40 protein-coding genes and 1 pseudogene (1 of these 41 only partly in view) are annotated in these 57671 nt (G+C 35.4%); 26 read left to right on the forward strand and 15 right to left on the reverse strand.

Annotation, left to right across the window (positions count from 1 at the left end; genetic code table 11):
• The first annotated feature begins 250 nt into the window (after positions 1 to 250).
• The 8 genes and pseudogenes from RGRSB_RS08595 to prmA all read left to right on the forward strand — a co-directional run bounded on the left by RGRSB_RS08595 (position 251) and on the right by prmA (position 10202).
• Complete coding sequence (locus tag RGRSB_RS08595; RefSeq protein ID WP_119260689.1) at positions 251 to 442, forward strand: hypothetical protein; 192 nt, start codon at positions 251 to 253, stop codon at positions 440 to 442.
• A 310-nt stretch (positions 443 to 752) separates the two neighbouring features.
• A pseudogene (locus RGRSB_RS11205) lies at positions 753 to 905 on the forward strand (ADP-ribosylglycohydrolase family protein); the annotation flags it as partial.
• A gap of 571 nt (positions 906 to 1476) precedes the next feature.
• Positions 1477 to 3939: an HD family phosphohydrolase gene (locus tag RGRSB_RS08600; protein ID WP_119260690.1), complete on the forward strand. Its 2463-nt coding sequence runs from the start codon at positions 1477 to 1479 to the stop codon at positions 3937 to 3939.
• A gap of 251 nt (positions 3940 to 4190) precedes the next feature.
• Positions 4191 to 5318: a molecular chaperone DnaJ gene (gene dnaJ / locus RGRSB_RS08605; protein ID WP_119260691.1), complete on the forward strand. Its 1128-nt coding sequence runs from the start codon at positions 4191 to 4193 to the stop codon at positions 5316 to 5318.
• A 138-nt stretch (positions 5319 to 5456) separates the two neighbouring features.
• The gene (locus tag RGRSB_RS08610) at positions 5457 to 5696 is read left to right on the forward strand and encodes a sulfurtransferase TusA family protein (RefSeq protein WP_119260692.1); all 240 of its coding nucleotides are present in this window, start codon (positions 5457 to 5459) and stop codon (positions 5694 to 5696) included.
• Positions 5697 to 5727: 31 nt separating this feature from the next.
• Entirely contained in the window at positions 5728 to 6855 is a 1128-nt protein-coding gene (rsgA, locus tag RGRSB_RS08615) for a small ribosomal subunit biogenesis GTPase RsgA (protein ID WP_232014504.1), read from the forward strand.
• Positions 6856 to 7629: 774 nt separating this feature from the next.
• Positions 7630 to 9207 carry a phosphoglycerate dehydrogenase gene (gene serA / locus RGRSB_RS08620; protein ID WP_119260693.1) on the forward strand — a complete coding sequence of 526 codons (1578 nt, stop codon included), beginning with the start codon at positions 7630 to 7632 and terminating at the stop codon, positions 9205 to 9207.
• A 104-nt stretch (positions 9208 to 9311) separates the two neighbouring features.
• Entirely contained in the window at positions 9312 to 10202 is an 891-nt protein-coding gene (gene prmA / locus RGRSB_RS08625) for a 50S ribosomal protein L11 methyltransferase (RefSeq protein ID WP_119260694.1), read from the forward strand.
• 1293 nt (positions 10203 to 11495) lie between these two features.
• Here prmA and RGRSB_RS08630 read toward each other — a convergent pair.
• A complete protein-coding gene (locus RGRSB_RS08630) occupies positions 11496 to 11846 on the reverse strand; it encodes a hypothetical protein (protein WP_119260695.1) in 351 nt (116 codons plus the stop codon).
• A 526-nt stretch (positions 11847 to 12372) separates the two neighbouring features.
• Between RGRSB_RS08630 and rpmF the strand changes: the two genes are divergently transcribed.
• Positions 12373 to 12534, forward strand: a complete 162-nt coding sequence (rpmF, locus tag RGRSB_RS08635; protein WP_119260696.1) for a 50S ribosomal protein L32 — start codon at positions 12373 to 12375, stop codon at positions 12532 to 12534.
• Positions 12535 to 14085: 1551 nt separating this feature from the next.
• Here the strand turns inward: rpmF and RGRSB_RS08640 are convergent.
• On the reverse strand, positions 14086 to 15375 hold the full coding sequence (locus tag RGRSB_RS08640) for a D-alanyl-D-alanine carboxypeptidase (RefSeq protein WP_119260697.1): 1290 nt from the start codon (positions 15373 to 15375) through the stop codon (positions 14086 to 14088).
• Between the two features lie 165 nt (positions 15376 to 15540).
• Between RGRSB_RS08640 and plsX the strand changes: the two genes are divergently transcribed.
• The 3 genes from plsX to fabD all read left to right on the forward strand — a co-directional run bounded on the left by plsX (position 15541) and on the right by fabD (position 18591).
• Positions 15541 to 16593 (forward strand): phosphate acyltransferase PlsX, encoded by a 1053-nt coding sequence (plsX, locus tag RGRSB_RS08645; protein ID WP_119260698.1) that lies wholly within the window; start codon positions 15541 to 15543, stop codon positions 16591 to 16593.
• Positions 16594 to 16672: 79 nt separating this feature from the next.
• Positions 16673 to 17674: a beta-ketoacyl-ACP synthase III gene (locus tag RGRSB_RS08650; RefSeq protein WP_119261025.1), complete on the forward strand. Its 1002-nt coding sequence runs from the start codon at positions 16673 to 16675 to the stop codon at positions 17672 to 17674.
• Positions 17675 to 17715: 41 nt separating this feature from the next.
• Entirely contained in the window at positions 17716 to 18591 is an 876-nt protein-coding gene (gene fabD, locus RGRSB_RS08655) for an ACP S-malonyltransferase (protein WP_119260699.1), read from the forward strand.
• Positions 18592 to 20006: 1415 nt separating this feature from the next.
• Here fabD and RGRSB_RS08660 read toward each other — a convergent pair.
• Positions 20007 to 20675: a bifunctional 4-hydroxy-2-oxoglutarate aldolase/2-dehydro-3-deoxy-phosphogluconate aldolase gene (locus RGRSB_RS08660; protein WP_119261026.1), complete on the reverse strand. Its 669-nt coding sequence runs from the start codon at positions 20673 to 20675 to the stop codon at positions 20007 to 20009.
• Between the two features lie 368 nt (positions 20676 to 21043).
• On the opposite strand from RGRSB_RS08660, the gene RGRSB_RS08665 reads away from it, so the two are divergent.
• The gene (locus RGRSB_RS08665; protein WP_420823015.1) at positions 21044 to 21109 is read left to right on the forward strand and encodes a transposase; all 66 of its coding nucleotides are present in this window, start codon (positions 21044 to 21046) and stop codon (positions 21107 to 21109) included.
• A gap of 1698 nt (positions 21110 to 22807) precedes the next feature.
• On the opposite strand, the gene hypD is transcribed toward RGRSB_RS08665, so the two are convergent.
• The 4 genes from hypD to rsmI form a co-directional block, all read right to left on the reverse strand.
• Positions 22808 to 23923, reverse strand: coding sequence for a hydrogenase formation protein HypD (gene hypD / locus RGRSB_RS08670; RefSeq protein ID WP_119260700.1), 1116 nt, complete (start codon positions 23921 to 23923; stop codon positions 22808 to 22810).
• Positions 23924 to 25740: 1817 nt separating this feature from the next.
• Complete coding sequence (gene rpsD, locus RGRSB_RS08675) at positions 25741 to 26349, reverse strand: 30S ribosomal protein S4 (protein WP_119260701.1); 609 nt, start codon at positions 26347 to 26349, stop codon at positions 25741 to 25743.
• 973 nt (positions 26350 to 27322) lie between these two features.
• On the reverse strand, positions 27323 to 27451 hold the full coding sequence (locus RGRSB_RS11210; RefSeq protein WP_119260702.1) for a DUF1993 family protein: 129 nt from the start codon (positions 27449 to 27451) through the stop codon (positions 27323 to 27325).
• 424 nt (positions 27452 to 27875) lie between these two features.
• A complete protein-coding gene (gene rsmI, locus RGRSB_RS08685; RefSeq protein ID WP_119260703.1) occupies positions 27876 to 28739 on the reverse strand; it encodes a 16S rRNA (cytidine(1402)-2'-O)-methyltransferase in 864 nt (287 codons plus the stop codon).
• Positions 28740 to 28750: 11 nt separating this feature from the next.
• On the opposite strand from rsmI, the gene RGRSB_RS08690 reads away from it, so the two are divergent.
• Positions 28751 to 29617: a sugar kinase gene (locus RGRSB_RS08690; protein WP_119260704.1), complete on the forward strand. Its 867-nt coding sequence runs from the start codon at positions 28751 to 28753 to the stop codon at positions 29615 to 29617.
• A 229-nt stretch (positions 29618 to 29846) separates the two neighbouring features.
• Entirely contained in the window at positions 29847 to 30137 is a 291-nt protein-coding gene (locus tag RGRSB_RS08695; RefSeq protein WP_232014506.1) for a hypothetical protein, read from the forward strand.
• A 1424-nt stretch (positions 30138 to 31561) separates the two neighbouring features.
• On the opposite strand, the gene mnmA is transcribed toward RGRSB_RS08695, so the two are convergent.
• Positions 31562 to 32611, reverse strand: a complete 1050-nt coding sequence (gene mnmA, locus RGRSB_RS08700; RefSeq protein WP_119260706.1) for a tRNA 2-thiouridine(34) synthase MnmA — start codon at positions 32609 to 32611, stop codon at positions 31562 to 31564.
• Positions 32612 to 34461: 1850 nt separating this feature from the next.
• Here mnmA and RGRSB_RS08705 point away from each other — a divergent pair.
• The 10 genes from RGRSB_RS08705 (at position 34462) to RGRSB_RS08745 (ending at position 46884) form a co-directional block, all read left to right on the forward strand.
• Positions 34462 to 36024: an NAD(P)H-quinone oxidoreductase subunit N gene (locus RGRSB_RS08705; protein ID WP_119260707.1), complete on the forward strand. Its 1563-nt coding sequence runs from the start codon at positions 34462 to 34464 to the stop codon at positions 36022 to 36024.
• A gap of 876 nt (positions 36025 to 36900) precedes the next feature.
• Entirely contained in the window at positions 36901 to 37626 is a 726-nt protein-coding gene (purC, locus tag RGRSB_RS08710) for a phosphoribosylaminoimidazolesuccinocarboxamide synthase (RefSeq protein WP_119260708.1), read from the forward strand.
• Between the two features lie 216 nt (positions 37627 to 37842).
• Complete coding sequence (locus RGRSB_RS08715) at positions 37843 to 40143, forward strand: BamA/TamA family outer membrane protein (protein WP_420823016.1); 2301 nt, start codon at positions 37843 to 37845, stop codon at positions 40141 to 40143.
• 746 nt (positions 40144 to 40889) lie between these two features.
• Positions 40890 to 41714 (forward strand): UDP-3-O-acyl-N-acetylglucosamine deacetylase, encoded by an 825-nt coding sequence (gene lpxC / locus RGRSB_RS08720; RefSeq protein ID WP_119260709.1) that lies wholly within the window; start codon positions 40890 to 40892, stop codon positions 41712 to 41714.
• A 171-nt stretch (positions 41715 to 41885) separates the two neighbouring features.
• Positions 41886 to 42254: a 2Fe-2S iron-sulfur cluster-binding protein gene (locus tag RGRSB_RS08725; RefSeq protein WP_119260710.1), complete on the forward strand. Its 369-nt coding sequence runs from the start codon at positions 41886 to 41888 to the stop codon at positions 42252 to 42254.
• Between the two features lie 142 nt (positions 42255 to 42396).
• Positions 42397 to 43239 carry an inositol monophosphatase family protein gene (locus RGRSB_RS08730; protein ID WP_119260711.1) on the forward strand — a complete coding sequence of 281 codons (843 nt, stop codon included), beginning with the start codon at positions 42397 to 42399 and terminating at the stop codon, positions 43237 to 43239.
• A gap of 836 nt (positions 43240 to 44075) precedes the next feature.
• Entirely contained in the window at positions 44076 to 44198 is a 123-nt protein-coding gene (locus tag RGRSB_RS10810; protein WP_269460784.1) for a hypothetical protein, read from the forward strand.
• A gap of 150 nt (positions 44199 to 44348) precedes the next feature.
• Positions 44349 to 45572: an ATP phosphoribosyltransferase regulatory subunit gene (locus RGRSB_RS08735; protein WP_119260712.1), complete on the forward strand. Its 1224-nt coding sequence runs from the start codon at positions 44349 to 44351 to the stop codon at positions 45570 to 45572.
• 87 nt (positions 45573 to 45659) lie between these two features.
• Positions 45660 to 46430, forward strand: a complete 771-nt coding sequence (hisF, locus tag RGRSB_RS08740; protein WP_119260713.1) for an imidazole glycerol phosphate synthase subunit HisF — start codon at positions 45660 to 45662, stop codon at positions 46428 to 46430.
• A 106-nt stretch (positions 46431 to 46536) separates the two neighbouring features.
• Positions 46537 to 46884 (forward strand): 2Fe-2S iron-sulfur cluster-binding protein, encoded by a 348-nt coding sequence (locus RGRSB_RS08745; RefSeq protein WP_119260714.1) that lies wholly within the window; start codon positions 46537 to 46539, stop codon positions 46882 to 46884.
• A 1410-nt stretch (positions 46885 to 48294) separates the two neighbouring features.
• Here the strand turns inward: RGRSB_RS08745 and RGRSB_RS08750 are convergent.
• The 6 genes from RGRSB_RS08750 to metG form a co-directional block, all read right to left on the reverse strand.
• Positions 48295 to 49092 (reverse strand): type 1 glutamine amidotransferase, encoded by a 798-nt coding sequence (locus tag RGRSB_RS08750; protein ID WP_119260715.1) that lies wholly within the window; start codon positions 49090 to 49092, stop codon positions 48295 to 48297.
• Between the two features lie 1490 nt (positions 49093 to 50582).
• Positions 50583 to 51110 (reverse strand): DUF192 domain-containing protein, encoded by a 528-nt coding sequence (locus RGRSB_RS08755; protein ID WP_119261028.1) that lies wholly within the window; start codon positions 51108 to 51110, stop codon positions 50583 to 50585.
• A 98-nt stretch (positions 51111 to 51208) separates the two neighbouring features.
• On the reverse strand, positions 51209 to 51907 hold the full coding sequence (nblR, locus tag RGRSB_RS08760; RefSeq protein ID WP_119261029.1) for a response regulator transcription factor NblR: 699 nt from the start codon (positions 51905 to 51907) through the stop codon (positions 51209 to 51211).
• 41 nt (positions 51908 to 51948) lie between these two features.
• Complete coding sequence (gene lptC, locus RGRSB_RS08765) at positions 51949 to 53073, reverse strand: LPS export ABC transporter periplasmic protein LptC (RefSeq protein ID WP_232014508.1); 1125 nt, start codon at positions 53071 to 53073, stop codon at positions 51949 to 51951.
• A 79-nt stretch (positions 53074 to 53152) separates the two neighbouring features.
• A complete protein-coding gene (locus RGRSB_RS08770) occupies positions 53153 to 53758 on the reverse strand; it encodes a LabA-like NYN domain-containing protein (protein ID WP_119260717.1) in 606 nt (201 codons plus the stop codon).
• Between the two features lie 142 nt (positions 53759 to 53900).
• Positions 53901 to 55502 (reverse strand): methionine--tRNA ligase, encoded by a 1602-nt coding sequence (gene metG, locus RGRSB_RS08775; protein WP_119260718.1) that lies wholly within the window; start codon positions 55500 to 55502, stop codon positions 53901 to 53903.
• Positions 55503 to 56402: 900 nt separating this feature from the next.
• On the opposite strand from metG, the gene RGRSB_RS10230 reads away from it, so the two are divergent.
• Positions 56403 to 56558, forward strand: a complete 156-nt coding sequence (locus tag RGRSB_RS10230) for a hypothetical protein (RefSeq protein ID WP_172582083.1) — start codon at positions 56403 to 56405, stop codon at positions 56556 to 56558.
• Between the two features lie 579 nt (positions 56559 to 57137).
• Here RGRSB_RS10230 and fusA read toward each other — a convergent pair.
• Positions 57138 to 57671: the 3' portion of an elongation factor G gene (gene fusA / locus RGRSB_RS08780; protein WP_119260719.1), read on the reverse strand. 1554 nt of this gene lie beyond the right edge of the window; the window shows 534 of its 2088 coding nt (coding positions 1555–2088); its start codon lies off the right edge, out of view; the stop codon is at positions 57138 to 57140.

The following is a 57671-nucleotide window of genomic DNA, read 5'->3' on the forward strand; positions in this document are numbered from 1 at the left end:
ACCTCATCTTCATCTACACTTACACTTTAATCTTTTCGTCACCCCGTGAGCTATTAAAATCACGCTTTAGGAAATTCTAAAACAGTCTATATTAATGGTCTAACCTAAGATTAATTTATCATTCAATACACTCAATATTCTCAAATAGTGTAATTATTTTAATCTTAAGAATTCATTAATTAATTATCGAACAATGCATTACTCACTCTTTAATCGCTTTTAAGAAACCTTTCTGGGTAGTTTAATTGGTATGAATATTAGCCATACTTTTCCATTACATCCTTGGTGGCTTTTTCTAAGTCAAGCAATAACAAAGCGGTTTACCAAAAAGGGAAGATTATCACTTGAAGATTGGTCAGCAATGACCGATAAGCTATTTTTTTTACAAATAATTGTGAGTCACCTAACACAGGGGAACTCGTACTGGGGACGTTATCCTTGATAGTCTTTTCCATGACGCTTCCAGTCTATTATAGAAGCAATTACATAGCTTAGTTGTCAAATGGAAATCTTCTCCAGAAACACTACAAGAGATGATGGTTTGAGGAGAATTAATTGCCCTTATCTTGACAGAAAACCTCGAGATTAGGAGCATACTTTCTCAACAACTAACCTATTATCACAATCAACCTAATTCTCGTTTGAGAGACTCCTTAAAACGAGTAGAATTTTTCTTGCAACTGAAAACTTCTCTAGAACAGGTAATTGACTATTTTTATCAACCAATACTTTTATAACAATCAGCTTTACCTTTAGCAATCTATTGTTTTACAGTTACACCAAAAGATTTCTCAGTTGCGGTTCTTAGAGCCACTCAAACCCAATCTCAGGTTGTTACCGCCTTAGTAGGAGCACTAGCCGGAGCATACAATAGTTGTTTTGGTATTCCCCCCACTGGCAGTTAGCTTTAAGCAAAAAAAGAAACAATCAATTAATGAACCACATCATTCCTAGTCTATAGGATAATATGGACTAGGAGCGACTCTCGAAGTAAAGTTGAGCTAAATTTTAACACTAAGTTGTCAACTTAGTGTTGTCAACTCGCCTTGGGTCGGGCAAAAACGCTCACATGTGAAACTCGTTTTCCAAAAAGAATATTGGCTCTCCTAAAGAAGACTATAATAAACTAGTAGCTGATAACTTCCAAAAATCTTAGCCTAATTATATTCTATAACTCCAAAAACCCAATCTATATAAAAATAAAATTTTTGGAATCTTTGGAAGCCTTGCAAAGCAAGACCTTTATCCCTTGTCTATGTGTAATTTTTTTACAACTAGTCTAGAAGAGTCGTAATACCTAAAACCAAATCCATTTCCAGAGAGAAACAGTAAAGTAGTTAAAGACGTCGGTGATTCAATTGAGATTGTTTTGTCATGGCCGAGTTTCAAGGTAGATCTACCCTAGTTTAATTTAGTGGCGTATTTCTTAGGGCTCTCTATTACGCTTCTAATATCTTTTCAGCGACCTCACATACGATGAAAAAGCTTCATTTAACCAAAAGCCTAGATAAATGGCGTAAAAACTACCAAAATTTTAGTTTTTCGCTTTTGAGGAATATTGATGCTTCACCTATGCCCCACAAGTCTCAGTTGAACCATGCTCCTAATTTTTTTCAAAAATTGCATAGCTCATCATCCTTGAGAAAAATTCACCCACCCATGATGTGGGGGTTAGCGATTATATCCTTGACTAGTGTAATTAGTTATCGTTTTTACAATCAACCGAAACTAGCTGTAGGAACTATTTCTCCAGTAACCATTATCGCTCCTGAGGACGGAACTTTTGAAGATCTCAAAACTACTGAGGAAAAACGAAAAGAAGTTCGCACTGGGATCATTCCTGTATTACAACGGGATGTCAAATTAACCAGTCAGCTGGAATTGACTGTGAAAGAAGCGTTGGTCAGTATGCAACAATTACGAAATATAAGTAATCCTTTTCCTGTAGCTAGTGTTCAACAGCTTCCCTTGCCTACCCAACAAAATTTACGAGCTTTTTCCGAGCAGGACTGGCAAAAAGTTTTAAATGTGGCTAAAGCCCAGTTAATTCCTAATGATATTGACAATTTATCTGAGAAAATCTCCGAATTATCTCCTGATTTTAAAAAAGTCTTAACTGAGCTCAAAGACTATCGGCAAACCACTACAGGAACAGAATTCCAAACCTTTTTAGAAAAGATGAGCCAAGCTCGTCAACGGTATAGTAAGGCTAAATCAATTTTAGCTGGTGTTAGAAGTCCTTACCTATCACTAGAGATAGCTGTTGCTTTTCTCGACTTAGATGAGTCTACTTGGAAAAATACTCAAAAAGCACTACTCAACACCACTGAAAAAATTTTGATTCAAGGGATTCCAGCCGGAATGCCCAATAATCTTTTGCAAGATATTCTTAAAATACAATTTGATCCGTCAATACCTTTATCCAGCAAGATAATGGGACAAAAACTGCTCATGTCTGTATTTCAAAATCGACATAATTTAACGATAGATAGAGAAGAAACTAAAAGACAGGCTGAACAAGCGGCTCAAGCCGTAGAACCAGTAATTGTTGAAATTCAAGAGGGAGATGTCATTGTCAAAGCTAATGAAACGATCAGCCAAGCAGATTTTATCTTACTCGACAGCTTTGGGTTAAGTCGCCGAGGCATCAATTGGTTAGGATTAGGAATTTCTGTGATTCTAGTGGCAGGAGGAGTGACAGTTTTTTGCATGGTGACTCGTCATGTTCATCGTCCGATGCGTCGCCGCGATCATTTTTTACTGTGTTTATTAAGCTTAAGTACCCCCTTTCTGGCAATTTTTAATCTGGGTTACACTAATTTGCCGGCTGTCGGATTATTGACAAGTAGTTTCTATGGACCTACCTTAGCAGTTACTCAAGTTTTATTATTAAGTGGTTTATCGACATTTACTGCAGGAACAGTAAATTGGAGTTATGTTTTGGCAGGAACTGCGGGAGGCTTATTGTCCGGGGTAATGGCTGGACGACTCCGTTCACGAGATGAATTAGCCCGTTTAGGAGGAGGGGTTGGCATTGTTCAAGGAGGCTTTTACTTTCTTATTTACCTAATTATCGCACCGGTGGCGGGGACAATTTGGTCAGCCGTGTTGCCAGGAGCAATTATTTATGGTCTATCTGGGTTTCTTTGGAGTGTCATGGCTTTAGGAATTTCTCCTTATCTAGAACGTTTGTTTGATTTGGTGACTCCCATTCGGTTAGTAGAATTGGCTAACCCTAATTGCCCTTTGCTAAAACGATTATCGACCGAAACGCCGGGAACGTTTCAACATACCCTATTTGTGGCTTGTTTGGCTGAAGCAGCCGCTAGAGAACTTCATTGTAATGTCGAGTTGGTAAGGACGGGAACCTTATATCACGATATTGGGAAAATGCATGACCCTTTGGGATTTATTGAAAATCAAATGGGTGCGCCTAATAAACACGATGAAATTAACGATCCTTGGCAAAGTGTGGAAATCATAAAAAAGCATGTTACTGAAGGGTTAGTCATGGCTCGTAAGTACGGTTTACCACGAGTGATTCGAAATTTTATTCCTGAACATCAAGGAAAGTTGTTAATTTCCTATTTTTATTATCAGGCTAAACAACAGGCAGAAAAAGACGGAGAAAAACTCATTTGTGAAGAAAAGTTTCGCTATGAAGGTCCCATTCCTCAGTCACGAGAAACGGGGATTGTGATGTTGGCTGATGGCTGTGAAGCAGCGTTACGATCTTTGAAAGAAACTACCCCGGAAACAGCTTTAGCCATGATTCATAAAATTTTTAAAGCTCGATGGCGAGATAATCAATTGAAGGATTCAGGAATTAAATATGAGGAGCTACCTATCATTGCTGAGGTGTTTGTTAAGGTTTGGCAGCAATTCCATCATCAAAGAATTGTGTATCCTAAAGCTGCTTTAGAACCTCAGGGAAAGTAAACTGATAGGAGTTTGGGGCTTACTCTATATGCTTTTGGTGTTATAACAAATTAATTGTTTAAAATTTTTCCTAACAAAACACTAAACTAATATGCGTAAGGAGTTAAAAAACAAAACTCTGAATATTCAACTTACAGACTCTTAAAACCTGAAGACCAAAACCTGATGATGTTTTCTTGGCGATAGTTTGCTAAAGTAAAAATCAAGCTTATCTCTAAAACCAATAGCCCAATAATTGCGATCAATACCCTATGTCAGGTGACTACTACGAAATCCTTGGTGTCTCTCGTAATGCCAAGAAAGAAGAAATTAAACGTGCTTATCGCCGTCTAGCGCGCCAATACCATCCCGACATCAATAAAGAATCGGTGGCAGAAGAACGTTTCAAAGAGATTAACCGCGCTTACGAAATCCTATCAGAACCAGAGACTCGTGCCAAATACGATCAATTTGGGGAAGCCGGAGTCAGTGGTGCTGGAGCCGCCGGATTTGATTATGGTGATATGGGGGGCTTCGCTGATATTTTTGAAACTATCTTCAGTGGTTTTGGTGGTGGAGTAGGAACCGGAACAACCCGTCGTGGTAGTGCTCCTAGCAGAGGAGATGATCTCCGACTTGATTTAAAACTCGGTTTTAGTGAGGCAGTATTTGGGGGCGAAAAAGAAATCCGAATTCCTCATTTAGAAAACTGTCAGGTTTGTAATGGTAGCGGAGCTAAACCAGGAACTGGATCTCGGACCTGTTCCACCTGTGACGGACAGGGACAGGTCCGAAGGGCAACCCGTACCCCCTTTGGGAGTTTTGCTCAAGTCTCCGCTTGTCCCACTTGTAATGGGTCCGGAGAAGTTATTGAAGAAAAATGTGAAGCTTGCGGGGGCAGTGGACGCAAACAAGAAACAAAAAAACTTAAAATTACGATCCCTGCTGGTGTTGATAACGGCACCCGCCTGAGGGTGGCTAAAGAAGGGGATGCAGGAATGAGAGGAGGGACCCCAGGCGATCTCTATGTCTACCTGTTCGTAGCAGCCGACAAGGATTTCACTCGTGAGGGAATGAATATCCGCTCAGAAATTACCATCAGTTATCTGCAAGCGATCCTAGGTTGTACTCTCGAAATAAATACTGTCGACGGTCTTCAGGAGTTGAAAATTCCCGCAGGGATTCAACCTAACACAGAATTGATGCTTGAAGATCGAGGGGTTCCTAAATTAGGGAACTCTTCCATTCGAGGGGATCATTTGATTACTGTGAAAATCTCAATTCCTACCCGCATTAATACGGAAGAACGAGAACTTCTCGAGCAACTGGCACACATTAAAGGCAAAAATAATGGTAAAGGCGGTTTAGAAGGCTTCTTAGGTAGTTTGTTTCATAAATAAACTCACTAATCTGAGTTCGGTGTTAAGAGTTCGGAATTAGGAGTCGTGATTTTTCAAAATTTAATTGTCTAATATCAAACTCAGCTTATTAGAAAAGCAAAAGATGACGGGTGAACGTCCAACGGGGGTATTCTAAAAATGAATCAAATAACTACCGAGATTCCTTTACTCGATTTGCGAGGCACTCCATGTCCCATCAACTTTGTTCGCACTAAACTAAAATTACAACAGATGTCCCCTGGTTTGTTACTAGAAGTATGGCTTGATCCAGGGGAACCCATTGAACAAGTTCCCGATAGTCTAACCATAGAAGGCTATCATATTAAGATTATTGAAGATCGTCAGGACTTTTTTTCCTTGAAAGTCTATCGTCTCTAGAGCGAGTTATTAATCTATAGTCTATTATTTTGTGAGTGATTCTATCTATCGTGATGTTACTCCCCATTCGACTTTATCTCGACCTTTGGGGACAATAGTTGCCGCGCAAGCAAATTTCTATCAGGTTCGCTTAGATCAACCATCTGAAGTAGTTAATTATGAACCATCTTTCTCCTTATTATGTACCCGACGCACTCGTTTAAAGAAAATTGGTCAAAAGGTGATGGTAGGCGATCGTGTGGTCATCGAAGAACCTGACTATCAAGATAGACAGGGGGCGATCGCTCAAGTTCTTCCTCGTAAAACAGAACTCTCCAGGCCTCCTGTAGCCAATGCTGACCAAATACTCGTAGTGTTTGCTTTAGAAAATCCTCCCCTCGATCTCTGGCAATTAAGTCGGTTTTTAGTGAAAGCCGAATCAACATCTTTATCCTTATGTTTGTGTTTAAATAAATTAGATTTGATCGTCGAAGATAAACGAAAAAAATGGCAAGAACGTATGGAACAATGGGGCTATAACCCTTCTTTTATTAGTATAAAAAATCATCAGGGTTTAGAAGAGTTAAACACTCGTCTACAAGGTAAAATAACTATCCTAGCAGGTCCTTCAGGGGTCGGTAAATCTAGTTTAATTAACACTTTAATCCCAGAAGTTTACCAAAGGGTAGCCAAGGTTTCAGGAAAACTCCACAAAGGTCGTCATACCACCCGTAGTGTCGAATTATTTGAACTTCCCGGGGGAGGATTTTTGGCAGATACTCCTGGCTTTAATCAACCTGATCTTGACTGTTGTCCACAGGAATTAGTTTTATATTTTCCCGAAGCAAAACGGCAACTTAAAACAGGTAGTTGTCAATTTAACGATTGTTTGCATCGGGGAGAACCTGATTGCATCATTAATGATGATTGGGAACGATACGAACATTATTCAACCTTTCTGAAAGAAGCCATTAATAGAAAAAAAACTAGGGATAAAATAGGAGAACAAGAATCAAATTTGAAGTTGAAAATAAAAACTTCGGGACAGGAACATTACGAACCTAAGTTAGAAAGCAAAAAATATCGCCTTCGTTCCCGTCGAGACAAACATCAGACCTTACAGGGATTATATAATCAACAAAGCTTAGCAGAAATTGCTCACAGAGACGAAGACTTATAAAAACGTATACGGACAATTAGCTTATTCGTTAATTTAAACCTCTCTCAAGCTAGGCTTAAGGGAGTTATTTGTTTAAAAAAAGTCAACGAATTTAGTCTAATTAAATGAGTTAGTTCTAAAAATTAGATTTAATAAATAAACACAAGAGATAAAGAAGTAGAAAATTTCAGAAAGACATCAAACTTAATTTTGAGATTAAACAACGATTTGAATAATCAAGAACTAGGGATTAATAACTCAGAGTTAAAAGCAATAACTTGAAGTTTACTGCAAGCAGATTGAAAATTTAGCAGTTAAAGGGACTGAAGAGATGTCTGGATGGAATTCTTCGATGCTATAAAGTAAATTACTTTATAACAAACGTAAAATCAACTAGGAGACAAATAAAAACATGGAGCCTCAAAGAAATCGCAGTCGACCGGCAACCCTGGAAGGACACGGCATAAGTTGCCCAAGATAGAAAATAAACTATTCAACTTGCGCGACATTTTGAATTTTATAAAAATGGGAACTTTGCGTTGCGTGTGTTATTCCATCAATTTTGTATTAAAAATTGAGTGAGTAAATCAAGTAATATGGTAAACGAGGTGAAATAATGAAAATAAGGTTAGGTAAGGAAATCACCTGAAGGTAACTGGATCCTTACAAAATAAACCTCGATTCGTGAAACCTTGTCCTCAAAAGATTTTAGAGTCGGGGTCGTGGTAGCAATGAGCTACTGCAATAAGAGACTAAACAAGCATCACCAATAACTGCGATCTAGATAGAGTAACCATGGCAAAAGTTCTTGTATCCGATACCATTGACAAGGCTGGAATCGATATCCTGTCTCAAGTAGCGCAAGTAGATATCAAAACCGGACTTCCTCCAGAAGAATTGGTCAGAATTATTCCTGAATATAATGCCTTAATGCTTCGTTCAGGAACCCAAGTCACCAAAGCCATTATTGAAGCGGGAATCCAACTCAAAATCATCGGACGCGCCGGTGTTGGCGTTGATAATATCGATGTTAAGGCAGCTACTCGCCAGGGCATTGTAGTGGTTAACTCCCCAGAAGGGAATACTATCGCGGCCGCTGAACATGCCCTAGCCATGATGTTATCCTTATCTAGACACATTCCCGAAGCGAATCGGTCGGTTAAAGCCAAGAAATGGGATCGAAAAAAGTTTATTGGGGCTGAAGTTTACAAAAAAACCTTAGGGGTTATTGGGTTAGGAAAAATTGGTTCCCATGTGGTTAATGTTGCGAAATCCATGGGCATGAAATTATTGGCATTTGATCCTTTTATTTCTAAAGATCGCGCCGATCAATTGGGTTGCACTCTGGTAGATCTGGATTTACTTTTTGCTGAATCCGATTATATTACTCTCCATATACCTAAAACTCCAGAGACTGCCCATCTAATCTCTACAGAAGCATTAAATAAAATGAAATCCACAGCTCGCTTGATTAATTGTGCCCGCGGTGGAATTATTGATGAGGCTGCCTTGGCTGAGGCGATTGCCAATAAAAAAATCGCTGGAGCCGCCCTAGACGTCTTTGAAGAAGAACCCCTCGGAGAATCTGAACTAAGAAAGTTTGATAATGTGCTTTTAACCCCTCATTTAGGGGCTTCCACCGCCGAGGCGCAGGTGAATGTGTCCATTGATGTGGCTGAGCAAATTCGAGATGTGTTGTTGGGACTACCAGCCCGTTCAGCCGTTAATATCCCTGGACTGACTCCTGATGTCATGGAAAAATTGCGCCCCTACTTACAATTGGCCGAAACCTTAGGAAATTTGGTTGGACAATTGGCAGGAGGACGTATTGAAAGGTTAACAGTAAGGCTTCAGGGAGAATTGGCAACCAATAAAGGTCAGCCCCTTATTGTTGCTTCTATAAAAGGACTGCTATCCCGAGCTCTACGCGAACGAGTTAATTATGTTAATGCGGCCATCGAAGCAAAAGAACGAGGAATCAGAATTATTGAAACCCGTGATGCAACAATTCGGGACTATTCTGGTTCCCTCCACCTATCAGCCCAGGGATCGATGGGAGAACATTCCGTAACAGGGGCACTGCTCAGTGACGGAGAAATTCGGATTACCGATGTGGATGGTTTCCCAATTAACGTTCCTCCCAGTAACTATATGTTATTTACTGTACACCGCGATATGCCAGGGATTATCGGTAAAATTGGTTCTCTGCTTGGTAGTTTTAATGTGAATATTGCCAGTATGCAAGTAGGACGAAAAATCGTTCGTGGGGATGCGGTAATGGCTTTGAGTCTTGATGATCCCCTTCCTGATGGGTTACTGACAGAAATTACCAAAGTGGCCGGCATTCGAGATGCCTACACGGTCAAATTGTAGTGTTGACACTCTCTATAGAAGATTTCCGTTTTGATCGAAAATCCTCTAGTAACACTTCAAATATCGATAATTTACTATTTCTCAGTCACTAACTTAAATCTTAAATGTCAATGAGATGGTGGGAAATTAGCATCTTTTGTCACCCCAATTTAGAAGAGTCTATTTTTTGGAGGTTAGATCAATTTGGCTGTTCAAGCACTGCTAGAGAGATTAAGGGAAAATCATATCTAATTTACGCTTATATTCCTGAAATACAAGAATTTTCTCCGGATTTAGCAGATCTAGGGATAGAGCTGCAACGGGATGCTTTGCTTTCAGGATTTCCTCCACCATTAACCAGTTGGAAGTTGATTGATGAAGAAGACTGGGCTAGTAGCTGGAAGAAATATTGGCAACCGACAAAGGTGGGTGATCACTTTCTGATTTATCCGGCTTGGTTAACCCCCCCTCAAGAAAGTGATCGCTTCATTCTACGCCTTGATCCAGGAGCAGCTTTTGGCACAGGAACCCATGCCACCACGCAATTATGTCTAGAATCTTTAGAAATGCGCTTGTCAGACATAACAAGGGAAACCATTGTGGCTGATATTGGCTCTGGCTCTGGTATTCTCTCGATTGGGGCAATTTTACTAGGAGCAGCTAAGCTTTATGCTGTGGATATCGACCCCTTGGCAATAAATGCTGCCCGTAATAACCGCCATCTCAATCAAATTCATCCGTCTATTTTAGTGATTAACCAAGGTAGTGTCCAAGAAATTTTAAATTTAGTTCCCGAAGGCGTAGACGGTATTTTATGTAATATTTTGTCCGAAGTTATTATTGAGCTAATTCCTCAACTGACAGCTTTAGCTAAACCTAACGCTTGGGGCATTCTCAGTGGCATTTTACTTGATCAATCTCAAGTGATCGTTGATATCCTCGAACAGTATGGCTGGGTTGTAACTGCTCTTTGCAAACAACAGGAATGGTGTTGTATTCAAATTCAACGAAGTTAGTTAAATTTGAAGAACTAATGATAGGCATTAATGAAAGATTATTTGGGATAAACTTTGTCTGTCTCACTTATCTTCCGTTCTATTTGTTTTTACTGGCTCTGTGTCCATAAAATTTACAAATATAATCTGGTTTAACCGGACAGATTTAACTATTTAAATGATTATTAACTACTTCCAATTTATATGGGTTTTTTAGCGGAAGCAAGGAAAAAATATTATAAACTTTATCATCTGCTAGTATGTAAGTCGGTAGTTTTAAATAAACGTCACAACAATATTTTATATCTTTATGACTTAGATGATTTATATCTTTATTTTTATTGTGGTTCTGGGTCTAATTCTCAGGTTGAGAGTCAACTTTGATAGTTTTTATTTTTTCAATTCTATCAGCTTAGTTTTTATACGATCTGACATCTAGTGTTTAGCAATAAAAAAGAGTATAGGACAAAATATACCGTACACTTTTTTTTAAAAAAAATTGATTACTTGTGTTTAAATCCCTCATTCCTATAGCCAACTCATAGCTAATTCGTTAAGTTGCTACTTTCACAATCAATTGCTATAACTATGATTATGATATTAGTTCAGACCAACTCAACAGAACTAGAGAATAAATGGGCAATCTGACCATAAAGATATTAAACTTAATAATAACTATTGATATAATCTATATCAAAACATGCACAGAAAAAAACACATAGATGAAATTTATCTATAGTTCCTCATCTTCAGGTTTAGTTTAAATTAATTTAACAGTCCTTCTTTTGTTGATGGCTTACTGAGTTAACTGTTTGCCACTATATAATCGATTTCTGGACAGAATAACGAAGATTAGGACGAGCAAGTGGAACTAATTGAGCTGCCACGAGCACACCGCTAAAAGTTTTCTTAGATTTTCCAGAGATGAGCGATTTCTAAAATTCCTAAACTCCATAGAGTAATATTTTTCTGAGCTTCTTTATAAACGGAAGTATTAGACTTAATTTTACAAGTAACTTCAATGGACTTATTGAAGTATAATACTCGATATAACGCTAAATAAAATTTAGGTATTATTTGGAATATGAAGATTTTTCGAAGTGGCTTTGAAGGTAAATTTTATCCTTCAATCACTCTTTTTAGAAAAAATTACATAAAGATTAAATTGTCTAAAATTTAAAAATCATAGTAGAAAAAACATTAATTACGTCAACAAAAACCATTGTTTATCTCTTCAATTTAGTTTTTTCTGGATGGATTAGGATGTGGGAGAAGAAACATAGGAAGAGGAGGATGTAGATAGGATGGGTAAGGTCAAGCCGGACGAACTTTTCTTTTGACAGCTCTTTTAACCGACTCCAAGGCCACGTTGAATAGTGTAGGGTTGATCGATGATTGAAGCAATAGAGATAAACAGTTGGCTGCTAAACTGGAACTAATAACAATGGAAGTCTCTCTAGAGAGTCTGAAGAGGGTGGGGGAACTTCTCATAGAGGGAAACCGTTCTTGAAGATAAATGTTTAAATTAGTTAAAGCAAGGCATCTGTCATAGTAATACAAAGTTTTTAATAAAGCATAGGTATTCAGACCCAAACTTTGGGAGCCATCACTAAGGCAACTCTTTTCTGTTTTACTAAGGCGACCACCAGTTTTTAAAGTCCTCAATTTTCGTCAGCTTAAATAAAATTAAGAATTATCAGTAGTCGTTAAGTTTTAAGTTGTAATTCATTGTTCAAATAATGATCGCACCATCAAGGCTGTTTCAGTACAGCCGTTGATGGAGATTAGATAATTCTTTTCATGATAACTAACTTCATAACTCTGAAAAAACAATTAAGCTGGAGTTGAGACGGCTGATTTTCTAACTATTGACTGATATTGTCTGTGTTTTTATCAATGAAACGCTGTCCTAATTTGGGGGAGGTGTCCGTTAATAAGACTAATTGATCATTGGGAATCTCCGCATTATGATTAACTCGATAGAGAGTTTTAGCACTGGCTTTACAATCTTGTAACGATAGCTAATGCCAACAATAATCAGTGTCAATGGCCATTGCTCGAAAATTTTTCAAGACCCCTACAACTTCACTCAATATCAAAACTTACATTATTTAATTTCCGTTTACCAGACAAATTTAGACCAGACCGATTAGAATAAGAAAGTTATCTAATTTTTCAATAATTACGAACTATGGCAGTTCCAAAAAAGAAAACTTCTAATCTCAAGCGCGATCAACGCAAAGCACATTGGAAGAAACAAGCAGCTAAAGAAGCCCAAAAAGCTTTATCTTTAGGCAAATCTGTCCTTTCAGGACGTTCTACCTTTGTTTATCCCCAAGACGACGACGAATAATAATGTGTTAAGGGCACTCGACCGTCTATCTCTTTTCTGGAGTTCGAGATCCTAAAAAAGATTCCTCTCTTCTAGTCGTGTGCCTTATTTTTTTTTAGAAATAGCATAGTTCTCCTAACTTTATTGATTAAGAATCTTTTAAATCTGAAAAGATTCTTAAGACGAAGATGGTGTTCCCGTTATTAGGAATGGTTACCGAACTTGTTGGTCCGAATTGTTGTGACTCGAATAAAATCTTAAAAGAAGAAATTTTAGAATTAAAAAATAAAGAATTTTTTAATTCCAAAATTTCTCTACTTTGCATTTTGATTATAAAGCAAACATTGTTAAGTTCTGCATAACCGATCAGGATAATTACTCTGTAAAATTAGCCTTGACAAAAAAAATATTAAAAAAAAATTACTAGCACTGTTCTTTTATCGAAAAAATATTATGTTTAATGCATAAAATAGTTAAAGTAACTTTTGTCTTTGTTTTAGAAACATATTTTAAATTAGGTTAAAATATATTTCCATAGTTTTAATACACAACAGTTTGATATTAATCGTAAAATTTATAATAATAAGCTGAATATCAGCCAATATATATTGGACATCATTTCATTTTATTTTTGATTTATTCCTATTGAATAAATCAAAAATAACTAATTTTTTAACTTTTTTATAGACTAAGACACTAGTCAGTAAACATAATTTTATTTTAAATAAATTTAAGCTAAGACCGTCCTTAATGTCTGCTTAAGTTGATTGTTAAAAAAAACAAAATATTTTAATTGTTTTCTGAAATTTTTCGTTGGTTTATTAGATAATAAATAGTCAATTAAGTTAAAGCTAAACCAATACATTGAAATAATGTTAAAACCTTATCTACAAAGAGGTTACCAACACTTAACATAAATACAGTTGTAAAAAAGTTAAAAAACTAAAATTAGTTAAATTGTTTTTAACTTCTATCTAAAAATAATTCTATTTATTCCATTTATTAAGATAGCTAAAGAATGAATATATTTTAATGTAAGAAAAAATAGAGTACGATTGACAAAAAAATCTTTTATAGAAGACTTTTAAAAAATACTTATAGTGCTTAGGTAAGATGCATTAAGTAAAAAATAAAATAAGATAAATTTTCTAAACTTAAATAATGAGTGATAACTCTTCGATAAATTTCTATAATAGACGAAAACTGTTTATTATAGAAGTTTATCGAAGAGTTGTCAGGTAACAAGTATATGGGTTGACAGATTATAGCTTATTTCAACAATCGAACCTCAAACAAAATTGGAGAAGAGATCAATCAGAAAATTAAATTGATTAAAAAATAAGCTTATGGCTGAACTAGCTTTGATTATTTTAGAAGGAGAGTCTTGTGAAACCGCTATTTTTCCTACTAACCTATCCTACTTAATTTAGGAAAGCTAGTAAATTTTTCTTATCTCCTAGTAAGACAGACAAATTTTTAGGTATATTTCTACATAAGCAAATCTCTTTAAGAAGCTTAACCCAATGATTGGTTTAATTCTTACTAAATGTGAAAGTCATTGAGCCTAAAAATTTAACTTTTGGCTTTTAACTTATTACGTTGAGGATCACCTAAATATGGTTTAGTTTGCTGAGTTGATGAAAAATTAGTCAGTTGCCAATGATCAGCTAAACGCTGTAACAATCGATCCTGTTCAGCTCGAAAGCGATCAATATTGTGGCCATGATTAATGATAGAAAACCAAACTTGACCCCGCTCTTTCGTAGATATCACCCCTGCCAAGGCACTTACTTGAGCTAAGGTTCCCGTTTTAACCGCCACCCCATCTGGAAGATTACGCCATTTTACCGTTCCGGTGGTGTCTCGTCCAGCCATTGGAAAAATGTCTGTGACATTGATGGGATGTCCTTTCAACTTCTCCTGAATACCAATTAACATAGCCACAGATGCTTGAGGAGAAATACGGTTTTCGAGTCCCAATCCGGATCCATTAATCAATTGAATTTCCTCGAGGGGAACATTAGCCGCTCTGGCGGCTTTCTGAGCTACTATCTTTGCCCCTCCCATTGATTGTGCTAGGCTCTCAGCCATGGCATTATTACTGTAAAGATTCATTTGTTTGAGGAGTTCAGCCAAAGTTAAAGACTGGTGAAGAATTAGTAATTGAGAACCTTCTGGGAGATAAGATTGAACTTGAACCTTACCCATAATCGCTACTTGAGGACGAGGAGTATTTGGAAGGAAGTTTTGATATTTTTGTTCAATAATTCTAGGCCAACGAGATTTATCTAAGCCTACTTTAAGCAGTTCCCCTGCGGTTTGTGGATTAGATTTAAAATTCATCGAAAAATTGTCAACAATGATTAAATTACCTGTTACTTGACGAATTCCCAATTTGTTTAAGTGATTACCCAGTGTGATTGCTTCTTCCCAAACAAATAAGGGATCACCGTTTCCTTGAATTACCAAATCTCCTATCAAGACTCCATCCTTGAAAGAACCTACCCTATAAATTAGGGTTTCAAAATGATGGTCTGTTTTCCAAGTTTCCAAGGCAGCAATAGAGGTGGCAATTTTAGTCAGAGACGCAGCAGATAAAGGAATATTAGACTGATTTTGTCCTAGATAAGCCCAATCTGATTGAATCCAAACCCCTTGTCTGTCTAGAGAGAAACCTAGGGCTGTGATGTTTTGGAGATAGTCAGCCACAATTTTTTCCACTATAGGATCAGGAGTGGTAGGAACATCAAAAATTTTTGCCTGTTGCCAGGCAGCCACCATGATTGGCTGCAACGGTTCTGGGTTAAGCCTTAAAACATTTATCAATAAATTAGCAATGGCTAAACCGAATAGTTCTTGCATTCTGAAATCACCTCACGTCATGCGATAATCTGGGTAATGTTAATTTTCTTGATCTTTCTTTTTTTATCATTATTTGTTTAGCCTGTTGTGAAATTGCGAATTCTTTCTGTTCGGATTTTTCAGGGCTTCTGTTAAAATTTTGAAGGTTTCTATCACTTTGATTCAATGGCAGCAACCCCAGCAAGAATTGCAGTAGACGCTATGGGAGGGGATCACGCCCCCGGTGAAATCGTCGCTGGAGCGATCCGAGCTTCCGAAGAGCTAGATGTAACCGTTTTGTTGGTTGGCGATCACCAACAAATCCAAAACTCCCTAAAACACCATGCTCATGCCCCTAACATCGAAATTGTCGAGTCCGATGGGGTGATCGCTATGGACGAAGGACTTAAGGGACTTAGACGTAAACCCAAAGCATCCATCAACGTAGTAATGGATTTAGTTAAACAAAACCGTGCTGATGCGGTGGTTTCAGCGGGACATTCAGGGGCTGCCATGGCGGCAGCTTCTCTCCGTTTAGGCCGCATCAAAGGTATTGATCGTCCCGCAATTGGGGCTGTCTTCCCCACCCTACTAGCTGGTAAATCCGTGATTATTTTAGATGTAGGGGCTAATGTCGATTGTCGTCCCAAATATTTGGAACAATTTGCCCTGATGGGGACTATTTACAGCCAATATGTAATGGGAGTTGACCAACCCAAGGTGGGTTTACTCAATATCGGAGAGGAATCTAGCAAGGGCAATGATTTAGCTTTAAGAACTTATGAATTATTAGAAAAAAACAAAGAAATTCCCTTTATCGGGAATGCAGAGGGAAGAGATGTCCTCTCGGGCCAGTTTGACGTAATCGTCTGTGATGGTTTTGTTGGGAACGTTCTGCTCAAATTTGCAGAAGCTGTTGGAGAAATCCTCCTACAAATTATGCGTGAGGAATTGCCTCAAGGATGGCGTGGAAAAATTGGCGGTCAAATCCTTAAGCCGAACCTGAAGAAGCTGAAACAGCGTGTCGATCATGCTGAACATGGAGGTGCATTATTGTTTGGGGTCGCCGGAATTTGTATTATTAGTCATGGTAGCTCCCAAGCCCCATCAATTTTTAATGCGATCCGCTTGGCAAAAGAAGCAATTGCTCACCGAGTTATTGAGCGTATTCAAGCTGATAAGTCTATTATCTTCGATAAGATCGAAGATAATTCATCCATAGTAAACAGTGAACCGTGATACTGATACTAAAGTACTTTTAGGGGAGTATTCTCCCCGATCATCACAAATATCTCAGGGAGACCCAAGGAGAAAATTGTTGAACGCATCAGGAGCTAAAATTGCAATTACGGGCTGTGGTTCATTCATACCAACCCAGGTGATCAATAATGATGATCTTAGTCGTCTTGTTGATACCTCCGATGAGTGGATTCGGACACGTACCGGAATCGGCCGTCGGCATTTAGCTTCGCCCGATACATCCCTTAGCGATATCTCGGCTCAAGCAGCTCAAGGAGCAATTACTATGGCTGGTCTGACTCCTAAAGATATTGACTTAATTATTTTAGCGACTTCTACCCCTGATGACTTATTCGGAAGTGCGACTAAGATACAACAATTATTAGGAGCTTCTAATGCGGTAGCTTTTGATTTGACGGCTGCGTGTTCGGGCTTTGTTTTCGCCTTAATTACGGCCGCTCAATTTATTCGGACTGGGGTTTATCAACGGGTAGTAGTGATTGGGGCTGATGTCCTTTCCCGTTGGATAGATTGGTCAGATCGTAACACCTGTGTTCTCTTTGGCGACGGAGCAGGCGCAGTAGTTTGTCAAGCAAATCTTCATGAAGATCGCTTATTAGGGTTTGATATGTATAGTAATGGACAGCAACATCATTCCCTTAATCTTTCTTACGAAGGACAAGAGAAAACCCTTAAAGATGAGATTACTATCAGTCAAGGGACTTACCATCCTGTCACCATGAACGGACGAGAGGTTTACCGTTTTGCTGTAGCTAAAGTGCCAGAAGTTATCGAAAGGGCCCTATTTCGTGCTAACATGTCCAGTGACGATATTGACTGGCTGATTCTACACCAAGCCAATCAGCGTATCATCTGTGCGGTGGCTCAACGGCTCAAGATTCCCTCAGAGAAAGTCATTGCTAACCTAGAAGAGTGCGGTAACACGTCAGCCGCGTCTATCCCTATTGCCCTTGATGAAGCTGTCAGAGACGGGAAAATTAAAACGGGAGATGTAATCGCTAGTTCCGGGTTTGGAGCAGGTTTGAGCTGGGGTGCAGTAATTTTTCGCTGGGGCATTTAATCACCTTTAATTAGTTTTTAAAAATTTATTGATAATAACAAATGAAAATAGCGTGGGTATTTCCAGGACAAGGATCACAAACCGTTGGGATGGGGGTAGATTTACAAGAGACTCTCATCGGCAAAACTAAATTTGAACAAGCACAGCAGATTCTGGGTTGGTCTGTGGTGGAAAAATGTCAGGGAGATGAGGAAGAATTATCTCGTACTCTCTATACTCAGCCTTGTTTGTATGTAATTGAGAGTATTTTAAGCGATTTACTTCGAGAAAAAGGTCAAATACCAGATTTGGTGGCAGGACATAGTTTAGGGGAGTATTCGGCTTTGTATGCAGCGAGAGTGTTCGATTTTGCTACCGGATTACAATTGGTTCAACGTCGCGCCCAGTTAATGGATACAGTTGCTGGGGGAAAAATGGCCGCCTTAATGAAGTTTGATCGAATTCAATTAGAACAGGTGATTGCAGCTAACCCTGATGTCGTATTAGCTAACGATAATAGTGAGCAACAGGTAGTTATTTCAGGAACCCCTGAAGCAGTCAAGGGGGTTCTCTCTCAGATTAAGGCTAAACGAGTCGTTCCCCTTAAAGTGTCTGGAGCATTCCATTCTCCGTTAATGAAAACAGTAGCTCAACAATTTGAGACATTATTGACTGCTTATGAATTTACTGATGCTCAAATTCCGGTACTTTCTAATGTTGAGCCTACTCCTACTCAGTCAGGAACAGTCTTGAAAGCTCATTTAACTAAACAGATGACTAGTTCTGTTCGTTGGCGGGAGATAATGTTGCAATTGCGTCAAGAAGAGATTAGTCAAGGGATTGAGGTTGGTCCGGGAAAGGTGTTGACGGGACTAATTAAGCGCACTTGTCCTGATCTGGAGTTAGCTAATGTCAGTGGAATCAAAGACTTGGTCTGACGAAATTAATTAATAGAGAAGTAGTTAAGCTCAACTAAACTACGGCTAAACTCTTTTATTTAGAGCAATCTACTATCTAATAACTCTTTGAAAAATATTGATGAGCAGTTTCTGTTTATTATAAAAAGAATATTGTAAGCCTCATAACTCATTATTTAATTTTCAAAAAAATCTCTTATTTTCTTTTTTATTTGATGTATCTTTCCTAAGACAAATAATATTTTTTTAACCTCCTCTATCTTTTATTTCTTTTTATTGGTCAGGATTAATTTTTTCTTGAGTAAAGAATATTTACTATGATTTATTTTAGTCATGTTTTGTTTTTTTATTGCTATCTTTTTAGACTTTTTTAGCAGTCTAAATCTTCATTAATATGTTTCACAACACGAAATCCATCCACCACTATTTAAGTTGTAAAAAACATTTCTTTAATAAAACTTTTATAGAGTATCTATAAATACTGATTTCTTCTATTGAGCTTACTTAAAATATAGGTGATGGTGATATCTTCTAAATTTAAGATCTCGTTTATTAAACTGAGTTGATATTTAATGTCATAGATATTAATTAAATTAAAACGTCAAATTTAGCATAATTAAATGTAAACACAAAACCTGGGCAAATAGTCTTTATATAAAAATTATAGCTTTCAAAAAGTACATTATTCATGATAAAACCTTATCTTTATATTTTAAATTTTTAAATGACAGATTCAGTATAACAAAAAAAGTTTTAAACACTTAAATATCTTGAATGTTCAATCCAAGAGATATTTTAATATTGGTCGTAAACTATTTCAATCAAATAACGTTGAAAACGCATAATTTTATCAATCGGTTTTAACGACTTTTACTTCATTTTATGTTAATAATGAGTAATTAATTAAATTCCTTGTTTATAGGGACTTTCAAAGAGTTATTGAGTAATGTGTTCTCAGTTTTCAAATGACTTTCCACTTTAATCTTTTGCTAACTTAAAAATAAGTTTACCGTCATTTGTTTTGCCTTTAATTGACTTAGAATCTGACAACTAACTTCCGCCGTTTATATAATCAAATACGGTTTAAATTCATGATACTACCCCACGAAATTTTTCTCTCTAAGCATGTCAATTTTTGAACAGCATTGCCATGTTGTTCAAATTCTTGATAGAAGTCATCTAAATCACAAAATATTTTTATAAGGTCGAGACAAAATCTGTACTCATAAAACCAGACCTCAACAAAGGCTCCTTTCAGAAGATAGCTACTGCTTTTTTCTTCCTCTATAAAGTTCTATTAAACTGAACTCAGAAATAACAAAAACTCTTATGATTTACTAGCTTTTACATACTTTCCATTTTATCTAATTTTAACCAGAAATCGACTAAACTTTCAGAAATTATCTTTGAAAGAAAACTGGTGAGACAGCAAATTTTTAGATAGAAGAAAAAGGCTTTAGTTGTTGCAGCAATATTTGAGCTTTTTGAGTTATGACTTCCCAATTTTTATTATCAATAGCATTCTCAGGAAATAATTGACCTGATAACCCTACTGCAATCGCCCCTGCTTGAATAAAGTCCGCAGCATTGTCGAGGGTTACGCCACCAGTGGGAATGAGCGGAATCGACCCCAAAGGACCTTGTAGCCCTTCAATATAAGGGACTCCTCCTATCGCTTGTACAGGAAAAACTTTAACGCAACTAGCTCCTAATTGCCAAGCTGTAATAATTTCCGTAGGAGATAAAGCACCAGGAATTATAGGAATTTCAGCGTTAATAGCGGTTTGAATTAATGTAGGGTTGACGTGGGGGGTAAAGCAAAACTGAACCTTAGCTGCAATTGCCTCTTGTAGCTGTTCGAGGTTTAAAATCGTCCCTGTTCCGATGGTACAGTTAGGCAATTCCTCGCAAATTTGGCGAATCAATTGGACAGGTCTGTCACTATTCCAGGTAATTTCAATTATACGAATTCCACCAGCAGACACGGCTTTGGCCATGTCTAAGCCGTGATTTAAATTATTAGTGCGGATGACGGCAATAGCCCGATGTTGTCTGAGCAAATCTTGCCAAACCAGTGAAGGGTTTCTAGAAGAGTTTGAAGAGATCAAATTTTTGTTTTAGAGATAATTAATTTTCCAAATCTAGTTTAACCATTACGCACACTTAATACAAGAAAAATTTCTGAATTATAACGAATACCAAAACCAATATTATATCAATTTTTTCTAAAAAAATTCTTTATATATCAAAAAATGTCTCAAATTATAATGGAATGTGGTCTTACCCAAATCTATAATTTAAAAGTTAAAAATATAAAGATAAAAATTAATGTTCAATAACAGGTTTATCAACAACCATAGTTATAATTTAGCCAATACTATATAACCAGAAAACTGCGAAACAATAAAGAGTTATATTATAAAAATAATTACCTAATTTTTACCAAAGAACAAACCAAGGAATAACAGAAGAGATTAATAATAAATTGAAGTTAATTAAAAGGAGAGCTTATGGATTCAAAAATGTTGTTAATTTTTAACTACGAAGTTTTTAAACTTAGCATTTTGCCAGTTAACTTTACATTATTAGTTTGATAGAGCTTAAAAAGCTGACAACAGAAGTAAAGATAAGAATGGAGAACTAATACATCACTTCTTAAATTGGTTATTAATTCAAGGTTAACCTTTTTTTATAACGATTAATATTTTATGTGTATAAACTTATGAACTTGAGATTTTTAGAGAAAATAATTCAAGAATTAAATGAACTATTATATGGACTTATTAACCTTATTTTTTAAAAAAATCTTGTTAAGGCTTTAGAGAAAAATATTTAAGAAAATTAAATTTCTAATTAAGATAATCTCTGCTAATAGTTGTGGATTGACTAAATATTTTTAGTATAAATTATCTAGGATAGGTAAAATAATTGTTATCTCTAGAAAGAACTTTAAATTTATCAGGAATCACTAAATATATTAATGAATAAGAGAATTATTTTTTTAAGTTCAATACTTTTAAATAAAACTTAAGTCAACTTAAATAGATATTTTTTTATATTTAATTTTAATAAAAAAATAACTTTTTAGCTCTCATTAACTCTATCTTTATGCAGGCTTGTGAACCACTAAAAAATAAGTTTAACTTTTCTTAAAAATTAAGACTGTAAATATATTACATTCACATAATTACTTTTAACTAGATTTTTATTTACTTTATTTAAGTCTTAATTATCTTAAAAAGATAAATATAAAATTGAACGATGTTATTTATTTAATGCTTTTTAGTATCTTAATTTTTTCAAAAAATATTAAATATACTTTTTTTATAATTTCCTCTATTTCTAAGCTTTAGACTTATTTATACTTTCATTTGTTGATTAATATTTATATTTTTTTATTAAGTTTATAACTCAGACAAACTAATACTTCTAAATTTTCGGAAGAAAACTAAATAGTCAATCTAATTACTTGAGTTATTTTATGTCTATTACCTAACTAAAAATAGCTAATAAATATCTTTTAATCCACTTTACTAAAAAGTGTTCCGGTGACTGTATCATCAATACTTAAAGTTCCACCTATAAGGTCAATTTTTATTTAACTTCATTAAAAAAAATAACAGGTTTATAACTTTCTCTTAACCAGTAATAGTTTACTCTTTCATGAAACAAATCGTTAAATATCTCCTATAAACGATTAGCATTAATAATAAACTATCTCTTCATTTTCTCTGGAACGACCAATAAGAAATCGATTAAACAAAGACTTTAGGATATCAATCTATGCTTTGGAGTTAACTAGTAAATTTTAGTTATTGAGTTCTAGTTTATTATCATTAAGTACCCTAATAAGGTAAGATATTTTTCCTAACAAAAGAACAATATAGATTCCTAAAATAATAGAAGTCCAACCCTTTAATGATAATGGAGTAGTCTTAAATACTCGCCTTCCCCATTGAATAATCACAATTTTACCAATAAAAACTAGATTACTTTTTAATCTAAAAGATTAGAATATCTCTTGATAATTCGTATTTAAGTCTACGCTGTTATTAGCAGCTATTCCTTAATGAGTTTATTGTTTGCTAGTTTTTACGTTCAGAATCAGGAAAATTAGTCGTCCTAACATAAAACTCTATCTAAAATAACAGTACTTAATAGTAAGGTTAATTTTTATTATAGTTATCGGGGCTGCGACCAAAGTAAAAAAAAGATATTACTATAAAGTTTTTATCTCTCAACTCATCAACGTTTGACTTTGATAACTACGATAGCGATAGTAAGCAGCACAAGCTCCTTCTGAGGATACCATGGGTGCGCCTAACGGATGTTCTGGGGTGCATCCCTTCCCAAAGGCAGGACAATGGTGGGGTTTTTTACGGCCTTGCATAATTTCCCCACTAATACAAATCGAAGAGATATGAGAAGGTTTGATTAAAGATAACTCCTCAGCGAACCGTTTCGAGGCGTCAAAACTTGCATATTTTCCCCGCAACCCTAAGCCACTTTGACTAATCTCCCCAATACCTCGCCATTGTCGGGGAACTACTTCAAATACTTCTTGAATAATTTGTTTTGCGATAGAATTTCCCTGTTGTTCCACGGAACGAACATATTGGTTTTCACAGTATGCCTGTCCTGACTCTAGCTGTTGCAGACATAGATAAATTCCTTGGAGAATATCAACAGGTTCAAACCCTGTTATTACAATGGGAACACCGTATTTTTGGGCAATAGGATTATAGTCTTCATATCCCATTACTGTGCAAACATGACCAGCGGCTAAAAACCCTTGTATTTGGGATTCAGGTGATTCTAAAAGAGTTTTCATAGCGGGGGGGACCAAAACATGAGACACCAATAAAGAAAGATTCGTTATTGCGTGTTGTGCAGCTTGATAAACAACCATGGCGGTTGCAGGGGTAGTGGTTTCAAACCCTACAGCAAAAAAGACCACCTGTTTGTTGGGATTTTCCCGAGAAAGTCTAAGACAATCTAAAGGAGAATATACGATGCGGACATCGCCCCCTCTTGCTTTGACGGTGAGCAAATCTTCATCAGTTCCAGGGACTCGCAACATATCTCCAAAGGAACAGAAAATTACATCTTGAAGAGCGGCAATTTTTAAGGCCGAATCAACCAATTGAATGGGGGTTACACATACTGGACAACCTGGTCCATGAATCAAGGTAATTTTTGAGGGTAAAAGTTCGTCGATTCCATATTTCACAATAGAATGGGTCTGTCCACCACAGATTTCCATTATCCTCCAATCTTTGGTCGTTATCTTGGCAATTTTCCTGGAATATTGTTGAGCTAAGTTAGCATCGCGGTATTCGTCAACAAATTTCATAGTTGATTGATTTTTAATTAATTAATGATGAGTGAGATTTGAATAACATTCTTTAATTTTTTAAAGCCATACTTATCTCTCATGCTAGTCAAGACTTCTGTCAAAGTTGAATAAATTTAGTTTTTCTTTATAAATTAAGTATTAAGGTTTAGTTGAATAACTAGATTTAATCATTTAAAATACGCCAAAGAATTATGGTCATTTCTTTATCCATTCATAAATATGATTTAACCTTTTCTTACTCAATAATATCTTGAATTATATGTTTCTTCTTTTTATCAAAATTGTATTATGATTATAATTTAGTATCTTGCACTCTGTCATTTATCAAGTAATGACGATATCATAAACCAAAGATTTTTGTGATAGCAAAAAAAATACGGAAAAACAGTTAGTGGCAATCATATTTTATATGCGAGTATTCACATCTTTAGCATATAATATAGTCGAAAAAAATATATATTGAATGAACTTGAAAGGCAACAACTATAAGTAACAGTTATTAACTCATTAATTTTAAATTACTTTTTCTATCTAAGTTTTTTTGAATATTCGTTTCATAAAAAATGAGTACAAAGTCTTTATGCACCTACCCTAATATTTTGAATTAAGTTAAGATGTTGAATATAAAAATTTAAGAGAAAATAGTAATAGTAACAGGAGCTTTCTGTAACATTAGACGAGTGAGCGCTCTTAAATTAGCTTGTCATAGTTTCAGACATTTATTATTGGTAGTCCGCCATACCCAAAATTGGGCTCATTAGCTGCTGATATTGAAAGAATAAGAATAGAAAGTGTTATTTTCTTTTTAAACTTACTTGACTAACTGCCGTGAATTAAAACTATTAGTCAAGCCTGGTAGGAATATAAACTGATTGACCTCAAAGTTTTTTTTTGATAATTAAATTACCTTAAATTGAAAATAAATGGGCTGTCAATTTAATATAAACCCATGACATTATTTAGTTTGTAGCCCGATGTATGACACAATAAAATTTTTGAGTTCAATAAGACAAATTACAGCCCCACCATGGTAACTTATCCGAAAACTAAATTCACTTTTTTTTGCTTTACTCAATTCTTATGAGAAGAACTAGTTCCCTATAATATTCGAGTGAGTTTTTTATCTACTTCTCTCATCTATACGAATATAGTCAGGAAGTTAAAATGGTTTGATTGGATAAGACCTATCTCTTTCTATAACATTGTCCAAACTTTAGTTAAAGAACCCTAAAAAGACTAACCAATAATTCTTGTAGGATAATAAAGTGATTTAGCGGTCTGGTGTCAACAGTTAGTCCTTGACTAATAGCAAGAAGTACCATTATAGCTGTACCTAGATCTCAGTCACCTCGAGTACGGTCAGTTGAAACCTTTTGAACACCAAGTAACAAGAACCGATTGATTTGTGATCATACTCTCTTAATTTCCGAGTACATACTGACAAGAATAGTCTTAATGAAATAGGGGATTAATTTTCTTGAGGTACACAAGTTTATGATTTCGTTAAGTAAGTGTAGAATAAAAATAAGTTGTCTAGTAATTAAGTTTTACCTTAGTCTCTGGCGATGAATCTACACAATTATTATGGTCATAAAGGTGCTTTTGAGAAATTTAGTTAAACCGCAGATGATATCGTCACTGTATCATGAAGCACACCAAATTTCTGAAACTTTGTGAATAAGTGTAAAGAATACTCAATTATCGGGGAAAAACTTTGATAAGACTCAAAGATTTTATATTTATTTTATAAGTCAAGTTAAATAATCGAAGCTCATGAGGAGATTGGACAACTGTTGAAGTTATCCAATACTCTTCTAGGCTTTCCGAGAATAATACTCAACTACCAACAATTCATTAATTTGTAAAGCTATCCATTCCCGTTCAATAACCCCATTAACTTTCCCTGTCAAAGTATTTTTATCAAAATCTAAATGACTTGGAAGGTTAGCCAGACCAGGGTATTCCATATTCGCCTCCACTAAACGACGAGAACGATCTTGAGCACGAACTGAGATCACTTCGCCAGGACGACACTGATAACTAGGGATATCAACAACTTGGCCATTAACGGTAACATGACCGTGAGAAACTAACTGACGAGCTCCTGGAATTGTTCCCGCCATCCCTAAGCGAAACACTGTATTATCAAGGCGCATTTCTAGCAATTCCAGAAGTTTTTGACCGGTAGAACCTGTGGCTTTACGAGCTTTTTTCACATAGCGTACTAGCTGACCTTCCGTTACGCCATAGTTAAAGCGCAGTTTTTGTTTTTCTTCGAGACGAATAGCATATTCTGAACGCTTTCTACGTCCTTGTCCGTGTTGCCCTGGGGGATAAGCACGACGGGGGGTTTTGCGACTTAGTCCAGGGAGTTCTCCCAGTCGCCGCACAACTCTTAAGCGAGGTCCTCTATAACGAGACATATAACAGATGTTCTCCTAAAATGCACAGTCACTCCAAAATAGTCATTGTACACGATTTCTAGTGATTTTTGGGAGTTAGGAATTAACATTGAGGTAGCCGAGAGTTAATTAACCATAAAAATTAGTTTTAAAAGACAACTAAACTCTTTAATCTAAAACCAGTAATTTAGTAAAATTAACTTAGTTAATTTTACTAAATTACTGGTTTTTCATACGTTTTATTAAACTACTTTTATAGTATAATTTTTTATTTTAATGATTTTAAAATCAGCCCCTAAATTAGTTAATTTTTTCAAAAATTGTATGTATTAAATTTTGACTATAAGAAAAAGATTACGACTGGTGTTATAATCTATTTAGTCTACTAATTATCCATAAAATTTTAACTATTAAACTGTGATCCAACTTATTCGTTTAGGATTAGATAGGTGCATCAGTTTTTTATTAAAAAATAGTTCTTATTATATTTTTTGAAATTTTATAGAGATGGCAGTAATAATATCGCAACACAAAAAATAATAGAAAAAGTCAGTTTTATATTTACGATTGATGTGTAGACTAACGAGAAATATTTACATGCTAGTGTTTCTTGAAAAGCAAAGATATAGTTATTAATAACTATGAAGATTATAGAACTATTTTAAACTTAATAACTATTGTCGTTGGAGACTTAGTTTATGAAATTTTAATAATAATTAAAAGATAGCTATTTCTTAATCAAACTCACAATAAATAAATATATATAAGAAGCTAATAAATTTTCTACTACTTTAGATAATTTTTAAAAGTTTAGAATTGCTTTGCTGATCATTGAACCATTTCTAAAAAAATATATAAACTTTGTATTTAATTACCATTAAATAATATTTGAACAAAAAAAGCTAAATATTTACATTTAACTAAATTAATAATGCTCACACTACGATAATGATTCTAAATATTGAGAGGAACTAAGATAATAACATTTACTAATTTATACACCACAATAATAAAAGATATAATAAGCGGTTATTACGTGAAAGTAAATATTAGGCATGATAAAGTGAAGAGAAAATTGTTTTCCATCAAAAATCAAAATTTTTCCACCTATAGATAGACCAATCTACCTAGTTTTTGTCTTGTCAATCTGTTCAGGTGTAAAGGTAATGAAATTAAGTAATCTTATCTTAAATTTACCCAATTAACTCTGAAAAAGTTGTCTAGTTATCCTCTATTGTTGGTGTTTTACCTCTGCCAGTATTATTGTTCACCTTCTGGCAATATCTAGAGACAATTTGAATCTATTTAGACAGAAGAAAAATATCAAGTAATAGACGATTACCGATCAAAACTGCCAGCTTATTTTTTTAACTTAAGCATAAGCTTTTCCATTTTTTTAAAATATTTACTAGGTTATTTTGACTGTAAATTATCGTAAGAAAATAACTTGATGTATGACAATTTTTATTATAAATACTTTAAAGGTTAAAACTAACCACAGTAATTTTATTAAATGAGTAATATCTATTGTTTAGGAAAATTTAATATTAACTAGGATTATTAATTTCTAAAGATAATTCATAAATTTGATGGCGGTTAAAAGAGGTTAATTGTGCCAGATAACGACTTGCTTGTGATCGCGTCATTCCTACGGCTAATAATTGTCTTAACTCTTTCTTTAATTGTTCTTCGGTTAATGTTAATTTAGAGGCTGCCTGACATCCTGCTATAATCAAGGTAAATTCTCCTTTAAGGTGTCTTGAATCTTGGAAACGATTGATTGCTTCTCCTAGGGTTCCTCGCCATAATTCCTCATATAATTTCGTTAATTCTCTAGCTACTGTAATTAAACGATTTTCTCCCCAAAAAGCCCCTAAATCGGTTAAAGTTTGTAATAGACGATGAGGGGACTCGTAAAAAATTATGGTACGAGTTTCCGTTTTTAAAAACGTCAAGTGCTCACTCCTGATTTTACTTTTCGTGGAAAGAAACCCTTCAAAAACAAAACGATCTGTAGGTAGCCCCGAAACAGATAGGGCTATGATGGCAGCATTCGCTCCAGAGATCGGAATAGTAGCAATATTTTTATCAATACAAGCTTTAATTAATTCATACCCTGGATCAGAAATACCTGGCATTCCTGCATCAGTGACTAACGCAATAGTTTTTCCCCGTTGTAGATAGCTAATTAACTCATCTTGACGAGACAATCGATTATGTTGGTGATAACTTATCTGAGGAGTGTTAACTTGGAAGTAATGTAGGAGTTTTCCTGTGTGACGGGTATCTTCTGCGGCGATCAAATTCACTGATTTTAGAATACGGATCGCCCTTAGGGTCATATCTTCCAAATTACCAATGGGGGTTCCGACAACATAAAGGGTTCCTGTTTGTATGATTTCATTGCTCATTTTTATAACTCATGAATGGATTATTTATCGGTTTAACAACCCTAGACTTAATCTATCTTACCGATCACTTTCCCCACAATAATGAAAAAATTGTAGCCATCGATGAAACAATTTCTGCGGGTGGACCGGCAACAAATGCGGCTATCACTTTTAAATATTTTGCTAATCAAGCAACCTTATTAAGTGTGATTGGAAATCATCCTATTAGTCAATTAATTCATGCTGAATTAAACGATTATTCAATTAATATTTTTGATTTGAATCCTTATCAACAAAAACCTCCATCTACTTCTTCAATTATTGTTAATAAAACGACAGGAGAACGGGCTGTTGTCTCGATAAATGCTACCAAATCTAAAGTAATTATTAATAACGAACTTTTTTTGAAAATCTTACAGGATGTTGATGTTATTTTGGTAGATGGGCATCAAATATCTACGAGTATCATAATTGCCAAAGAAGCACAACGGTTAAAAATTCCCGTTGTTTTGGATGGAGGAAGCTGGAAACCTGGATTATCAAAAGTTCTTCCTTACATAAATTATGCGATTTGCTCTGAAAATTTTTATCCTCCTAATTGTCTTAACTCTCTCGATGTATTTTATTATTTAAAAGGAATTAAAATTCCTTATATTGCTATTACTAAAGGAGCAAATCCAATTCAATATTGGACTAAAGAAGAATCAGGAACTGTTGAAGTTTCACAAATAAAAACGGTTGATACATTAGGAGCTGGAGATATTTTTCATGGAGCTTTTTGTCATTTTATTCTAAAACACAATTTTAAGAATTCTATAGCAAAAGCCTCTCAAGTTGCCTCTATTGCTTGTCAGTATTTTGGAACTCGTCAATGGATGTCTAAAATAGTTAATGATTAATAGTTGTTTTATTGAGATTAAAACTCGTCTCTTTGATTTTAATTTTCTTAACAACTATTGTTTTTTAACAAAAGTTGTTGTTTATTATCATATCTTGTAGTTATAGTTTTATCTTTATGGTGTGAGATAAAAAATCTTTCTAGAGTTGAAGAAAGGGAGACAAAAGGGTGTTTCTACTACTTAGAGGGAATTAATTACCATAAAAATAATTTTTAATATATTGGTGGGCATGATGGCTCTAGTTTGCGTGACTACCATAATTAACGCTCAAACTGTTTGCCAATCGAATTTAGAAGAGAGAGTTGCTAACCCAAATTTAGGGTACAATAGTCCCTATCAATCAGGGACTATTGTTGGAATTATTTCAGGTCCTTATGGTAGTGTTTTATGCGTCAAGGTTAAGGATAATACAAAATTGAGATTTCATCATCCAGGGACATCAATTGACAGAGGTGATCACATTCTTGTTTTTAAGAAAAATGGCGAGTATTTTCTTCTTGAATCAGCAATCCTAGAATAAATGAGAGATCAGCTAAAATTTTTTGTTAAATGCATTCTAACTAAGAATTTTCCAAAAAGGGAATCAATGCTTTTTGTGGTCTAGCACGGATAAACCATAGCATAGTGAAATGCACTATGTATTGTGCTAAGAACATTGATAGGCTCATCAAAATCTTGTAGTGAAGAAATTGCCTAGTCTAGGGTAACATCTTAATCTTGTCCAGAAGTACTATGTTTAAAGAAAACAGTCAATATATTTTTGAAATATTAAGTTTATCGTCTCTTTAAGAGATCATATTAAAAATATGTAAATTTTTCAAAAAAATTCTAAGAAAACAGCTGTGTTAATAAACAGCAGCCAGAAAAATGGGCAGATTAGTAATCTACCTAATTTTTTTAGGTTAATAAGTAGGCTTAATTTTTAAGTAAACCAACATCTAGTAATTGCCTTGTTTTAACTACTTTTATATTTTTTACTTATTTAAACTTGCTTACTTAATTCTCTACCAATACATTCTGATTGATTTCGACAATGGTTTAGATTAAAAATATTTTGTTAAATTGATTGTTTACAAATAACTTGCTGATTATTGAGTGTATTTTCTGTTTATTTAATAACTGTTTAACTAATATCAAAGACTTTTTATGTTTAGTCGGTGTCAAACTTACCGTACTGACAACGACTAAACTGACTGCACTAGTTTAAACTAATAAAATTTGAAAACTAATAAGTTCAATAATGACAAAAGCGATATTAAATCTGATGGAAAAGATTGTATTTTTTCAAATTATTCTGAAACTGTACATAACTTTTTTATCAATTTAACTAATCGTAGAGAGTTTATTCTTTGTTGTTGCTCAAACAATCATCAGTTAAGTGTGTTTTTAAGAAAATTGAAAAAAGAATAATTGCTCTTCTAGACTAATGTATACTAAATTAATAGCTAATAACTTTCAGAACTCTTACTTTAAGAAAATCATATAAACTCCAGAAACTCAATTTTTATTAAAATTAAATTTTTGTAATACTGCAAAATTTACAAGGAAAAACTTTAAGCTTTAGTTTATTAAACTGTTGTTATAGCTAGTTTAGAAAAGCTAAGATAATTAAAGTTAATTACTACGTAAAGCTCTTAAGAAGGTTGATTTAAAGTCCTTTATCATACCTGTTACTCTAAATCTTGCCATCTTCCTTTTCTAGGGATATCAGTAAAATTACTATATATAGTCAAAAACTCTCATAGGACAAACAGTTGTCTTTAAAAGAATATAAAAATAAATGTTTAGCATAATTTAAAATTTAAATATTAATCCTGATTTATTTGTAATAAATAACACCACACATCCTCAATATTTGAAGAATACTCAAAATTTGCTTGAATCCTCTTCGATAGATAACATTTAATATTATTTATAATACACTTTTAATACAGAAATAGATTTTTATCTTTCAATAATACCACCTCCTAATAAAATTTCCCCATCATATAAAACTGCTGCCTGACCTGGAGTAATCCCAAATTGAGGGTCATGAAAGACTAATTTAATACGATGATTATCCAAAGGAATAACATCAACTGGAACTGCAGGAGAACGATAGCGAATTTGGGTTTCTACCTGAATAGGAGAAGAGAGGTCAGGAATTGAAATCCAATTTATTCTATTTACAGTACAATCAGAACGTTCTGCATTGCCACGATTAGCAACAATAACCCGGTTCATTAAGGGATCGAGTTTTGTTACATATAATGGCTCAGTTGCCGCAATTCCTAAACCCTTACGTTGTCCGATAGTATAGTGATGAACTCCTTGATGTTTTCCTAATACCTTGCCGTCGAGATTAACAATATCTCCTTCTTTTTGAGTAATACTCTGATCCAGAAAAGTTTTCATAGATCCATAAGCCTCAATTAAACATAAATCTTGACTTTCAGGTTTATTTGCGGTTTTCAAATTGAATTCATTAGCAATCTCTCTGGTTTCTTCCTTAGTTTGATTTCCCAAAGGAAAAAGAGTTCCTGCTAATATCTCTTGGGAAAGATCATAAAGGAAATAAGATTGATCTTTATTACAGTCAACTGCTCGTAATAATTGATATCGTTGATTAACTTCATCGTAGCGAACGCGTGCATAATGACCCGTAGCGATGCGATTGCACTCCAATTTTTGTTTAGCATACTCTAACATGGGTCCAAATTTGACCACCTTATTACATTGAGAACAGGGAAGAGGCGTTATCCCTGACTCATAACCTGAAACTAAATAATCGACAATATTAGCTTGAAATACGTCGCGGATATCAACAACATGGTGGGGAATACTCAACTGTTCGCAAATCAAAGCTGCGTCCACCATTCCCTCTGAACAACATTGTCCTTTCCCTTTCATTAACCATAGAGTTAGCCCAATAACTTCATAACCTTGATGCTGAAGACTAGCCGCCGCAACAGAACTATCAACACCACCTGATAAACCGACCAGAACTTTGTCCATCACACTTGTGTTTCTCGTAACCTTACTTTATTCAGGATAACTCATTACTTATAACTGTTGGCTTATGACTTTTGATTGTTATTCGATAAATCTATCTTAAGAGTAAATGTTTAACATTAAATACTAGAGATGAAGTCTTTATGAGAAGAGCATTAATTATAATGATAATGGTTATTCTGGACTAAGCATAAAAATGAGTAGAAAATAAACTCCAAAGTTCTTATTTTGACTGTGTTCTATAACTCTGAATACTTAATTTAAAATTATCCTTTATATAGAAAAAAAGCAATAATAAAGTCTTTTTTATCTTAGAAGTATTGCCAAGCAAGATTCCTCGTATGGAAGGTCCACACTTTTGATATTTTCTTGAGAATTTTAAGCTTGAGAGTATTGATATCATAGAACTATTTTGTAGTAGCAAAGTTATGGTTTTCCTAGACTAAGTGTAGTATAGCAATGAAAAGAAAATCAATGTAAACCTAGATAGGTTATCGTGAATTAACACATAAAACACTTCTCTTTATAGATAGATAAAAATTATTTCCTTATCTAAAAAAGTAGAAATTAAAGAAAAAATATATTTAATATACTATCTAATCTATTACTTGATTTTATTAATCAGGCAATTGATATTAAAAGTATAAAAGTGACTGATTATTATTTTAGCAGTCAAGATTAAATTTTTATGTAACTCAATAGTTTTACTAATGAAGTCAATTTAAATTGCCCGTATAGAGTCAGAGATATTTCCTTAAGTAATTACCAAATATTTTTTTAGGTAAATCGCTGTTATTTTAACAATGTTCAATACAATAAAGTTTTTAGTAAAAATTAGTTCTTTTAAAAAAGAAGAATATTCTATATAGAAGAACTAGAATCAAAAGTAATTCAAGCAGTTTTAGAGATTAACATTAAAAATGTTGCTTTAAAAAATAAGATAGGATTTTTTTGAAACTCAAAAAATAGAAAAAATATAGCTTTATAAACTTCATCATTTTAAAAAAATAATTTACTTATAAAATAAGATCTTAAAATTGTTAAATAAATTCTATAAAAAGAGAATTAGTATGAAATTAATAATTTTATAAAAAAATTAAATAAATGCTCTCTAACACTAATTTTAGAGCAAAAACTAAATAGGTAAAAGAGTACAAGCTTCTACATACCAAATATTTTTAAAAATATTTGGTATGTAGAAGCTACTTAAAATAGAGAAAATAAAAAATATCTATTTAGAATATCTATTTTAAATAAATAGAAAATGATAAATATTTTTAGACTTAAATTTTAAGTAATAAAGTATTTAATAAATTTTGCAACTTGAAAATGGACATAAACTCATTATCAATATTTTCTGAGTAGTTATTCAAAAAATAAATGGAACAATTGACAAAATTGTAGCTTATTTTTGTAATTTACTCTTCCAATGGATACTAGGAAAGATAAATCAGAAGATTAAGTTAATTAGAAGACAAGCTTATAGCTAAACTAACTTTGATAATCTTAGAAGAGAAAAAGAGTTTTATGAATCTGGCGTTTTTCCCATTAACTATATTGCCCTTAATCTAGGAGAGTAGAATTGTAGGACGACTTAATTACAAATCTTAAGTAAATTACCTGAATATAATAGCATTACTATTCTTTTTGATAAAGAATCAGAAATAATAGCACATCGGTTCAAGATTTCCTCAAAAGTGCGATCTCTAAAGGCGCACTGAAGGTGAACGCAACCTTAAAGACTAGCCTGAAATTCCCTCTGTCCATTATGATCCAAAGGGGTGAAGCCGGAGCAAATAGCCGGATAATTCCTTAAGCTTAACTCTTAGGTGTTCTTTTCTCACCATAACTCTATGGATTTTTCTAGCAACATTGCCAGTCAACTTAATGCCGAAACAATTCTGCCAGAAGGAATTGTTATCATTACTCTCCTCTTGATTTTGGTAGGAGACCTCATTTTTGGTCGTAGTTCAAGAACATGGCTACCATATGCTGCCATGGTTGGGTTGTTTACTTCGCTTATCGCCCTTTGTTTGGCTTGGGATACTGCTACTCCCATCAGTTTTTTAGGGTCATTTAATGGAGATAACCTCAGCATTGTTTTTCGGTCCATTATCGCCCTGTCTACTTTAATGACTGTTTTGATGTCAGTTCGTTACATAGAACAAACAAAAACATCTTTGGCTGAATTTATCGCCATCATGTTAACGGCTACTCTAGGAGGAATGTTCTTATGTGGGGCTAATGAGTTGGTGATGATTTTTATTTCCCTAGAAATGTTAAGTATCTCCTCTTATTTGATGACAGGGTATATGAAACGGGACCCTCGTTCCAATGAAGCAGCTTTGAAATACCTTTTAATTGGGGCTTCTAGTTCAGCTATTTTTCTGTATGGAGTTTCCCTTCTCTATGGTTTATCCGGAGGAGAAACTAACCTCGATGCGATAGCTACTAACATTACTAATGTCGGCGGAGAACAGTCTTTAGGGATAATCATTGCCTTAGTCTTCGTCATTGCCGGAATTGCCTTTAAAATTTCTGCGGTTCCTTTTCATCAATGGACTCCCGATGTTTATGAAGGTTCTCCCACTCCCGTTGTCGCCTTTCTTTCTGTGGGTTCTAAGGCCGCAGGATTTGCCCTTGCGATTCGTCTGTTAGTGACTACTTTTGCTGTGGTTGAAGAACAATGGCATTTTATCTTTACCGCTTTAGCTATTCTCAGTATGTTGCTGGGAAATATAGTAGCTTTAACCCAAACCAGCATGAAGCGGATGTTAGCCTATTCTTCCATTAGCCAAGCCGGTTTTATCATGATTGGCTTAGTGTCAGGTACGGATGAAGGATACTCTAGCATGGTGTTTTATTTGCTGGTTTATTTATTCATGAACTTGGGGGCATTTACAGGAGTTATTCTCTTTTCCCTACGGACTGGAACTGATAAAATTAGCGAATATGCTGGGCTTTATCAAAAAGATCCCTTACTAACTTTAGGGTTGAGTATCTGTTTACTTTCCTTAGGTGGGATTCCTCCGTTGGCTGGCTTTTTTGGAAAAATTTACATTTTCTGGGCAGGTTGGCAAGCGGAACTTTATGGGTTAGTTATCCTCGCTTTAGTCGCTAGTGTAATCTCCATCTATTACTATATTCGTGTGGTGAAAATGATGGTAGTGAAAGAACCTCAAGAAATGTCCGATGCGGTGAAAAACTATCCCAAAATTTGCTGGAATTTATCGGGGATGCGTCCCCTACAAGTGGGGTTAATTTTAAGTATGATTGCCACTTCTTTAGCTGGAATTTTAGCAAATCCTTTGTTAACTTTAGTTGATAATTCAATAACTAGTACCCCAATTTTACAATCGGTCACTATTCATAGCCAAATCTCTCAGCTTGAGACTACACCAAATCTAACTCACTAATAATTGCCGGTAGCAGGTGGGGTGGGCAATGCCCACCTTATCATCATTACTGTCTGGATTATCTCTATTATGAATAATAATCCACAATTTTATTTTTTTTTACTAAATTCAAGTCTTTTTTTACTATATTCAAGTGATTTCTAAAGGTCTTTATACAATGGATAATAAGCTTATTCCGGGAAAATTTGACCGGTATTTTCAAAGTCAAAGATTATAGCTAACCTGTTGGACAGATTTTTGCAGGTTAGCATTAAGAACTAATTTTTCTTTATAGGGACTTCGAGAAACCGTTGATTATCTATGTTATGTGAGTCCAAACATAAATAATCAATAGTTAGAGTTTTAATATTTGTTAGTATTCAAGTGTCATTTTTAATGACTTGTTGCTATGGATTTTATTGATTTTTTTTAAAAAAAATCTGTGGTGGTGTTTGTTATTTTTTTTGAAAAAAATATAGGATTTTTTGATTTACAACTGGTTTATATAACTTAGCTTCTAAGACTACCAAAGTTAAAAACCATCAAGAAACTTAAGTTGATTCGACAATACTAGTTACTTGTCTTGATTTGGTTTACTCAATAATCGAATTTATCTTTAACGTTTCTGAACTAAAGTGTAGCGCTTCTAACTTTTGTGAGGTAGACTCTAATGTGTTTCTCCATGCCCATTTTCTAAGAATAAAGAGTCATAGTTTTTTGTCCATGGGGGAACTGTTATTGAAACTGACAATAGGTGATAAGCAAAAAAACTACCGTTAATTAAAACTTAAATAAACTGTATTGAGTCAGAATTAAGAGAAATCTTCACACTGAAATACTATAGCCAAGAACAACTTACTGACCACTAAACCGATTACTAATAAGGGTAAACAACAAATGAAAAAGGTCTATGAAGGAAAAGCCAAGATTATTTATACTACCGATGATCCCGAAATTCTTCTTGCTCACTTTAAAGATGATGTAACAGCTTTTAATTCCTCAAAAAGAGGCATAATACAGGGTAAAGGAGAAATTAACTGCCAAATTTCCTCAGCTTTATTCAAATGGCTAGAGTCTAAAAATATTGCTACCCATTTTATAGATCAACCTGGTCATCGTGAAATGCGCATCCGTGCCGTCAAAATTGTCCCAATTGAAGTAGTTGTTAGAAATATTGCCGCGGGGAGTCTGTGCCGACAAACAGGCTTAATCGAAGGTAAAATCTTATCTTTTCCTCTAGTAGAATTTTATTTAAAAAACGACGAACTTGGAGATCCATTATTAACCCGTGAGCGTCTACTACTCCTGGAATTAGCCTCCCAAAAACAACTTGAACAACTTCAGTCTATAGCCTTAAAAATCAATATATATTTGACAGAGTTTTTTGCTAGTTGCCAGATTACCTTAGTAGATTTCAAATTAGAATTTGGTTTAGATCCTCAAGGAAACCTCCTTCTAGCCGATGAAATTAGTCCTGATACTTGTCGTTTGTGGGATAAACAAACAAAAAATATCCGAGATAAAGTTTTGGATAAAGATCGATTTCGGCACGACTTAGGAGAAGTAGAAGCAGCCTATCGACAGGTTCAACAAAAGGTTTTAGAAAAATTAAATATCAGATAAAGTCCCTGACATTGGAACCTTTACGAGTAGTTCTGGTCACTAGATTCGATAATTTAGCTCGGTTGCTTAGGCACTCTGTCAGCTATTATGAGTCAATAACAAAAATATAAATACAATAAACAACGCTGTAGCTTGATTGGGTGTGTGGAAGTGTCAAACGAGATTAAAAAATTACGGTTGTCTCCTATGGTGGTAGTTCCTTTCGTAACTGCCACTATGTTAAACTTGGCCCAGTCTATTAGGGGAGAAACTATAGTCCCTTTAATTGAAACAACTCTCGAAGAGGAGAATTCAGAGACTATAGTAAGCATGACGGACTCTAAGTCCGTCATGCTAGGGGAAACTGCACTAGCACCTGCGTCGGTTTCTATTTTGGAAAACGTAATGGAAACCGATGTAACCTCTCTGACAGATTCAAAGGCTAATAATTTAGCTGTTTCTCAGGAGACTCCGGCATTGATAATGCCTGTCACCTCAGAAGATTTAGACTTTCAGATTTCATCAATCTTAGAACAGGAAACTCCCTTGGTTTCTAAGTTGAAAAAGGTGATTGCGGCAGATTTAACTTCTTCAACGGATACTCAAGGGCAAATTGAGGTATCTGAGATAGAATTACCCGAAAAGGACAAATTACCAACCTCAAAGGAAATCCAGACTCCTATTGAACCATCCTTGTCAGATAGTCCTTTGATTGAAGAAATATCAGGGGAAGAACCCAGGGTTTTAGTGGTAGAAGTTTTAGTTAGTGGAGTTGATGAGGACCTAGGAAATCTAGTCTATAACACTGTTCAAACTAGGCCAGGACGAACAGCTACTCGCTCTCTGCTACAAGAAGATGTTAATGCAATCTATGCCACTGGATTCTTTTCTAATGTTAAAGTTACCCCTGCCGATACACCTTTAGGGGTACGCATTACCTTCGATGTGCAACCTAACCCAACTCTGAGTGAAGTTGTCGTAGAAACAGGCACAAATGAGGAAGCTCGAGCATTACCGCCTGAAGTTGTTGAGGATATTTTTAGGGATCAGTATAGGACAATTCTTAATCTACGAGAATTACAAAACGGCATCCAAAAACTTAATGAATGGTATTCTGAACAAGGCTATGATCTAGCCCAGGTTATTGGTTCTCCTAAAGTTGGGGATGATGGAATTGTAACCCTAGTGGTATCCGAAGGGGTAATTCAAGACGTACAAGTGAGATTTTTCGACGCAGAAGATGAACCCATTAATGGTCGAACACGCCCTTTTATTGTGACTCGTGAGATGCAACTCGAACCAGGGAATGTTTTTAACCGCAGAATCGCTCAAACTGATTTGCAAAGAGTCTTTAGTTTAGGGTTGTTTGAAGATGTCAGAATTTCTTTTAGCCCGGGGGAAGATCCGCGAGAGGTTATTGTTAATGTAGATGTAGTGGAAGGAAATACTGGATCTCTGGCTGCAGGAGCTGGAATTAGTTCCACTAGCGGACTGTTTGGAACAGTCAGTTATCAAGAGCAAAACCTAGGAGGAAATAACCAAACTATCGGGGGTGAGGTTCAAGTTGGAGAACGGGAATTACTCTTCGATGTCAATTTTACCGATCCTTGGATTGCCGGTGATCCTTTTCGCACTGCTTATACGGTTAATGGATTCCGTAGACGGACTATCTCTCTAGTCTTTGATGGAGATGATTCTTCGATTAGAACCCTCAACGACTTTGATAGTCCACGGGTAGTTCGGACTGGGGGTGGGGTAACTTTTGTACGTCCTTTGGCAGATGATGCCTTCAGTGTACCCGATTGGCGAACTTCCCTAGGCTTCAACTATCAACGGGTTCAAGTGGAAAATTCGGAGGGTGATATTGCGCCTTTATCAGCCCCTCTCAATGGTTTTCCCTCTCAACCCTTAGCTTTTAGTGATGAGGGAAAGGATGACCTGTTTACTATCAGTTTTGGAGCTTCTCAAGACTTTCGTAACAATCCTTTACGTCCTACGAGTGGTCATCTGTTGCGCTTGGGAGTCGAACAAACTATACCCGTAGGTTCAGGCAGTATTTTCTTTACCCGATTACGAGGAAGCTATAGTCACTATATCCCTGTAGATTTTATTGATTTAGGCTTTATTGATGAAGATCAACCAAAACCTCAAGCATTGGCTTTTAATTTTCAAGCAGGAACAGTTTTCGAGGATTTACCCCCTTATGAAGCCTTTGTCATTGGGGGAAGTAACTCAGTGCGTGGTTACGATGAAGGAGAATTAGGAAATGGACGTAGTTATTTCCAAGCAACAGCAGAATACCGCTTTCCTATCATTCCAGCAGTTGGGGCAGCTCTCTTTGTTGACTATGGGACAACGATTAAGTCTCAACGCTCAGTAAGAGGCTTTCCAGGTACAATTCGAGGATTACCTAGTGATGGTTATGGTTACGGCCTTGGTGTTCGCATTCAATCGCCAGTTGGGCCAATTCGGGTTGACTATGGAGTAAATAATGAGGGGGATTCCCGCCTCCACTTTGGTATTGGGGAAAGATTTTAATGAAAAACCAGATTTTATTATTTTTCTGATTTTCCCCTCGATTTTTTTTCAATTGGTTCAAATTACTTTAATTAGAGGATGAGATTATCGCCTTGATTCGGTGAAAGTTAAACAACTTGTTTTTCGGATTTATGGAGTTTTTCTTCCTAAAAATGTTAAATAAAACTATCACGATTTATTTATGTAAAGTTCGATTTAAAACTAACAATTTATTTTATATACAGTTGGTGCTTCGCCGATTTTTTACTTAAGTAAAACCAATATAAATAATAATTAGAAATAGAATGTAATTTATCCTAATCGTCGGATACATAAACAAGATTTAACGAGATAAGGACTCAATATAATACAATTAATGATAAGTCAAAAAATACAATTGATTAACAATGAGCGTTGGCTCATTTATTCAAAGAGTTTTAAAAAAACTTGAGGTTGGTTAAGTTTTTTTAAAATTAATAGAAAGCTTTTTTTTAGAGATTACCCATTTTGACTTGTCAGGAGGTAGAGGGCATGTCATTTTTAGTGTAGATACGTTGAAATAAATTTCATGCTTTCAAGATATCCAAGAAAGACTATAAAAAAGATAATTAACCACTAAGACAGCTTCCATTCTCTGTGTTTACTCAAATTGGGATTAACGGTATTACAAGTAGCTGAAGTATTAGAATCTAGATATGGAGTAAGTAATAGAGATTTGAACAAACAATAATTGATAAAAGACTGTTATTTATACCTTGAGGGTAATTATGAGTTCTACGGTTAAAGGGGTTATTACAGTATCAGGAGTTGGGTTACATTCCGGGGTGGAAACTAAGGTAAATATTTTACCTGCACAATCAGGAGAAGGTCGCTATTTTGTTAGGGTAGACTTACCAGGAAATCCTATAATTCGTGCTGAGGTAGCTTCAGTTAGTCAGACGACTTTATCAACGGAATTAAGTCAAGGAAAAGTAGCCATTCGTACGGTTGAACATCTTCTATCCACGTTAATAGCTATTGGGGTCAAAGATGCCCGTATTGAAATTGATGGACCAGAAGTCCCGTTGTTGGATGGATCTGCTCAGGAATGGTTTAAAGCGATGATTCAAGGGGGTGTTAGTCCTTCTTCATTGTCCGCAGGTTCTCCCTTATTAAAACCGATTTTGATTAGGGATGGAGAAGCTTTTGTGGCTGCTGTACCTGCGTCTGAGACTCGTTTTACCTATGGAATTGATTTTCCTTACTCTGTTATTGGCAATCAGTGGCACAGTTGGAATCCTAATATAGAATCTTTTGAAGATACAATCGCCCCTGCTAGAACTTTTGGTTTTGCTGATCAAATTGAAAAACTACAAAAGGCAGGTTTAATTAAGGGAGGAAGTTTAGAAAATGCCTTGGTGTGTGATCACGAAAAATGGTTAAATCTCCCTTTGAGATTTGAAAATGAACCTGTCCGTCATAAATTATTAGATTTAATTGGGGATTTAAGTTTATTAGGAACCATTCCTCAAGGGCATTTTTTAGCCTATAAAGCAAGTCATAAGCTTCATATTCAATTAGCTATGGCGATCCAAGAAAAGTTGAATTCTTAAGAATAAACATGAATTAACCTGATAAATAATCGGAGACTCGATTTATATGAATGTTTTAATAACTTAACTATTTACGAGAAAAGCAAAAAAGTTTACCATAGAGTAAAGAGCAGAGTTATCATCAAGTCTAGGTTTATTCTTACTGTCACTAGTATTCTGTCTTGTTCAACTATGACCCGTTATCATACAGTTCGTATAAACCATCGTCAAGAAGGAAAAGAATATACCTTAAAAGTACCCGATGATCACTACATTCTTCATAGTGTGGAAGAACAAGGTAATCAATTGCCTTTTTTGTGTAGAAATGGAGCTTGTACCGTTTGTGCTGTGCGTATTCTATCAGGAGAAGTCTATCAACCTGAAGCTGTAGGATTATCTCCAGAACTGAAAGACAAAGGTTATGCTTTATTGTGTGTTAGTTATGCTCGATCTTGCTTAGAAGTAGAAACTCAAAATGAAGATGAAGTTTATGAGATTCAATTCGGACAGTATTTTTGTAAGGGGGAAAAGAAATTTAAAATTTTTGCGTATGATGATTAAATTAATAGATAGATATTATAGATGATAATATCCTTAATTATTGAGGAGAAACTGAAATTTTTAAAAAACACTTTAAGGTTTATTTTTAGAATAAAATTTATCCATTATTAAGTTATCAATAGTTTATTATTAACTATTAATCATGCACAAACCAAGTCAAAACGAACTAGAAACACTTTTAGAGATTGCCACAGAAGCGGTGATGACTGCTGGAGTAATTTTACAAGATCTTTGGGGTAAATTAGAAAGAATTGAGGAGAAAGGTCGTCCTGGAGATTTAGTCACCGAAGCTGATAAAACAGCAGAAGCAGCTATTCTAGGTATTCTACACCGTCGAGTTCCTCAACATCAAGTTTTAGCTGAAGAATCTGGTCTCTTAGGAGTAGCTAAGAGTGATTATCTTTGGGTAATTGATCCTCTTGATGGAACTACTAATTATGCCCATAGCTATCCCATTTACGCCGTATCTGTCGGGTTATTGATAGAGGGAATACCCCAAGTAGGAGCCATTTATGATCCCTTTAGGAAAGAGTTATTTAGAGCGGCTAAAGGATTAGGATCTACCCTTAATTATCGTCCTATTCGAGTTTCCAAAACTACAGAATTAAGTAATAGTTTGCTTGTCACAGGATTTCCTTATGATCGCCAGGAGACTCAAGATACCAATTATCCTGAATTTTGTTACTTAACTCATATCACTCAAGGGGTGCGCCGTGCAGGAGCGGCCGCCCTTGACTTGGCAAATGTAGCTTGTGGCCGCCTCGATGGGTATTGGGAAAGAGGATTAAGCCCTTGGGATATTAGCGCAGGAATTATCATTTTGGAGGAAGCAGGGGGAAAAATCTCTGCTTATGATGAGAGTACTTTAATTATTGAATCGGGGAGATTATTAGCTACTAACGGGCATATTCATCATGTTTTGAGTCAAGCTTTAGATGAAGCATTGCCCTGGCTGCAGAATTTTTATCAAGTAAAACCATTCTAGTTATATAGCCATAAATTTGGTGTTTAAAGGCGCAGCAAAGATGACAACAACATAAGAAAAAGAGAAGTTTCAGTCACTGAAGGGGTGGGCTTATAATTTGGTATAAGTTTTTCTATTTAACAAGGACTATTTAAATCTGAGCTCGTCGGCCACTATTACTATGCAATTCTTGGATTTTTGATAGATGTAGATGTCGAGCAAATTCGCTAACGTTACCTGAAAGTTTCTTTTTGTTTTTGTCTTTATTCTGAATACTTATAAAGGTCAAACAAAAAACAGAAAGAAACTAGAGAATAAGTTGTCATAAAAATCAGTTAATTTTGCCTAGAAAACGCCATTTAAAAGCCAGCTAAAATGGTCTGTATTTAGCAATACATATTGATTGCTATTGCTTTCAGGTCTAAAACTGCATATAAATTATTTCAAGTTACAGTGACTCAAAATACTTTATTGAATTTATTTAAAAGTTAATCAAATCCTTAACTTATGAACAATATCAGGGCTCGGGTTAAACATTAGTAAAATTGCTCAAATTAATGAATTGAATTTAGTTTATCTAAGCAACGAATGCGGCAAAAAAACTAAGATTAAACCTCCTCCTGAACTACCTAAACTTGAATTTTATCTAGAAGACTTGAAACAACCGCTAAAGATTGAAAAAACTCTTGTTTCTGTTGTTTATTCTGTCATTCTAGGGACAAGTTGATATCTTGATCGTCAATAATATAATGTTCTAAGCCATCGTAGAATTACGAGAAGCTCTGAAAACTAAACCAAACAATTCAGTATGTCATGGCTCACTAGGATTAACTTCTTTTGAAGGAAAGTAACTCACCATGGCTAAGGTTCATCTCAATAAAGCTTCGCAAGAAAACTCTAAACACCTGGTGGTTACTCAACCTAAAAAATATCTTAAACAACTGACGAGTAATGACAAAAACAAATCTTCTAATAACTAAATCCAGGGAAAACTTTTTGACTCTTTATTTAGAAAAAAGAGGTAGCTTACACTTTGCTGGTAAAAGGCGATCCTACGCTAGGCTAAAAGATAGGACTTTAACCTCCCATTTTTGGGGCAAAACAATACAAAGCAAGAGGCAAAAAAAACCATGATCAATCAACCACCTGCAGGAGCAAGAGACTTACTTCCCCTCGAAGTTGTACAAAAGGCTTGGATTAATGATCTTCTTCAACAAGTCTTTGGACAATGGGGATATCAACGTGTTGTCACTTCCACCATTGAATGGTTAGAAACATTGATAGCCGGAGGAGCTATTGATCCTTCGACAGTGATTCAACTACGGGATAGTTCTACAGGGCAATTAGGATTGCGGCCAGAACTAACTGCTTCGATTGCCCGGACTGCTGTTACTCGCATGGCTGATACCACTTATCCCCAACGCCTCTGTTATCGTGCTAATGTTTTTCGAGATCCTCCGGTAGGTCATCACGGAAAACAATTAGAGTTTTATCAAGCAGGGGTAGAATTGCTTTTTTCGGGAGGAGTGTTAGCGGATGCGGAAATCTTATTATTAGTCGCTGATTGTCTCGAACAGTTAGGAATCCCCTATTGGCATCTTATTTTAGGAGAAGCCAGTTTGACGCGATCACTTCTTGAACCCTTCCCAGGTTCCCTCAAAAGTCAGGTGTGTCGATGTCTGGCTCAACTTGACTATGTCACCTTAGAAAATCTTGACTATCCTTCTGTTGACTTACAACAGCGAGGAAAATTATTGTTTGATTTACGGGGAACTCCTGCTCAGGTGCTCCAAAAAGTTAGCCAATTAGAGTTAGACAAAGCTGGAGAAAAAAGTGTTAACAACCTAAAATACTTGGTCGAACTAATTGAAACAAGCTGGTCAAAACCTTTTCCGTTTATCTTAGATTTAAGTCTAATTCAAACCTTTGATTATTATACAGGAATTGTGTTTAAAGCTGTTGGAAAAAGTAACAACAAATTACAAATTCTAGGTCAGGGAGGACGCTATGACAAACTTCTTGGAGTTTACCATCCTCAGCAAACATCAGCCCCAGGTATTGGATTTTCTTTCAATCTTGAAGACCTGTATACTTACTTATTAACCACTGCTATTTTGCCACAAACTCCTCCTCTAATTGATTTTCTCGTGATTGCTCAAACTTCCCGGTCCCAATCAATAGCCTTGAGTTATGCTCAACAACTTAGACAGTCTTCAGAAAAGTTAAGGGTAGCCCTAGAATTGGGGGGACGTTCTCCCGAAGAAATTCGTAATTATGCGCTGAAAAGTTGCATTAAAACTCTTGTTTGGATGACCGAAACAGGAGAAGTAAACATTGAAACTCTGAACAATTAAACTGAAAATCAACTCTGATTTAGGTAATTACTTTTTAAGTCTAAAATTAGAAATAAATTAAATATCTACTAAAAAAAACTCGTTGAAATGTTAGCTAAACGAATTTTACCTTGTCTCGATGTTAGTGCCGGTCGCGTAGTCAAAGGAGTTAATTTCATTAATCTCCAAGATGCTGGAGATCCTGTGGAATTAGCCAAAATTTACAACGATGCTGGGGCTGATGAATTGGTTTTTCTCGATATTACTGCCACTCATGAGGGACGAGACACCATTATTGATGTCGTTTATCGTACTGCCGAAGCCATTTTTATCCCTTTAACCGTTGGGGGTGGCATTCAGACCCTAGAGAATATCAAAAGTCTGTTAAGGGCCGGAGCTGATAAAATCAGTATTAACTCCGCCGCTGTTCGTAAACCCGATTTTATCAATCGTGCTAGTGATCGCTTTGGTAAACAGTGTATCGTAGTTGCTATTGATGCTAGACGGCGTAGACATCCTGATAGTGACGGCTGGGAGGTCTATGTGCGAGGAGGACGGGAAGGTACGGGGATAGATGCTATCGAGTGGGCACAAGATGCAGAAAAACGGGGTGCAGGGGAATTGTTGGTAACCAGTATGGATGCGGATGGAACTCAGGCTGGATATGATCTGGAATTAACTCATACTATCGCTGAACGTGTAGAAATTCCTGTAATTGCCTCTGGAGGAGCGGGAAATTGTCAACATATCTATGAATCTTTCTCTAAAGGTCGTGCTGAAGCCGCTTTATTAGCTTCTTTGCTCCATTGCGGTAGGTTAACTATTGGTGAAGTAAAAGAATACTTACGTGCTCGCCAAGTTCCCGTTAGAGGCACATAAATACTACTTAACTAAAACAAAATTGTTAGTTAAGATTAGCCTAGTGTTAAAACTTATTAAAATTATGGAAGAATGTTAAAGACTTAGATTCGGATGATGAGGGAAAATGACTATTTTTTTTGTTAGGGAAAATAAAGATGTTGTAGCAGCTCAAGGAGTTAACCTCAGAGAAAGGGCTCTGCAAAACCAGATTGATCTCTATACTTTAAAGGGAAAACTTATTAATTGTGGGGGTCATGGTCAATGTGGGACTTGTATTGTAGAAATTATTGAAGGGATAGAAAATTTATCGCCACGAACAGATTTTGAGCAGCGCATACTTAAGAAAAAGCCCGATAATTATCGCTTATCCTGTCAAACATTGGTTAATGAACTAGTTAAGGTTAAAACTAAACCCTGCTCATCTATTTTAGGTGTACCTTTGAACGATAAAAAAAAGCACAGTGAGAGGTAATTATGGGTGGGGAACACAAGGAACAAACGTTGACTGCCAACTAACATAATGAATTTTTACTTGATATTTTTCATGATTTTCATTTGTCGAGGTTCAATAGTTTCTTGAAAATACCTGAGTAAGGTGATTCCAAGTGCTTGTTGCCATGGGATATAGAAGATATTGTAGTTCATTCAGTTCGGGTGAGATTAACGGATGAAGTACGTCATCTTTTGACGATACTTTTATGAACTATTAACATCTTTCTACTGTTAAACAAGATTGTGAGACTATATTAGTGAATATATATATAAATTGTACGTATCAAAAAAAAGAAATAATCAGAAAAAAATTACAAATATTAGGCAATAAATAAACTAGAACAAGAAGTACTAAGGTAAAAAAAATTGGAAGATTTTTATAAAGATGGAAAAGTATATCTAAATACAGATTAAGCCAGATTTAATAATTTTAAAAATATCCATACGGGTCTAATACTAGAGTAGAGAGATAATTTTCTCTAATAAAAAAAGATAAAGAGTAAGTCATTTTTTGATGATACCTTTAATTATTTTAAATATTCATATAAGTTAAGACATAGATTTATTGAAATCATAGTTTTCTCAAAGTTTAATTCCTCAATTGTGAGTAGAAAATACCATTATTTCAGTGGATAAAACTACATTTTTAAATTGGAAAACTTTTAGGATAATTGTAGAAAAAAGTTGGATATAAACCTAGATCATGCAAATACTACCTAAAAGGGAAAATATTTTTTAATAAAACCTGGTTTTCTGCCTTAATGCTCCAAAGTGAAAAATATTTATTTGTTGCTATCAATAAAATATGTTGATTTTTAAATCAATTAACTAAATTTGTCTTGATCGATAAAGATTGTTGAATATTTTTATCCATCAGCGTATAAGGGTTGCTCATAAATACTCTAGTAAAGAGGAATAGTCATGCTATATTTTTGATCGCTTATATTAATTACCTAATCAAAAGTTGAGGAATCCGTTTTGATTCCTTAAAGATTAAGACTGGGTCTAATACAAAGTAAAATATTTGCTTCCATAATGGGAACGATCATGGTATTAATTCCCACATAATCTGAGTTTACTTTATTAGGTTTACTAACCAAAACTTATTAATAAGTACCAGATTCAACTTCTTTACTAGAATTAATTAGATTATTATGATTAATATTAGTTTCAGCAGGAAAATATAGTTTTTCTTTGAAGAAATTACAGGTCTAAGTTAACAGTTAGTTCATTTGTTTGTTGTTTTCAATACTGAGATTGTAGAAGCTCTACGAGCATCTCACTGGTTGAGCTAATAGCGTAGGAAACATAAAACAATATATTTATCCCAGCAGTAAGGAATAAAGTCGTTGGTATTTTAAATCTTAGTAGACATTTCACCGTGATTTTTTTATACTAAACAACTAACTTTGAGGCGTTTCAACATAGCCTTCCTAGCTTTTTCTGCGAAAGAATCATCAAGATGGTCCAAGGAAATTTCAGTTTGATATTTTTCTTGTAAAGCTGTTTGAATTAACCAGTCAGCAATAAAAGGATTTTTAGGTAACAAAGGTCCGTGGCAATAAGTAGCGATCACATGACGATAAAAAGCTCCTTCATAACCATCTTCCCCATTATTCCCATACCCTTTAATCACCTTTCCTAAAGGTTTAACTTTTCCTAGATAAGTCCGCCCTCCATGATTCTCAAACCCGATGATAATTGGAGGTTTCCCTAATTGTTTTCTTAAAGCTTTTGCTAGGGGACTAGAAGTAATTTCAAAGACAACATCACCAATACAACGAGATACATTCGCTCCGGGATGTTTACTAACTAAATCCAGTAACCCTAATCCCTCAATGCGCCGTCCTAAAGCAGGTTCATAATAATGACCCAACAGTTGAGGAGAACCGCAGGTAAATACTCCAGGGGTTCCTTCTTCGACTCTATCCTTAAAAGCCTCAGCTTTAGCCCCTTGTAAATCCCGCATCACAATTTCCTGTTGACGATCTTGCCCCCCTCCTCCGACAATGACATCAACTTCCTTGAACACCGAGGCTTCTGTTTGCTGAGTTATAGGGACAATAGTAACATTGAGTCCACGCCATTGACAGCGACGTTGAAGACAGATGACGTTACCGCGATCACCATAGGTACTCATTAAAGTAGGATAGAGCCAACCAATTCGTAATTCTTGAGTTTGAAACATAGTTTAAGCAAGAAGTTATTAGAGCATTTTATCTTAGTTCTCTGAGCCTATCCACTTTTGGGTTTGTTTCTTGTGCTCTCTGTTAATTTTTAATTAAAAAAGTTAACTAACCGTGATCGAATTAAACTCAGATCTGTTTTAAGCAGTCATCAATTTGCTCTAATTATTCAAGATTTACTACACTGTACTGCCATAGGATTATTGGGGACTATTGAGATAAAAACTCTTATGTTTATTCAACTAAACGTTGAGCAACAACAATTGAATTCTTAGAAAGAACTAAGTCTTCATTCAACAAAAGTAAGAATTGTTTATAAGTAGTATTTGACATTGTCTTTCTCAATTTTTTATGTAGGTTTTATCTTTAACTTTTAATTGTTCCTTGATGGTTGAGGATGATTATGTCCTAAGAGTAACAACGACTAATTAAGTTTTCACTTCGTAGTCTTTCGTAGACTAACGATTCACTCTGTTTTATATCAAGAAAACAGAGTGAATCGTTAGGCAATGATCTTCCTCAAAAGCAAACTATCTATATGTTAGGAAGCTAATGAAGATAATTAACTGCTATTGAGAGACGTGCATGTAGCTACACTTACTCGTTCCTGATTCGTCAACTCTCTATGGAAAAAAATGCTAAAAGCTTCTTTGAGTTTTTTCGTATTATTCTTACGCCATCTATTAACTGAACTTTCCATTACGGGATTGGACAGAATTTTACTTAAAGTTGACTAATATTTTATTCAAATTTAGCTATTATTTAAAAATACGTTATATCTACGAATCATCAACTTAAGTATTTATTCTTCGATGTAGAAGAAATGAGTAGTCATATATAAATAAACAACATTATGTTAATAACTATTAAGGTAGTGGGTAAACTATAAACTAATTTTGAAAAAATTAGAAAATTTTCTAGACTGAGAAGATAAAACAAAGCTCAAAACTAATAGAGACATTAGTTAGCATAAATTTGATACTAATTTTTAACTTTGTTGAACAAGATTGAGATTTTTATTTTTAGTTTCTGTGTGGGAAGCCCCCACTATAAACAAGTGGGACGTATCAAACCGAAGGACCATAATATTGCGGTCTCAGGGTGAAAGCCGATCAGTGCTAAATGACTAAGCTAGAATAGAACTGGTCTAATAGATACTTAGAAACACGCTAAGAAATTAAAGGGCGAACTTATTACTCTAGCTGGTGGGTATATGTGTCCACAGACTATGTCGGATAATCAACAATGCTAAGGGGTTCTAAACAGAAAAAAAGTTTTTCTGATGTTTAAAAACCTATACATTCACAGTCTATGGATAGTTCAGTAGTGATGACTGTAGAGATATCTGGACGGAAGTATAAAAATAGCAACATTTCCATATTCCCATTCTATCTAGAAAAGCTCAGCAAAACAGTAACGTCCTATCGTAGACTAAGATGTCCTGTGCTGTGCGCTTGGGAGACTTCTCAGGAAGAGTATTTCTGGAAGAATGTCAAAAAGAAGTGAAAAATTCAATATGAATGTGATCGCCTGATTTAATACCTAATTGTGCAGCACGCCCCCCCCGCAATTCAATTACCATATCAATATCGGTGTTAAGAATAGGTCCGTAGGTAAAACAGGGGTCTTCTTGACAAGGGGGGACATTAGTAATCACCTGTTTAACTTCTCCATTAAATAGGAAAATCATGTCTAAAGAGAGATTAACATTCTTCATCCAAAACTTTACCGGTCTTGCAGGCTCAAAAACAAAGAGCATTCCCCTATTATCTGCTAAAGACTCCCGATACATCAACCCGATACTTTGTTGTTCTGAAGTTTTAGCCACTTCTAATTCAATCACTTGTTCATTAATCATTGCTTTGGCTTCCACAGGGAGGCTTTGACCTTGGTTTTTGGCAATTATTTCCAGTGTCCTCCCAATCTCACTAGACTGGGATTCAGTCCGCTCTGGAAAAGAATATCCAAAAGATAAAATAGCAATAATAACAGTTGAGGCTAAGGAAATCGATAATTTCATTGTGAGTCCCATCTTACATTCAGTGTTTAGAAACAATTACAGTTAAAGATGAGAAAAATACAAAGTAGGATTTTTCCCTTGTCTCTCTTCTTTATTGACTATCCTTCTCGTAGAACATAGCCAACACCGCGAACAGTGTGGATTAATCGTTTTTCATTTTTACTCTCTATTTTTAAGCGTAAATAACGAATATAAACTTCGATGACATTAGATTCTCCTTGAAAATCATATCCCCAAACATTTTCTAAAATTTTATCTCGTGTTAATATTTCCTTAGGATGAGACATGAGGTATTTGAGCAATTCAAATTCCTTCATCGTCAAATCAATGGCTGTTTCATCTATAAAAAGTTGGCGACTGTTCAAATCCAACATTAAATTATCAAATTGAAGTCTTTCAGTAACTGTTTCAGTAGTAGTCAAATAAAAATGGATTAGTCTAAGCAAATTTTCAGTATGATAGGCTGTCAATATATAGTCGTCAGCTCCTGCCTCTAAACAAGCCACTCTTTCTTCAACGCTTTCTTGATCAAGCACCATAATAATCAACACTCGATTTTGAACCTTTCTTAACTGACGGCACAAAGTCAATCCAGCTTTTTTTGAGCGGTGACGATCAATAACTATCATAGCTGGTTGTTGCTTTTCAACTTCGAGTAGAGCTTGATGAGCATCAGATACAATCACTGGAGTGTAACCAATTTCTATTAGATCAGCTTTCGCGCGTTGATTAAAATATTCGTCGAGTTGTACTAGTAAAATGCAAGGATTCATAGTAGTAGAGGTAATTACACTCATAAGTAACACCATTCTCACAAAAGACAGTTAGTTTAAGTTATTTATTTGGTAAAAATTTCTGTTACAACTCGATCCTGAGCATTGCCGCTCACAACAATCTTGTTATCATGAATGGTGCCTACGGCTTTTTCCCCAGTTAAATTAAAGTCGGGATTAGTTTGTTCATAAATGACATTTCCCAAGGCTTCGATGATCTGAGTGTTAACATTCCAGGTAAGATCGTTTGAATATAGTTTGGCGGCATTAGCGGTGCTATTACCTTGAACGCCACCTCGAAGATAAGCAATACTATTAGTCATATCAACCTCAGCCTGATTACCAGTGATGATAACTCCCTGTTGATAGTGAATTAATTTGACGGGTTTGCTTGAAGTGACTTGGCGCGCTTCGTATTTCCAAATAAATTCGTTGGTTGCTACTTGTACTGGAGGTTTAATTGATTTGAATTCAATATTGTCTTTAACAATGACCTGTTTGGTGTTGAGGTGAACTTCGGCATGGTTAGCAACTAGTTTATCGGTGATGATTTTATCTTGGAAACGAACTATTTTAAGTAAACGCTTACCAATTACCCTTTGTTCAGAAATCTTCCAGAGTAGATGTTCTGTTTTTAGTTGCATCCGAGGCTTTTTTGAAGTAGCAATAATATTGCCTATAAATTCAAGTTCCTGCTTAGTAGCATAATATTTACCCTCCTTGGCAGAAGCTGTAAGTTGAGGAGTGGAACCCCGCAGATTTTTTCGTACCATGAGGACGGATTCTTGGGGCTTCCACTCCACTTCGTCACTCTGCATTACCGCATCGTTACGAGGATCGACAGCAACAATGTTCTCTTTGAGATAAATTTCTTGTCCATCTCGATCAACTTCTCCCTGGTCAGCTTTAATGCGAAGGACAATTTTACCGTCTTGGAAAATATTGCCTTTTACGGCAGTTAATTGAGCCTTTTTACGATCAGGACTGTAGGCGGCCTCATCTACTTGAATTTTCCAAAGCATTTCTCCCTTCGCATTAGATTGTTCTAAGGTCGCATTGTTGAGAATTAATTGACTTTCTGTATTAGCAGCTTCCTGCTGTTGGTCATCAGAATTACTCTGAGATTGATTTTTTCCTTGACAGGCAGTGATAGCTGAGAGGAGAAACAGCACTCCGACTGTTAAAACCAAATTGGGTTGGAGATGCCGCTTCTGAAGAAAATTTGAGCTATCCATTTGGTTGAAGTTATTTGAGTCTGACTTACCTACCTTATCTTGGTTTATTGCTATCTAACATCCCGACCCCCGAAAAACTACCATAAGACATGTTCGGTTTGGGAGTTTTTTGAATATCTTCTTTGATTTGATCAAGATCAATATAACGATCAGCGACATTGATTAAACTATCACTAGTCATCGAACGCAAGCTAACAACCTCGATGCGGGCTCCTCGATAGCTAACCGAATCAGCCGCATAAGCTAAGTCTCCATCGCCACTGACGATTACGGAGGTATCATAAGCTCCGACTAAAGCCATGAGATCAACTGCAATTTCCACGTCTAAGTTGGCTTTTTTTGAGCCGTCAGGTAATTGAACCAGATCTTTAGCAATTACTCGATAACCATTACGACGCATCCACAATAAAAAACCCTGTTGTTTTTCGTTGGTACGATCAACTCCAGTATAAAAGAAAGCTCTTAATAACCGAGATCCTCCTGTCAGACGACACAGTAACTTTGTGTAGTCAATTTCAATTCCTAATTGAAGAGCAGCATAAAATAAATTAGAGCCATCAATAAAAATCGCAACACGTCCTCTATTTTCTAATACCTGTTCTGGTGTAAATATAGAATCGTCTTCAAATTCTTCAAACATTTGTCTTATTCCTGGTTGATTATGGAGAAGGTATGGTTTATGAAATGGGTTTGTTATTTCTGGCTTATATTTCATGAGATTTGTAAATTGGTAAAAGGTGTAATGGCAACATTCGTTTCTCCAGAACCCGGTTCAGCCAGATTTAGGTAGATTCTTCCTCAGGAAGGTTAAGCCTAACAAAAATAGGTTGGGGCTTAGTTAAGGTTTGACTAACTTCAATTTTTCCCCACCGACTATGTTGAGTGAAGGGAGCATTTTGATGGACGTGATCGCCCTCATTAAAATCAACAGATAACCCCAATTGTTGGTAAATGTTATTACTTAAATTGGGAATTATTGGGGACAATAAGTAAGCACTCAGGCGGACTGATTCTAACACAGCAGCTAGAATAGTTTCGACTTCCGCTTGTTTTCCTTGTTTGAATAAACTCCAGGGAGCTTGTTCATCAATGAATTTATTACTTGCCCGAATTAGATTAAAAATTTCTTCACAAACCTGATCAAACTTGATGGTTTCATAGGCTTGAGTTACTCTCAGACCCAAATCCTGACCAGTAGTTTTTAAGGGGTGGTCTAAAGGAAAATTAGCTACTCGAGGAATTACCCCTTTACAGTATTTTATGGTCATCCCAAGAGTTCGGTTGAGCAAATTTCCTAAATCATTAGCTAAATCAGCATTGAGAACATTAACAAAACGGGTTTCATTGAAGTCTCCATCTCGTCCACATTCAATTTCCTTGAGAAAATAGTAACGTACAGCATCGGAGCCATAACGATTTACTAAATCAAAGGGATTAAGTGTATTACCTAAACTTTTACTCATTTTTTGACCATTTTTAGTCAGAAATCCATGACTAAAAATTTTTTTAGGTAAAGGTAATTTAGCTGACATCAACATAGCCGGCCAATATACTGCATGGAAGCGTAAAATATCCTTCCCAATTAAGTGAAGATTAATAGGCCACCATTTAGATAAGGCATTTTCTAGGGTCGGTTCTTGATCAGAATCAAGTAAAGCAGTCACATATCCTAGAAGAGCATCAAACCAAACATAAATGGTATGATTAACATCCACTGGAACAGGAAAACCCCAACCAACATTAACACGGGAGACTGAGAAATCTTGCAACCCTTGATTAACAAACTTCAAGATTTCATTTCGGCGAGTTTCTGGTTCAATAAAATCACAATGTTCCTCATATAAGGTTTCGAGAGCTTCTTGATATTTGGACAGACGAAAGAAATAGTTCTCTTCGTCACGCCATTCGGCTTTTTTATTGGGATGAAGAGGACAACACGCATCTTCTCGTAATTCCCGTTTTTCTTTGAATTCCTCGCAAGGAACACAATACCATCCCTGTTGTTGAGCTAGATAAATGTCGTCATTATCGTAGACCCGTTGGAAAAATTCCTTGACGATCGCTGCATGACGTTGACTAGTTGTGCGGCTAAAGCGATCATATTGAATGTTCAACTTTTGCCACAGATCTTCAAAACTGGCCACAACCTGATCGCAATGTTCTTGCGGATCAAGACTTCTTTCTACTGCAGTGCGCTGGATTTTCTGTCCATGTTCGTCAGTTCCCGTGATAAACAGAACTGAGGAGCCTTGAAGTCGTTTAAAGCGTGCTATGACATCAGCCACCATAGTTGTATAGGCGCTACCCATGTGAGGCACGTTGTTAACGTAATACAAAGGAGTCGTCAGGGAAAATATTTGTGGCTTTGTCTTGTCTGTGGTCATTTAAACTTACACTGTAAAAATAAACGGCATTTACCTATACCATTGACACATTTTTATTACCGTTATGTTTAACCTCACTCGGAATTTAGTTGTTGGTTATTTGTATCACTTTTAGTTCTAACCTAATAGAGGACTCTCTATAAATAAAAATAACCTTAAGCCAAAATTTTTATAGACAATTTTTCTGTTATTTCAGAATCTAGTCTACTTTAAGAGGTACCTTGTGAATTTTTCTTTAAGCTAACGTAATTTATCGTAATAGTTTCTCAGATTTTTCTGAAAATAATTAAGATTTTTTGTTGATATTTTGAGAACTAATAATTTTTATCAAGTCAAATCGGTTGGCTTTATCAACCTAAATTATTATTATTTTTTGCTTTATTTTTGGATTTTTTTTTAAAAAATAGCCAAACTTAAATAAGTGCAAGATTCTAGTAGAAAATAGATAATCTGATAATTTTCCTGAAAGTTATCTGCTCCTAAAGTTAGAAAGTAATTAGTTGCTGCTTAGGCTGAAAAGGTTACTTTTTCAAAATTTAGAGATATATCTTTAGTTTCAGTCACTGAAAATACATCTCTTGCCATTATCAACAAACTGGGTGGATTTAATATTATGTAAGGTTCTCTATAAATATTTTCTTAGATGACTATAACGCCATCGATGAACTTGATGGTCTATGATTGAATTCGTCAATCATAGAAAAGCTATTTTTAATAATTTTTCAACCACTGTAACGTTATATGTTCCTCAACAAGTTTGGCTCAACTCGACCACAGTATGTAAAATGATGGCAAACTTTTTTGGAAAAATTCCTTTTTTGTGATTGCAAGCTATCTCCGCTAAGAAAGGATCGTTGAAACGTAACTCTTCTGGTTTAGAAATTAAACTTCTGTAGTCAAGTGACGCTAACACAGTTATGGGAAGTTAATAAGAAGTTAATAACTAACCTGCTACCCTTTAAAGGGGAGAAGGAAAAGCGATGGCTAAGTTCTCAAGCAGAATTAAGGATTGGAGAATGGGAGTGGTCAAAATTAAACTACTTTCGTGAAAGTTAGTCTTAATTCTCTGTTACTAAGCATCTCGAGTGATTTTAATTCCCCGTGTTTGAGCATGAACTTTTAAATCCCAGGCTAAATGCTTAGCAATATTAGGATTAATTTCACGACCACGATAACAGGGTTGTTGAGTGTAAGTTAATTGTTTTGAGTATTCCGTAATGACATGGTGTTGTAACTATTGATTAACTCAGATTAACTCAAAGTTTAAATCGTGGGCCACTCACAGTGAGAAATGATGCCCTGTCGTCGAAAACATCTTAACAAGAGAGAAGATGAGTAATTTGAAAAGTAGCTAGCTAAACCTTCCCAAATTCCTCATCCTCAATCTAAATAATGTGAATTTCCTGGGGTTATAGGACTGTTCCTATCGTTAACTGTGCAATGCCACTACCAATTTATAAGGCATAATTTTGATCGTTTGTTGGTTAAATTTATGAATTAATTCTATTTAGCACTAATCAGATTGTACTTCAAAAATATTTATTGTTAAGGATATCTGCTTCTAGGATAAAAAGTTCCTGATCGCTATTATTTTCGATCAGGAACTTTTTAAAAACGAAAAATTTTGTTGAAAATTTAAGAATTGGCTTGACGTTCTTTTACTTCAGCGATCACTTCCTCAGCCACATTATTAGGACAAGGTGCATAGTAAGAAAACTCCATAGAGAATTGGCCCCGGCCTGAGGTCATTGTGCGTAAGTCTCCAATATAGCCAAACATCTCACTTAAGGGAACATCAGCCTTGATTCTAGCTCCCATAGGAGTTGAATTTTGAGACTTAATCATTCCTCGACGACGGTTAAGATCACCGATCACATCTCCCATATAATCTTCAGGGGTAAACACATCCACATTCATAATGGGTTCAAGGAGTTGAGGACCTGCTTTGGGAATGGATTGACGATAACCGGCCCGTGCAGCAATTTCGAAAGCGATCGCCGAGGAATCAACAGGGTGAAACCCACCATCGGTTAACGTTACCTTAAGATCCACACAGGGGAAACCAGCTAAAATCCCTTTATTAATACTATTTTCAAATCCTTTCTGAACTGCCGGCCAAAATTCTCTGGGAACGTTACCTCCAGTTACTTTAGACTCGAAGGAAAAACC

Source organism: cyanobacterium endosymbiont of Rhopalodia gibberula, from assembly GCF_003574135.1.
GTDB lineage: Bacteria > Cyanobacteriota > Cyanobacteriia > Cyanobacteriales > Microcystaceae > Rippkaea.

Bases quoted from the DNA above. Each gene is read 5' to 3' on its own strand.
- RGRSB_RS08595 (WP_119260689.1), top strand. From the start codon at position 251: ATGAATATTAGCCATACTTTTCCATTACATCCTTGGTGGCTTTTTCTA.
- RGRSB_RS08600 (WP_119260690.1), top strand. From the start codon at position 1,477: ATGAAAAAGCTTCATTTAACCAAAAGCCTAGATAAATGGCGTAAAAAC.
- dnaJ (WP_119260691.1), top strand. From the start codon at position 4,191: ATGTCAGGTGACTACTACGAAATCCTTGGTGTCTCTCGTAATGCCAAG.
- RGRSB_RS08610 (WP_119260692.1), top strand. From the start codon at position 5,457: ATGAATCAAATAACTACCGAGATTCCTTTACTCGATTTGCGAGGCACT.
- serA (WP_119260693.1), top strand. From the start codon at position 7,630: ATGGCAAAAGTTCTTGTATCCGATACCATTGACAAGGCTGGAATCGAT.
- prmA (WP_119260694.1), top strand. From the start codon at position 9,312: ATGTCAATGAGATGGTGGGAAATTAGCATCTTTTGTCACCCCAATTTA.
- rpmF (WP_119260696.1), top strand. From the start codon at position 12,373: ATGGCAGTTCCAAAAAAGAAAACTTCTAATCTCAAGCGCGATCAACGC.
- RGRSB_RS08640 (WP_119260697.1), bottom strand. From the start codon at position 15,375: ATGCAAGAACTATTCGGTTTAGCCATTGCTAATTTATTGATAAATGTT.
- plsX (WP_119260698.1), top strand. From the start codon at position 15,541: ATGGCAGCAACCCCAGCAAGAATTGCAGTAGACGCTATGGGAGGGGAT.
- fabD (WP_119260699.1), top strand. From the start codon at position 17,716: ATGAAAATAGCGTGGGTATTTCCAGGACAAGGATCACAAACCGTTGGG.
- hypD (WP_119260700.1), bottom strand. From the start codon at position 23,923: ATGAAATTTGTTGACGAATACCGCGATGCTAACTTAGCTCAACAATAT.
- rpsD (WP_119260701.1), bottom strand. From the start codon at position 26,349: ATGTCTCGTTATAGAGGACCTCGCTTAAGAGTTGTGCGGCGACTGGGA.
- rsmI (WP_119260703.1), bottom strand. From the start codon at position 28,739: ATGAGCAATGAAATCATACAAACAGGAACCCTTTATGTTGTCGGAACC.
- RGRSB_RS08690 (WP_119260704.1), top strand. From the start codon at position 28,751: ATGAATGGATTATTTATCGGTTTAACAACCCTAGACTTAATCTATCTT.
- RGRSB_RS08695 (WP_232014506.1), top strand. From the start codon at position 29,847: ATGATGGCTCTAGTTTGCGTGACTACCATAATTAACGCTCAAACTGTT.
- mnmA (WP_119260706.1), bottom strand. From the start codon at position 32,611: ATGGACAAAGTTCTGGTCGGTTTATCAGGTGGTGTTGATAGTTCTGTT.
- RGRSB_RS08705 (WP_119260707.1), top strand. From the start codon at position 34,462: ATGGATTTTTCTAGCAACATTGCCAGTCAACTTAATGCCGAAACAATT.
- purC (WP_119260708.1), top strand. From the start codon at position 36,901: ATGAAAAAGGTCTATGAAGGAAAAGCCAAGATTATTTATACTACCGAT.
- RGRSB_RS08715 (WP_420823016.1), top strand. From the start codon at position 37,843: ATGTTAAACTTGGCCCAGTCTATTAGGGGAGAAACTATAGTCCCTTTA.
- lpxC (WP_119260709.1), top strand. From the start codon at position 40,890: ATGAGTTCTACGGTTAAAGGGGTTATTACAGTATCAGGAGTTGGGTTA.
- RGRSB_RS08725 (WP_119260710.1), top strand. From the start codon at position 41,886: ATGACCCGTTATCATACAGTTCGTATAAACCATCGTCAAGAAGGAAAA.
- RGRSB_RS08730 (WP_119260711.1), top strand. From the start codon at position 42,397: ATGCACAAACCAAGTCAAAACGAACTAGAAACACTTTTAGAGATTGCC.
- RGRSB_RS10810 (WP_269460784.1), top strand. From the start codon at position 44,076: ATGGCTAAGGTTCATCTCAATAAAGCTTCGCAAGAAAACTCTAAACAC.
- RGRSB_RS08735 (WP_119260712.1), top strand. From the start codon at position 44,349: ATGATCAATCAACCACCTGCAGGAGCAAGAGACTTACTTCCCCTCGAA.
- hisF (WP_119260713.1), top strand. From the start codon at position 45,660: ATGTTAGCTAAACGAATTTTACCTTGTCTCGATGTTAGTGCCGGTCGC.
- RGRSB_RS08745 (WP_119260714.1), top strand. From the start codon at position 46,537: ATGACTATTTTTTTTGTTAGGGAAAATAAAGATGTTGTAGCAGCTCAA.
- RGRSB_RS08750 (WP_119260715.1), bottom strand. From the start codon at position 49,092: ATGTTTCAAACTCAAGAATTACGAATTGGTTGGCTCTATCCTACTTTA.
- RGRSB_RS08755 (WP_119261028.1), bottom strand. From the start codon at position 51,110: ATGAAATTATCGATTTCCTTAGCCTCAACTGTTATTATTGCTATTTTA.
- nblR (WP_119261029.1), bottom strand. From the start codon at position 51,907: ATGAGTGTAATTACCTCTACTACTATGAATCCTTGCATTTTACTAGTA.
- RGRSB_RS08770 (WP_119260717.1), bottom strand. From the start codon at position 53,758: ATGTTTGAAGAATTTGAAGACGATTCTATATTTACACCAGAACAGGTA.
- metG (WP_119260718.1), bottom strand. From the start codon at position 55,502: ATGACCACAGACAAGACAAAGCCACAAATATTTTCCCTGACGACTCCT.